At 48.5% G+C, this 57,671-nt stretch carries 57 protein-coding genes (2 of these 57 cut by a window edge); 55 read left to right on the plus strand and 2 right to left on the minus strand.

Annotated elements, in window-relative coordinates; all coding sequences use genetic code 11:
* On the minus strand, positions 1-1,497 hold the 5' portion of the coding sequence (locus tag GKZ89_RS04615; protein ID WP_155111221.1) for an Rqc2 family fibronectin-binding protein. Its footprint begins 213 nt before the window's first position; 1,497 of the gene's 1,710 nt are visible here — the first part of the coding sequence; it begins with the start codon at positions 1,495-1,497; the stop codon falls past the left edge of the window.
* Between the two features lie 203 nt (positions 1,498-1,700).
* Here GKZ89_RS04615 and GKZ89_RS04620 point away from each other — a divergent pair, with 203 nt between their 5' ends.
* The 18 genes from GKZ89_RS04620 to GKZ89_RS04705 all read left to right on the plus strand — a co-directional run bounded on the left by GKZ89_RS04620 (position 1,701) and on the right by GKZ89_RS04705 (position 19,891).
* Positions 1,701-4,382, plus strand: coding sequence for a calcium-translocating P-type ATPase, SERCA-type (locus GKZ89_RS04620; protein ID WP_155111222.1), 2,682 nt, complete (start codon positions 1,701-1,703; stop codon positions 4,380-4,382).
* Positions 4,383-4,596: 214 nt separating this feature from the next.
* Positions 4,597-5,478, plus strand: a complete 882-nt coding sequence (locus GKZ89_RS04625; RefSeq protein ID WP_241680130.1) for a YicC/YloC family endoribonuclease — start codon at positions 4,597-4,599, stop codon at positions 5,476-5,478.
* Between the two features lie 65 nt (positions 5,479-5,543).
* Positions 5,544-5,807, plus strand: a complete 264-nt coding sequence (remA, locus tag GKZ89_RS04630; RefSeq protein ID WP_155111224.1) for an extracellular matrix/biofilm regulator RemA — start codon at positions 5,544-5,546, stop codon at positions 5,805-5,807.
* Between the two features lie 15 nt (positions 5,808-5,822).
* Complete coding sequence (gene gmk / locus GKZ89_RS04635) at positions 5,823-6,437, plus strand: guanylate kinase (RefSeq protein ID WP_155111225.1); 615 nt, start codon at positions 5,823-5,825, stop codon at positions 6,435-6,437.
* Positions 6,438-6,440: 3 nt separating this feature from the next.
* Positions 6,441-6,641 (plus strand): DNA-directed RNA polymerase subunit omega, encoded by a 201-nt coding sequence (gene rpoZ, locus GKZ89_RS04640; RefSeq protein WP_155111226.1) that lies wholly within the window; start codon positions 6,441-6,443, stop codon positions 6,639-6,641.
* A 194-nt stretch (positions 6,642-6,835) separates the two neighbouring features.
* Positions 6,836-8,044 carry a bifunctional phosphopantothenoylcysteine decarboxylase/phosphopantothenate--cysteine ligase CoaBC gene (gene coaBC / locus GKZ89_RS04645; protein ID WP_155111227.1) on the plus strand — a complete coding sequence of 403 codons (1,209 nt, stop codon included), beginning with the start codon at positions 6,836-6,838 and terminating at the stop codon, positions 8,042-8,044.
* Entirely contained in the window at positions 8,045-10,456 is a 2,412-nt protein-coding gene (gene priA, locus GKZ89_RS04650) for a primosomal protein N' (protein WP_155111228.1), read from the plus strand.
* 77 nt (positions 10,457-10,533) lie between these two features.
* Positions 10,534-11,016, plus strand: a complete 483-nt coding sequence (def, locus tag GKZ89_RS04655; protein WP_155111229.1) for a peptide deformylase — start codon at positions 10,534-10,536, stop codon at positions 11,014-11,016.
* Between the two features lie 5 nt (positions 11,017-11,021).
* Positions 11,022-11,960 carry a methionyl-tRNA formyltransferase gene (fmt, locus tag GKZ89_RS04660; RefSeq protein WP_155111230.1) on the plus strand — a complete coding sequence of 313 codons (939 nt, stop codon included), beginning with the start codon at positions 11,022-11,024 and terminating at the stop codon, positions 11,958-11,960.
* A complete protein-coding gene (gene rsmB, locus GKZ89_RS04665) occupies positions 11,961-13,304 on the plus strand; it encodes a 16S rRNA (cytosine(967)-C(5))-methyltransferase RsmB (protein ID WP_155111231.1) in 1,344 nt (447 codons plus the stop codon).
* A 3-nt stretch (positions 13,305-13,307) separates the two neighbouring features.
* Complete coding sequence (gene rlmN / locus GKZ89_RS04670; RefSeq protein ID WP_155111232.1) at positions 13,308-14,399, plus strand: dual-specificity RNA methyltransferase RlmN; 1,092 nt, start codon at positions 13,308-13,310, stop codon at positions 14,397-14,399.
* Positions 14,400-14,405: 6 nt separating this feature from the next.
* Positions 14,406-15,167, plus strand: coding sequence for a Stp1/IreP family PP2C-type Ser/Thr phosphatase (locus GKZ89_RS04675; RefSeq protein WP_155111233.1), 762 nt, complete (start codon positions 14,406-14,408; stop codon positions 15,165-15,167).
* Complete coding sequence (gene pknB / locus GKZ89_RS04680) at positions 15,161-17,125, plus strand: Stk1 family PASTA domain-containing Ser/Thr kinase (protein WP_155111234.1); 1,965 nt, start codon at positions 15,161-15,163, stop codon at positions 17,123-17,125. Before GKZ89_RS04675 ends, pknB begins: the two co-directional genes overlap by 7 nt.
* A gap of 12 nt (positions 17,126-17,137) precedes the next feature.
* A complete protein-coding gene (gene rsgA, locus GKZ89_RS04685) occupies positions 17,138-18,022 on the plus strand; it encodes a ribosome small subunit-dependent GTPase A (protein WP_155111235.1) in 885 nt (294 codons plus the stop codon).
* Positions 18,023-18,024: 2 nt separating this feature from the next.
* Positions 18,025-18,678, plus strand: a complete 654-nt coding sequence (gene rpe, locus GKZ89_RS04690; RefSeq protein ID WP_155111236.1) for a ribulose-phosphate 3-epimerase — start codon at positions 18,025-18,027, stop codon at positions 18,676-18,678.
* A gap of 81 nt (positions 18,679-18,759) precedes the next feature.
* Positions 18,760-19,419 carry a thiamine diphosphokinase gene (locus GKZ89_RS04695; RefSeq protein WP_155111237.1) on the plus strand — a complete coding sequence of 220 codons (660 nt, stop codon included), beginning with the start codon at positions 18,760-18,762 and terminating at the stop codon, positions 19,417-19,419.
* Between the two features lie 69 nt (positions 19,420-19,488).
* Positions 19,489-19,572, plus strand: coding sequence for a stage V sporulation protein SpoVM (gene spoVM / locus GKZ89_RS04700; RefSeq protein ID WP_035412797.1), 84 nt, complete (start codon positions 19,489-19,491; stop codon positions 19,570-19,572).
* On the plus strand, positions 19,547-19,891 hold the full coding sequence (locus GKZ89_RS04705; protein WP_155111238.1) for a hypothetical protein: 345 nt from the start codon (positions 19,547-19,549) through the stop codon (positions 19,889-19,891). The genes spoVM and GKZ89_RS04705 overlap by 26 nt, the downstream gene beginning before the upstream one ends.
* A 443-nt stretch (positions 19,892-20,334) precedes the next feature.
* Here the strand turns inward: GKZ89_RS04705 and rpmB are convergent, their stop codons facing one another.
* On the minus strand, positions 20,335-20,523 hold the full coding sequence (gene rpmB / locus GKZ89_RS04710; RefSeq protein WP_155111239.1) for a 50S ribosomal protein L28: 189 nt from the start codon (positions 20,521-20,523) through the stop codon (positions 20,335-20,337).
* 451 nt (positions 20,524-20,974) lie between these two features.
* On the opposite strand from rpmB, the gene GKZ89_RS04715 reads away from it, so the two are divergent.
* From GKZ89_RS04715 to flgC, 37 genes are all read left to right on the plus strand, one after another.
* Positions 20,975-21,337 carry an Asp23/Gls24 family envelope stress response protein gene (locus tag GKZ89_RS04715; RefSeq protein ID WP_155111240.1) on the plus strand — a complete coding sequence of 121 codons (363 nt, stop codon included), beginning with the start codon at positions 20,975-20,977 and terminating at the stop codon, positions 21,335-21,337.
* A gap of 15 nt (positions 21,338-21,352) precedes the next feature.
* Entirely contained in the window at positions 21,353-23,014 is a 1,662-nt protein-coding gene (locus GKZ89_RS04720) for a DAK2 domain-containing protein (protein WP_162356486.1), read from the plus strand.
* Positions 23,015-23,142: 128 nt separating this feature from the next.
* On the plus strand, positions 23,143-23,805 hold the full coding sequence (sdaAB, locus tag GKZ89_RS04725) for an L-serine ammonia-lyase, iron-sulfur-dependent subunit beta (protein ID WP_155111241.1): 663 nt from the start codon (positions 23,143-23,145) through the stop codon (positions 23,803-23,805).
* A 32-nt stretch (positions 23,806-23,837) separates the two neighbouring features.
* Complete coding sequence (sdaAA, locus tag GKZ89_RS04730) at positions 23,838-24,728, plus strand: L-serine ammonia-lyase, iron-sulfur-dependent, subunit alpha (RefSeq protein ID WP_155111242.1); 891 nt, start codon at positions 23,838-23,840, stop codon at positions 24,726-24,728.
* A complete protein-coding gene (recG, locus tag GKZ89_RS04735) occupies positions 24,721-26,766 on the plus strand; it encodes an ATP-dependent DNA helicase RecG (protein ID WP_155111243.1) in 2,046 nt (681 codons plus the stop codon). Before sdaAA ends, recG begins: the two co-directional genes overlap by 8 nt.
* A gap of 83 nt (positions 26,767-26,849) precedes the next feature.
* Positions 26,850-27,425, plus strand: a complete 576-nt coding sequence (fapR, locus tag GKZ89_RS04740) for a transcription factor FapR (RefSeq protein WP_155111244.1) — start codon at positions 26,850-26,852, stop codon at positions 27,423-27,425.
* 7 nt (positions 27,426-27,432) lie between these two features.
* Entirely contained in the window at positions 27,433-28,428 is a 996-nt protein-coding gene (plsX, locus tag GKZ89_RS04745) for a phosphate acyltransferase PlsX (protein WP_155111245.1), read from the plus strand.
* An 18-nt stretch (positions 28,429-28,446) separates the two neighbouring features.
* Entirely contained in the window at positions 28,447-29,391 is a 945-nt protein-coding gene (gene fabD, locus GKZ89_RS04750) for an ACP S-malonyltransferase (protein ID WP_155111246.1), read from the plus strand.
* Positions 29,391-30,131, plus strand: a complete 741-nt coding sequence (gene fabG / locus GKZ89_RS04755; RefSeq protein WP_155111247.1) for a 3-oxoacyl-[acyl-carrier-protein] reductase — start codon at positions 29,391-29,393, stop codon at positions 30,129-30,131. The genes fabD and fabG overlap by 1 nt, the downstream gene beginning before the upstream one ends.
* Before the next feature lie 70 nt (positions 30,132-30,201).
* The gene (acpP, locus tag GKZ89_RS04760; protein ID WP_155111248.1) at positions 30,202-30,435 is read left to right on the plus strand and encodes an acyl carrier protein; all 234 of its coding nucleotides are present in this window, start codon (positions 30,202-30,204) and stop codon (positions 30,433-30,435) included.
* 95 nt (positions 30,436-30,530) lie between these two features.
* Positions 30,531-31,271, plus strand: coding sequence for a ribonuclease III (rnc, locus tag GKZ89_RS04765; protein ID WP_155111249.1), 741 nt, complete (start codon positions 30,531-30,533; stop codon positions 31,269-31,271).
* Between the two features lie 217 nt (positions 31,272-31,488).
* A complete protein-coding gene (gene smc / locus GKZ89_RS04770) occupies positions 31,489-35,055 on the plus strand; it encodes a chromosome segregation protein SMC (protein ID WP_155111250.1) in 3,567 nt (1,188 codons plus the stop codon).
* Between the two features lie 14 nt (positions 35,056-35,069).
* Positions 35,070-36,053 carry a signal recognition particle-docking protein FtsY gene (gene ftsY, locus GKZ89_RS04775; protein ID WP_162356488.1) on the plus strand — a complete coding sequence of 328 codons (984 nt, stop codon included), beginning with the start codon at positions 35,070-35,072 and terminating at the stop codon, positions 36,051-36,053.
* A gap of 1,344 nt (positions 36,054-37,397) precedes the next feature.
* Positions 37,398-37,730, plus strand: coding sequence for a putative DNA-binding protein (locus GKZ89_RS04780; RefSeq protein WP_164502876.1), 333 nt, complete (start codon positions 37,398-37,400; stop codon positions 37,728-37,730).
* Positions 37,731-37,743: 13 nt separating this feature from the next.
* Entirely contained in the window at positions 37,744-39,087 is a 1,344-nt protein-coding gene (ffh, locus tag GKZ89_RS04785; protein ID WP_155111251.1) for a signal recognition particle protein, read from the plus strand.
* Positions 39,088-39,178: 91 nt separating this feature from the next.
* Positions 39,179-39,451, plus strand: coding sequence for a 30S ribosomal protein S16 (gene rpsP, locus GKZ89_RS04790; RefSeq protein ID WP_155111252.1), 273 nt, complete (start codon positions 39,179-39,181; stop codon positions 39,449-39,451).
* A gap of 10 nt (positions 39,452-39,461) precedes the next feature.
* Positions 39,462-39,692, plus strand: a complete 231-nt coding sequence (locus GKZ89_RS04795; RefSeq protein ID WP_155111253.1) for a KH domain-containing protein — start codon at positions 39,462-39,464, stop codon at positions 39,690-39,692.
* 192 nt (positions 39,693-39,884) lie between these two features.
* The gene (locus GKZ89_RS04800; protein ID WP_155111254.1) at positions 39,885-40,265 is read left to right on the plus strand and encodes a YlqD family protein; all 381 of its coding nucleotides are present in this window, start codon (positions 39,885-39,887) and stop codon (positions 40,263-40,265) included.
* Positions 40,266-40,275: 10 nt separating this feature from the next.
* Positions 40,276-40,806 carry a ribosome maturation factor RimM gene (gene rimM, locus GKZ89_RS04805; protein WP_155111255.1) on the plus strand — a complete coding sequence of 177 codons (531 nt, stop codon included), beginning with the start codon at positions 40,276-40,278 and terminating at the stop codon, positions 40,804-40,806.
* Positions 40,796-41,527, plus strand: coding sequence for a tRNA (guanosine(37)-N1)-methyltransferase TrmD (gene trmD / locus GKZ89_RS04810; protein WP_194201622.1), 732 nt, complete (start codon positions 40,796-40,798; stop codon positions 41,525-41,527). The genes rimM and trmD overlap by 11 nt, the downstream gene beginning before the upstream one ends.
* Before the next feature lie 147 nt (positions 41,528-41,674).
* Positions 41,675-42,019 (plus strand): 50S ribosomal protein L19, encoded by a 345-nt coding sequence (rplS, locus tag GKZ89_RS04815; RefSeq protein ID WP_155111257.1) that lies wholly within the window; start codon positions 41,675-41,677, stop codon positions 42,017-42,019.
* A 184-nt stretch (positions 42,020-42,203) separates the two neighbouring features.
* On the plus strand, positions 42,204-42,755 hold the full coding sequence (lepB, locus tag GKZ89_RS04820; RefSeq protein ID WP_155111258.1) for a signal peptidase I: 552 nt from the start codon (positions 42,204-42,206) through the stop codon (positions 42,753-42,755).
* Positions 42,756-42,770: 15 nt separating this feature from the next.
* Complete coding sequence (gene ylqF / locus GKZ89_RS04825) at positions 42,771-43,625, plus strand: ribosome biogenesis GTPase YlqF (RefSeq protein ID WP_155111259.1); 855 nt, start codon at positions 42,771-42,773, stop codon at positions 43,623-43,625.
* A 72-nt stretch (positions 43,626-43,697) separates the two neighbouring features.
* On the plus strand, positions 43,698-44,471 hold the full coding sequence (rnhB, locus tag GKZ89_RS04830; RefSeq protein ID WP_155111260.1) for a ribonuclease HII: 774 nt from the start codon (positions 43,698-43,700) through the stop codon (positions 44,469-44,471).
* A 5-nt stretch (positions 44,472-44,476) separates the two neighbouring features.
* Positions 44,477-45,898, plus strand: a complete 1,422-nt coding sequence (locus GKZ89_RS04835; protein WP_155111261.1) for a hypothetical protein — start codon at positions 44,477-44,479, stop codon at positions 45,896-45,898.
* Positions 45,895-46,170, plus strand: a complete 276-nt coding sequence (locus GKZ89_RS04840) for an EscU/YscU/HrcU family type III secretion system export apparatus switch protein (protein WP_155111262.1) — start codon at positions 45,895-45,897, stop codon at positions 46,168-46,170. Before GKZ89_RS04835 ends, GKZ89_RS04840 begins: the two co-directional genes overlap by 4 nt.
* Before the next feature lie 173 nt (positions 46,171-46,343).
* A complete protein-coding gene (sucC, locus tag GKZ89_RS04845; RefSeq protein ID WP_035411964.1) occupies positions 46,344-47,504 on the plus strand; it encodes an ADP-forming succinate--CoA ligase subunit beta in 1,161 nt (386 codons plus the stop codon).
* 18 nt (positions 47,505-47,522) lie between these two features.
* Positions 47,523-48,425, plus strand: a complete 903-nt coding sequence (gene sucD, locus GKZ89_RS04850; protein ID WP_155111263.1) for a succinate--CoA ligase subunit alpha — start codon at positions 47,523-47,525, stop codon at positions 48,423-48,425.
* 72 nt (positions 48,426-48,497) lie between these two features.
* Entirely contained in the window at positions 48,498-49,379 is an 882-nt protein-coding gene (gene dprA / locus GKZ89_RS04855) for a DNA-processing protein DprA (RefSeq protein WP_162356491.1), read from the plus strand.
* A gap of 274 nt (positions 49,380-49,653) precedes the next feature.
* On the plus strand, positions 49,654-51,726 hold the full coding sequence (gene topA, locus GKZ89_RS04860) for a type I DNA topoisomerase (RefSeq protein ID WP_155111264.1): 2,073 nt from the start codon (positions 49,654-49,656) through the stop codon (positions 51,724-51,726).
* Between the two features lie 102 nt (positions 51,727-51,828).
* Entirely contained in the window at positions 51,829-53,136 is a 1,308-nt protein-coding gene (gene trmFO, locus GKZ89_RS04865) for an FADH(2)-oxidizing methylenetetrahydrofolate--tRNA-(uracil(54)-C(5))-methyltransferase TrmFO (RefSeq protein ID WP_155111265.1), read from the plus strand.
* Between the two features lie 59 nt (positions 53,137-53,195).
* Entirely contained in the window at positions 53,196-54,095 is a 900-nt protein-coding gene (xerC, locus tag GKZ89_RS04870; protein ID WP_155111266.1) for a tyrosine recombinase XerC, read from the plus strand.
* 24 nt (positions 54,096-54,119) lie between these two features.
* Positions 54,120-54,662 (plus strand): ATP-dependent protease subunit HslV, encoded by a 543-nt coding sequence (hslV, locus tag GKZ89_RS04875; protein WP_155111267.1) that lies wholly within the window; start codon positions 54,120-54,122, stop codon positions 54,660-54,662.
* A gap of 16 nt (positions 54,663-54,678) precedes the next feature.
* Entirely contained in the window at positions 54,679-56,076 is a 1,398-nt protein-coding gene (gene hslU, locus GKZ89_RS04880; RefSeq protein WP_155111268.1) for an ATP-dependent protease ATPase subunit HslU, read from the plus strand.
* Between the two features lie 31 nt (positions 56,077-56,107).
* Entirely contained in the window at positions 56,108-56,887 is a 780-nt protein-coding gene (gene codY, locus GKZ89_RS04885; protein WP_155111269.1) for a GTP-sensing pleiotropic transcriptional regulator CodY, read from the plus strand.
* Positions 56,888-57,112: 225 nt separating this feature from the next.
* Complete coding sequence (flgB, locus tag GKZ89_RS04890; RefSeq protein ID WP_155111270.1) at positions 57,113-57,496, plus strand: flagellar basal body rod protein FlgB; 384 nt, start codon at positions 57,113-57,115, stop codon at positions 57,494-57,496.
* Between the two features lie 2 nt (positions 57,497-57,498).
* On the plus strand, positions 57,499-57,671 hold the start of the coding sequence (flgC, locus tag GKZ89_RS04895; RefSeq protein ID WP_155111271.1) for a flagellar basal body rod protein FlgC. Its footprint extends 271 nt past the window's final position; 173 of the gene's 444 nt are visible here — the first part of the coding sequence; it begins with the start codon at positions 57,499-57,501; the stop codon falls past the right edge of the window.

The following is a 57,671-nucleotide window of genomic DNA, read 5'->3' on the forward strand; positions in this document are numbered from 1 at the left end:
GGATTTGATGACGACGTGTGATCCGGGAATATCCTTTGTGTGCAGCCATAGATCATCCCTTGCAGCGGCGCGGGTGGTCAAGTATTCATTTTGCTTATTGTTTTTCCCTACAAGGATCTGGGTGCCGTCTGACGCCTGGTACTGCTCTAGAACAGGCAGGACATTTTTTTGCTTCTTCCCTTTTTTCACGGCTTTTTTCTTCAGGTAGCCGCCTTCCTGCAGTTCTTCCCGGATCTCTTCCAAATCTCCGGGAGAGGCAGATTCGATTTGCTGAAGCAGATTATCAAGGTAGATCATCTCTTCATCCGTAAGCTTCAGCTGCTCTTCGATATGCGCTACCGATTTTTTCGCTTTCTGATACTTGCCGAAATAACTTTGAGCATTTTCGGATGGTGTTTTTTGAGGATGAAGAGTGATTGTGACAGTGCCTCCCTCTTCATCGTAATAATTGAGCACCTCCGCCTGTTTGTCACCCCGCTGGATGGCATAAAGATTAGCGGTCAGCAATTCTCCGTAAAGCTGGTATTTATCGGCATCTTCAGCATCCTGCAGAGATTTGTGCAGCTTCTTGATTTTCGCTTTGTTCTTCTTCAGCTCATTTTGAAGAAACCGCTCCAAATCACTTCCCTGCTGCTTAACCCGGTCCCTGTCTGCTTTTCCGAAATAGTACCGGTCGAGCAGCGCGCTTAGAGAAGGGAAAGCTTTGCTTTCTCCTTTTAAATGAGTCAGATCTGTCAGATAAAAAGCTTCTTTGTTCTCAGTGATCGTCATCACGGGCTTCCATTCATTCTGCTGAAGGCCGCTCATCATGTTTATAAAAGCTTCCGGTACGGTGACTCTGTTGGCAAGTCCTGCCCGGTGGATGATTTCTTTTGCGAGCAGGGGGGAAATGCCGGCAAACTGCTGGACAAGCTGCTGATCCAGTTTGCTGCCAAAAAAGTCGAGCTTGCGGGCCACATCTTCTGCAGAAAGCGCGAATGGCTCCGTTTTGTGCTGCGCCGGAGGATAGATATACGGATGTCCGGGGAGCACGGTCCTGTAACTGTTCACGGCAGGAGGGAGGTGTTTGATGCTGTCAAGAATCACCTGCTTTTCCGAATCGACAAGAACCAGGTTGCTGTGACGACCCATGATCTCGGCGATCAGCTCTTTATACGTTATATCCCCGAGCTCATTCCGGCCCTTCAGCTTGAAGATGATAATCCGTTCCATATCCTTTTGTTCGATTTTTTCAATCACACTGCCTTCCAGATGCTTTCTGAGCAGCATGCAGAACATCGGAGGGGAACTCGGGTTTTCATAGCTCTCTTCAGTCAGATGAATCCGTGCATAGCTCGGATGTGCAGATATGAGCAATTTATGATTGTTTCCCCCTGCTCTGACCTGAAGGATCAATTCATTCTTATAAGGCTGATAAATCTTGGATACTCTGCCGTTTTCAAGCTTTTCCTGAAGCTCTTTTGCCATGGCATAAGTAAAAATTCCGTCAAAAGACATTTCCTTCACCTGCTTACGTCCAATAAAATTTCGTAAAAACAATCCACTATCCATTATAGCTTGTTAAGCCGGGTTCTTACACCATTTAGTTCTGCAGCTTGCACCTGTCACGGTGTTTCAGTCATGATTGCCTGCTTGTCTGAATAGGATGGAGGTAGACAAGGCTTGACCAATTCCGTTAGCAAGGGGTGCATAACAAGACGATGAAATGGCATGAGATGGAGATTCAGGAAGCAGCAGCTTCCGTCAAAACGGACAGGGATACAGGCCTTTCAGACAGCGAGGTGCAGAGCCGCTACAGCAAGTTTGGCTACAATGAGCTGGAGGAGGCAAAAAAGACATCCGCTCTGCTGTTGTTTTTAGGGCAGTTTAAAGATTTTATGGTCCTCGTTCTTTTCGGAGCGACCATCATTTCAGCTTTTCTTGGAGAATACATTGATGCGGTCGCCATTATCGCTATCGTCTTACTGAACGGGGTGCTTGGCTTTTTGCAGGAAAGAAGGGCAGAAAGATCGCTGGAGGCGCTGAAACAGCTCTCCGCTCCTCAGGTCAGTGCTCTAAGGGAAGGAGAATGGGTCCGCATCCCGTCGAGAGGGCTTGTTCCCGGAGATATCGTAAAATTTACAGCAGGGGACCGGATTGGAGCGGATGTAAGGCTTCTTTCTGTAAAAAGTCTTGAAATTGAAGAATCCGCATTAACAGGGGAATCTCTGCCGGTTCAAAAAACGTGCGGCGCATTAAAGGTTCAGGAAGCCGGGCTTGGTGATCTGACGAATATGGCCTTCATGGGGACTCTTGTCACCCGGGGAAGCGGAACAGGCATGGTCGTCGCGACCGGAATGAAAACGGCTATGGGACAGATTGCAGATCTGCTTCAGTCCGCCGGAACTCTTGATACACCTCTCCAAAAGCGTCTCGAGCAGCTTGGAAAGATCCTGATCGTTGTTGCTTTGTTATTAACTGCTCTAGTGGTTGGTGTGGGAGTCATACAGGGCCATAGCGTATATGCCATGTTCCTCGCCGGCGTTTCCCTGGCGGTAGCGGCTATACCTGAAGGCTTGCCTGCGATCGTAACCGTAGCACTGGCACTTGGCGTTCAGAGGATGATCCGCCAAAAGTCCATTGTCAGGAAGCTTCCGGCTGTCGAAACGCTCGGCTGTGCTTCGGTCATTTGCTCCGACAAAACCGGGACGATGACTCAGAACAAAATGACGGTGACTGATATATGGTCAGAAGGCAGACAGTGGAAGGTCACGGGGACAGGGCTTGATCTGAGTGGCGCGTTTACGTTTCGGGATGAGCCGGTGCTTCCAAAAAATGAAAAAGCTCTGCAGCAGCTTCTGACCTTTGGGATGCTCTGCAATACAGCCCATCTCATTGACAAAGAAGAAGAAAAAAGAATCGATGGGGATCCGACAGAAGGCGCCCTTCTGATTGCAGCGATGAAGGCAGGGATCACACGAGAAGGATTAGAGAAAAAATTCACGATAATTGAAGAGTTTCCTTTCGATTCCAGCCGTAAAAGAATGAGTGTCATTGCGGAGGATACAGCCGGGAAACGCTTTGTCGTAACGAAGGGAGCACCGGATGTTCTGCTGAGCCTGTCCAGGCATGTGCTTTGGGAAAATAGGCAGCAGCACATGGCTTCCTCTCATGAACAGCGGATAAAAGAATCCATTGAGTCCATGGCTTCCAAAGCGCTACGGACGATCGCCATCGCTTATAAGCCGCTTCACGGCAGTCATAAAATCAGCCAAGAGGAGGCAGAGAGAGATTTAGTCTTTCTCGGACTTCAGGGAATGATCGATCCTCCGAGGCCTGAAGTAAAGCAGGCGATAAAAGAATGCCGTGCTGCCGGTATTAAGACCGTGATGATTACCGGTGACCATGTGATCACAGCAAGGGCCATTGCCAGACAGCTGGACCTTCTTCCTCAAAACGGAAAAGTGATGGAAGGTTCAGAGCTAAACAGGCTCTCTGATGAAGAACTCGAGCAAATTGCAGATGATGTATATGTCTTTGCAAGAGTTTCACCCGAGCATAAGCTGAAAATTGTAAAAGCCCTGCAAAAGAGAGGCCATATTGTTGCGATGACCGGTGACGGCGTGAATGATGCTCCTGCCATCAAGGCCGCGGACATAGGGATCGCGATGGGCATTACCGGAACCGATGTAGCTAAGGAGGCTTCTGCGCTCGTTCTCGCGGATGATAATTTTGCCACCATTAAATCAGCGATCAAAGAAGGCCGTAATATTTATGAAAATATAAGAAAGTTTATCCGATACCTGCTCGCCTCTAATGTTGGGGAAATACTGGTCATGCTCTTTGCTATGCTGCTAGCCCTGCCGCTCCCGCTCGTTCCGATTCAGATCCTGTGGGTGAATCTTGTAACTGACGGCCTGCCGGCCATGGCCCTCGGGCTGGATCAGCCTGAAGGAAACCTGATGAACAGAAAACCGCGCCATCCGAAAGAAGGGGTATTTGCAAGAAAGCTCGGCTGGAAAGTAATCTCGAGGGGGTTTTTAATAGGAGGGGCGACGCTTGGGGCGTTCCTGTTTATTTACAGCCGGGACCCGGAAAACCTGGCATACGCACAGACGGTCGCATTTTCCACCCTTGTCATGGCCCAGCTCATCCATGTATTCGACTGCCGCAGCGAAAAGTCCATTTTCGACCGCAATCCCTTTGAAAATATGTATCTTGTGTGGGCGGTCATTTCATCAGTCATCCTGATGCTTGCTGTAATCTATTATCCTCCGCTGCAGCCAATCTTTAAGACGGTGCCGATTGTTCTGCGGGACTGGGTTCTGATTCTTGGAATGGCCTCTCTGCCAACCTTTTTGCTGGCAGGATCCCTGCTGTCGGCAAAAGGGAAAAAGGCCTGAACAATCACGTTCTCCCTGTCACTTTTCAAAACTGGGCCAAGGGGTTCAGGCTGGCCGGAGGTTCATGAAGACTGGCCTCATCCGCACAGAGCCTTCTAAAATTTCATAAACCACAAGATAATCCTGAATGGATATGGTATAATTCTCAAGGTAATAGCCCTTTTGTCTATTACCTTTTTATTTTTCCCGCTGAATAATGGGGAATAAGGAAGTGATGCCGATGATCTCAAGCATGACAGGGTATGGAAGGGCATCTGCAGTCTATCGGGGAAGCAGGATACAGGCGGAATTGCGTTCGGTGAACCACCGCTTCTGCGAAATCAGCATAAAAATGCCTAGACAACTTATGACAATAGAGGATAAAATCAAAAAAGCAATCTCCGGCCGGATACGGCGGGGACGGGTTGAAGCATACATAACCATCGGCGGCGAACCGATTTCAAGGCAGACTTTAACGCCGGATTGGGAGCTGCTGGACCAGGCTGCCAAAGCTGCAGCTGAAATGAAAAAGCGCTACGGGCTTGAACATACTGTCTCGGCTGACGGACTGATGCGTATAGAAGGTGCTTTTGCCGTACAGGAAGAGTATGAAGAGCAGAGCGGTCTGGATGAAGCGGTCCTGCGTGCTGCAGAACAGGCAGCAGCTGAACTGCAAGCCATGAGGCAGGCTGAAGGAAGGCATCTGCTGAAAGACATCAGCGGGAGACTGGATGAGGTCAGGGCGGCTGCCGGAAAAATGAAAGCCGCTGCACCGGCAGTCCGGCAATTATATATGGAGAAGCTGTCACAGAAGATGATCGATTTGCTGCAGTCAAAGGCGGATGAACAAAGAATCCTGACGGAAGCTGCTGTTTTTGCTGAAAAAGCGGATATATCTGAAGAGGTGACCCGGATTTACAGCCATCTGGAACAGTTCGGGGAAACGCTTGAACTGGAGGATGCAGTAGGGCGCAAGCTTGATTTTATTGTGCAGGAGCTGAACCGGGAAGCGAACACGATCGCATCCAAAGCAAATGACAGCAAGGTCTCAAGACATGCCGTTGAACTGAAGAGCATCATAGAGAAAATCAGGGAACAGGTTCAGAATGTGGAATAGGCGCCTGTTTAGGCCGTACTTTTTCAGGCTAAACTAGAGCTGGTATACTATAGGGGGAGCAAACGTTGAACATTAAACTTATTAATATCGGTTTTGGCAATATTGTATCAGCTAACAGAATAATTTCCATTGTCAGTCCTGAATCTGCACCGATCAAAAGGATTATTCAAGATGCCAGGGACCGCGGCATGCTCATTGATGCCACCTATGGACGCCGGACGAGGGCAGTGGTCGTGATGGACAGCGATCATATCATCCTGTCCGCAGTGCAGCCTGAGACAGTTGCCCACAGGCTGTCAAATAAAGAAGAGCTATCAGAGGAAGGGTAGGGGTCAGAAGCCGCTATGAAAGAAAGAGGACTGCTCATTGTCCTTTCAGGTCCTTCGGGAGTTGGGAAAGGTACAGTCAGAAAAGAGATATTTTCGCAGGAAGATACAAAGTTTCATTACTCGATCTCGGTTACGACAAGAAAGCCCCGGACAGGCGAGGTTGACGGAATCGATTATTTCTTTAAGAGCCGGACAGAGTTCGAGTCTATGATCGAGCAGGAGCGATTGCTCGAATGGGCGGAGTTTGTCGGCAATTATTACGGCACACCCGTAGATTATGTAGAGAAGACGCTGAGTGAGGGCAAGGATGTATTTCTTGAAATTGAGGTGCAAGGCGCGCTTCAAGTCCGCAAGGCTTTTCCGGAAGGACTTTTTATCTTCCTGATGCCGCCGTCACTGGATGAACTGAAGAACCGGATTGTAACCCGCGGAACAGAATCAGCTGAGGTCATCGAAAACCGCCTGCAGGCTGCCAAAGAAGAAATTCTCCTCATGGACGCGTATGATTACGTTGTGGAGAATGATCAGGTGCAGCTTGCCTGCGACCGCATCAAAGCGATTGTGACCGCCGAGCATTGCCGGAGGGAACGGGTTGCCCCGCTTTATAAAAAGAAAATCTCGGAGGTATAACAGATGCTGAACCCATCAATTGATTCACTGATGAACAAACTTGATTCCAAATATACACTTGTCACGGTCGCTTCAAAGCGCGCGAGGGCCATGCAGATCTATAAAGATCAGCAGATCCAAAAGCCGGTCTCCCATAAGTACGTGGGAAAAGCGCTGGAAGAGATTGATGCAGGACTTCTTTTTTATGAAAAAGACGACCAATAAGCCAGAATGAAAGAAATGCCGGGCTGATACCGCGCATGGCTGCATGACACTGCTTCCGCAATGCCGGAAAGCATTCAGTGCCGCCCTGCCGTGGATCGGCCCTGTTTTTTTTCAGCTGGGGTGCCTTCTGCTTTGGGTATGCCGGCATTCACTGGTAAAATAGGAAGAACGAATAAGAGGGCGGGGTTATAGCTATGGGAGACAAGAAGAGGATTCTGCTGGGCGTAAGCGGCGGCATCGCCGTATACAAAGCGGCTGCATTAACGAGCAAGCTGACACAGGCGGGCTTCGAGGTGAAAGTCATCATGACCGAGTCTGCCTGTGAATTTGTTTCGCCCCTCACGTTTCAGGCATTATCAAGGAACGATGTTTTTACGGATACGTTTGACGAAAAGGATTCAAAGGTGATTGCCCATATCGATCTGGCAGATTGGGCAGATCTTTTCCTGGCGGCGCCTGCAACCGCCAATGTTATCGGGAAGCTTGCCAGCGGAATAGCGGATGATATGCTCACTACGACACTGCTGGCAACGACAGCACCGGTATGGATCGCTCCCGCTATGAATGTTCATATGTACGATCATCCTGCTGTAAAACGGAACATCCGGACGCTTTATGAAGATGGCTGCCGGTTTATCGAACCGAGTGAGGGCTATTTAGCATGCGGGTATGTTGGAAGAGGGCGTCTGGAAGAACCCGAAAAAATAGTCAGGCTGATTCAAAGTCATTTTCTTTCTGAAGAAGGCGGTCCGCTGACAGGACGGAAAATACTGGTCACAGCAGGACCGACGGTCGAACCGGTTGACCCGGTCCGATACTTTTCGAACCGCTCGACAGGGAAAATGGGCTTCGCTGTCGCAGAGCGCGCGGCAGAGATGGGAGCAGATGTCACGCTGATCTCCGGTCCGTCCCCGCTCAGCGATCCGTATGGAGTCAAGGTGATCAGGGTTCAGACGGCTGCTGAGATGCTGGATGAAACACTGAGCCGCTTCGATGGCCAGGATGCGGTCATCAAATCAGCTGCGGTGGCAGATTACAGGCCGGCCAATCCTCTGGCATACAAGATGAAAAAGCAGGACGGCCCGCTCTCAGTCGAAATGGAGCGGACGGATGACATATTAAAACTTCTCGGCGAAAGGAAAAAACACCAGCTCCTCATCGGCTTTGCTGCCGAGACAGACCGGGTCCATGAATATGCGATGGAGAAGCTCCGGAAAAAAAACCTGGATTTAATCGTATCGAACAATGTAGCGGTTGAAGGAGCAGGTTTTGCGTCTGACACTAATCTTATTACGATTCACCGCAAGGACGGGTCTGCAGCAGAGCTGCCGATGATGTCCAAAAAAGACGCTGCAGAAGCAATTTTGCTTGAGGCTGCTGCACTGCTCAGGGCGGAGAGCTGAATGAAGGTTGCACATGTCGTAGTGGACGTGCCTGCTATGCAGACGGACAAGCCCTTTGATTACCGGATCCCTGAAAAATGGGAAGAGGTCATCGTTCCCGGGATCAGAGTGATCGTTCCATTCGGACCGCGAAAGGTTCAGGGGTTTGTTACAGGGATCGCAGAAGCATCTGACCACGGTAAGCTGAAAACCATCTCCGAACTGTTTGACCTTACTCCGGCATTGACGGATGAACTGCTTAAGCTAGGCCAATGGCTGACAGAAAAAACCCTTTGCTTTCAAATCTCGGCGTTTCAGGCGATGCTCCCGGCAGCCATGAAGGCCAAATACGAAAAAAAGATCGTCCTCACCGGAAATGCTGAGGAGCTTCCGTTTGACCTCGCCGTATTATTCAGCAACACGGATAGCCTGTCCTGGGATGAGGCTCAAGCACATGACCTGTTCAGTTCCCTTCAAAAGCAGATGAAGAAGGGAACACTTGAAGTGGTTTACCAGGTAAAGCAAAAAGGCAAACAGAAAAAGGTCCGCTCCATCGAAGTGAACGGAACAGCAGAAGCTATTGAAACAGCAGCACGGGAGATGCCGCCGCAGGCTTCAAGGCAAAAAGCGGTCCTTGATTTTTTCATTCATAACGGGCTGTCGCCGATGTCTGCTGCAGACTTGAAGGAGCTAGCAGGCGCAAGTGATGCTTCCATTAAATCTTTGGTGCAAAAAGGGCTCCTTACTGAAAAGTGGGTGGAGGTATACCGCGATCCATTCGGCCACCGGACCTTCAAACCGACGAAAAGCATGCCTCTCACCAGGGAGCAGGAGTCCGCGATCGCCCCGATTCTCAGCTGCATTGAAGAGAAACGCCATGAAGTCTTTCTCATGTATGGCGTTACCGGCAGCGGGAAGACAGAGGTGTACCTTCAGGCGATCGACCGTGTGATCAGGGAAGGAAAAGAAGCCATCGTCCTCGTGCCGGAAATCGCGCTGACGCCTCAAATGGTTGACCGCTTCAAGGGCCGTTTTGGATCCATGGTAGCGGTTCTCCACAGCGGTCTCTCGACAGGGGAAAAGTATGATGAGTGGCGCAAAATACAGCGGGGGGAAGTAAAGCTCGCTGTAGGGGCCCGCTCTGCCATCTTTGCCCCGTTTCAGAACCTCGGCATCATTGTCATCGATGAAGAGCATGAATCCAGCTATAAACAGGAGGAAAACCCCCGGTATCATGCAAGGGATGTGGCCATCCGGCGCGCTGAAAGCCACAGCTGTCCGGTCGTGCTTGGAAGTGCGACCCCTGCGCTCGAATCGTTTGCACGGGCGGGCAAAGGAGTATATAAATTGCTCCCGCTTGCCAAAAGGGTCAATGAACGGCCGCTGCCTGAAGTGAGTGTTGTGGATATGAGAGAAGAGCTCAGGGAAGGGAACCGCTCGATGTTTTCCAGAGCTCTTTTTGAGCACCTCCAGGCAAGACTGGAAAGAAACGAGCAGTCTGTTCTATTTCTTAACCGCCGCGGCTTCTCTTCGTTTGTGATGTGCAGGGATTGCGGCTTTGTGATTCAATGCCCGAACTGTGACATCTCCATGACCTATCATCGTCAGGGGCAGAAGATGAAGTGCCATTATTGCGCCCATGAAGCCCCTATGCCCTCTTCTTGTCCCGAGTGCACAAGCGAACATATCCGTTTTTTCGGTACGGGCACTCAGAAAGTAGAAGAAGAGCTGGCGAGGGTTCTCCCTGAAGCAAGAGTCATCCGTATGGATGTGGATACAACCTCCCGGAAAGGCGCGCATGAGCGGCTGCTGTCACAGTTTGGAGAGGGAAAGGCGGATATTCTGCTTGGTACCCAGATGATTGCAAAAGGTCTTGATTTTCCAAAGGTGACACTCGTCGGGGTCCTGGCGGCGGATACGATGCTGCATCTTCCGGATTTCCGTTCCTCTGAAAAAACGTTTCAGCTGCTCACTCAGGTTAGCGGCAGAGCAGGCAGGCATGATCTGTCCGGCGAGGTCATCATTCAGTCTTATTCACCGGAGCATTACAGCATCCAGCTGGCAAAAGAGCATCACTACGATGGCTTTTTCGAAAGGGAAATGAGTGAAAGAAAGCTCGGCTCCTATCCGCCATACTATTTTCTGGCAGTAGTGAATGTATCTCATCCCGATTTGCTGAAAGCGTCAGGGGTTATGGAAAATATCGCCCAGTACTTGAAGCAGAACACAGATCCCTATACAAAAATTCTCGGGCCGGTGGCTTCACCGATTCCAAGAATCAAGAATAGATATCGCTATCAATGCATGATAAAATACAAAAAAGATGATAAGCTGATTCCGGTACTGAAAAAAGTGATGGACCGCTACCAGCAGGAAACAGCACGGGAGGATCTTGGGATTTCCATTGATTTGAACCCCTCTTCCCTTATGTAAACCAACAATTTGACCGAATGAGACCGGCCCGGGCCGGTCTTCTATATGCAGTCAGCAGATTTAGAGGAGGAACGTTTATGGCTATAATGAAAATAGTAGAGCATCCGGATCCGGTTCTTGAACAGCCCTGTGAAAAAGTAACGGAGTTCGACAGGGATCTTGTGCGGCTGCTGAAGGATATGCATGAAACGATGATGGCTGCAGATGGAGTAGGGCTCGCTGCCCCGCAGGTTGGGATCCCAAAGCGGATTGCCGTGGTCGATATCGGGGATGAATACGGAAGAATTGAACTGATCAACCCGAAGGTTCTGGCAAGCAGGGGAGAACAGACGGGACCTGAAGGGTGCTTGAGCTTCCCCGGACTGTTCGGCGAAGTTAAGAGGCCTGATTATGTAAAAGTCCACGCGTTCAACCGGAAAGGGAAGCCGTATACGGTTGAAGCGGACGGTTTTCTTGCAAGAGCGCTGCAGCACGAAATCGATCATTTGGACGGAATACTGTTTACAAGCAAGGTTCTCCGGTACTACGAAGAAGGAGAACTTGAGGAAATGGAAGGATGAATCACATGACTAGAATTGTATTCATGGGCACACCGGATTTTTCGGTCCCTGTGTTAAGAATGCTCGTAACGGAAGGCTATAACGTGGTCGGAGTCGTCACGCAGCCGGACAGGCCGAAGGGAAGGAAAAAGGAACTCGCACCGCCGCCTGTTAAAACCGAAGCTCTGAAACACGGCATACAGGTTCTTCAGCCTGAGAAAATTCGCAGCCCGAAGGATCTGGAGGAAGTGCTCGCGCTGAAGCCGGACCTCGTCGTGACCGCCGCGTTCGGCCAGATTCTGCCGAAGGAGCTTCTGGAAGCGCCGAAGCATGGCTGCATCAACGTTCATGCTTCCCTTCTCCCTGAACTCAGAGGAGGGGCACCGATTCATTACGCCATCCTCCAGGGAAAAGAGAAGACGGGAATCACGATTATGTATATGGCTGAGAAACTCGATGCCGGCGATATCCTTACTCAATCAGAAGTCGTGATAACAGAGGAAGATAATGTCGGGACCCTTCATGATAAATTGAGCAGCTCCGGAACGAAGCTGCTGTCTGATACGCTGCCCGCCCTGCTTGAAGGCAGGCTCAAACCGATCAAGCAGGATGATGCGAAGGCGACGTTTGCATCCAATATTAAGAGGGAGCAGGAAAAAATCGACTGGAGCAAAACAGGGGAAGAAATCTACAACCACATCCGCGGTCTGAACCCGTGGCCGGTCGCATTCACCCTGCTCGAAGGACAGACCCTTAAAGTATGGAAGGCTGAAAAAGTTTCCAGTATCAATCATTCACAGCCCGGCACGGTCATCGGTGTGGATACAGACGGTTTTGCTGTGGCTACAGGAAACGGAACAGCGGTAAAGGTGACGGAGCTGCAGCCTTCCGGGAAGAAAAAAATGAGCGGGGAAGATTTTCTGCGCGGCAGCAAACTAACGCCCGGCGTGAAGCTTGGTGAATAGATGAAAACATCTAACGTAAGAGAGCTCGCCGTGGAAGCTTTGGCTGCCGTGGAAAAGAATCAGGCATACAGCAACCTGCTATTAAACACGTTCATCGAGAAGAGCAGGCTTTCGCCCAAGGATACAGCGCTCTTCACTGAACTCGTATACGGTACACTTCAAAGAAAAATCACACTGGACTATTTTCTGGCCCCGTTCACTTCCAAAGCGAAAAAAATGGAATTATGGGTCAGGATCCTGCTCCGCCTGTCTGTTTATCAGATGGTTTATCTCGACCGGATCCCGGAACGGGCAATCTTTTTTGAAGCGGTGGAAATTTCCAAGCGGAAGGGCCATAAAGGCATTGCCGGCTTTGTGAATGGAGTGCTCCGGGCTGTCCAGAGAGAAGGAATCCCTTCACTGGATGACATAAAAGATCCGGCAGAGCGGATCTCGACCGGTACAAGCCATCCTCTTTGGCTTGTGAAAAAGTGGATCCGCCAGTACGGGCTCGAGCAGACCGAACAGATGTGCAGTACTCATCTGCTGCCTCCTGCTGCTTCGGCCCGCACCAACTCGATGCAGCTGACCCCGGAAGAAGCGATACAAATTCTTTCGGCTGAAGGGTTGGAAGCAGAAAAAGGGGTTCTCGCAGAAGAGGCGGTCACTTTGAAAAAAGGGAGCATCTCAAAAACAGATCTCTTCAAGCAGGGAAAACTCTCCATTCAGGATGAGAGCTCGATGCTGACAGCAAGAGCTGTAGGACCGCTGAAACACGAACAGATTCTTGATGCATGCGCAGCACCTGGAGGTAAATCCTCCCATATGGCGGAACTTATGGAAGGGACAGGTGAAATTATTTCTCTGGATCTTCATCAGCATAAGGTCAATCTGATCGCCTCCCAGGCAGAAAGACTCGGACTTCAGAACATCAAGCCTAAAGCAATGGATGCAAGAGAGGCGGCTGAACAGCTCGCCGGACGTGAATTTGACCGGATCCTTGTTGATGCTCCCTGCTCAGGATTTGGAGTCATCCGCAGAAAACCGGATATAAAATATGCGAAAACTGCCGAAGATGTAGAAAGGCTGTCTTCCATCCAGAAAGACCTGCTTGATTCCGTTTCGCGTTTGCTTAAAAAAGGTGGTACACTTGTATATAGCACTTGTACAATGGATCAGGAAGAGAACGAACAAGTGGTAGCTGAATTTTTGAGTACACATCCGGATTTTGAAGAAGATCACAATTTAAAACAGTTCCTTCCAGAGAAGGTGCATCCATATATCAGCGGCGGCAAGCTGCAGATTCTGCCGCACTATTTTTCAACAGACGGATTTTTCATCACTAGATTAAAAAAGAAGGTGTAAAGATTGAATAAAACAGAAGCAGCAAGGAAGAAGAAGACAGCAGCACCATCAAAGCCGTCCATTTATTCCCTGGAGCTGCATGAGATAAAAGATTGGCTTGAAGAAAACGGAGAAAAAGGATTCCGCGCACAGCAGATTTTTGACTGGCTTTTCGTTAAGCGCGTTACTTCTTTTGAAGAAATGTCCAACCTGTCCAAGGAACTCCGCCAGAAACTGGAGGCCGGATTTACGCTGACCACCCTGAAGACCCTGATCCAGCAAACTTCAGGAGACGGCACAATGAAATTCCTGTTTGAGCTTCATGACGGGTCTTCCATTGAAACGGTACTGATGAAACACGAATACGGGAATTCCATCTGTGTTACGACCCAGGTTGGCTGCCGGATCGGCTGCACGTTCTGTGCGTCCACACTCGGCGGGTTAAAAAGAAATCTGGAAGCAGGAGAAATCGTTGCCCAGGTCGTAAAAGTACAGAAGGCTCTTGACGAACTCGGAGAACGCGTCAGCTCAGTGGTCATCATGGGGATCGGAGAACCGTTCGATAACTACGATGCGATGATGTCATTCCTGAAAATCATCAACCATGATAAAGGACTGAATATCGGAGCCCGTCATATTACGGTGTCTACAAGCGGAATCATCCCGAAAATCTATAAATTTGCCGATGAAAAGCTGCAGATTAATTTTGCACTGTCCCTGCATGCCCCGAATAATGAGATCAGAAGCCGGTTGATGCCTATCAACAAAGCATATAAGCTTCCTGATCTAATGGATTCCATCCGGTACTATGTCAACAAAACAGGCCGCAGGATTTCCTTTGAATACGGCTTGTTCGGCGGGGTAAACGATCAGGTTGAACATGCTGAAGAGCTGGCACAGCTTATCAAAGGGATCAAATGCCACGTGAATCTGATTCCGGTTAATTATGTGCCGGAGCGTGATTACGTCCGGACACCGCGCGAGCAGATCTTTGCTTTTGAAAAGACTCTTAAGGAGCGCGGAGTAAACGTAACAATCCGCCGTGAGCAGGGCTCAGATATTGATGCTGCATGCGGACAGCTGAGGGCTAAGGAGCGTAAAGAAGAGACGAGGTGACCCTTATTGGAAACAGTATACCGTTCGGACATAGGGCGAATTCGCCAGCACAACGAAGATTGCACCGGCATTTTTCTTAATAAAGAAAAAGCTGTATTTGCCATTGTGGCAGATGGAATGGGCGGCCATTTAGCGGGCGATGTCGCAAGCTCGATGGCTGTCTCCGCTTTCAGGGGGCTGTGGGAGTCCTCAGATGGCATAGCAACCCCAGATCAGGCTGAGTCCTGGCTGAAAGCTAAAATAGAAGAGGTAAACCGCCAGCTGTTCGAGCATTCAATCAGTCATCCTGAGTGCAGCGGAATGGGAACCACATTTGTAGGAGCAATCTGCACGCCATCTTTTGCTACGATTGGCCATATCGGTGACAGCCGCTGCTATCTTTTAAACGCGAACGGCTTCAATCAGATCACAGAGGATCATTCCCTTGTGAATGAACTTGTCAGATCCGGTGAAATTTCGAAGGAAGATGCTGAGCATCACCCGCGTAAGAATGTATTGATGAGAGCGATGGGAACCGAAAGAACTGTCGAGGTTGAAATCAAATCTGTCTGCACAGAGGATGGGGATGCCCTCCTGCTGTGCTCAGACGGATTATCCAATAAGGTAAGCGAAGAAGAAATGCAAAGCAGTCTGGAGTCCGGCGAAAGCCTGGAGGAAGCTGCCGGCAGGCTGATCGGTCTTGCCAATCAATATGGCGGAGAGGATAACATCTCAGTAGCCATGGTCCTTATGCTTTCCGGAGACGGGGAAGGTGATTCTGCTTGCTGATCGGGAAGCGAATCAGCGGCCGCTACAGAATTCTGGAAGTGATCGGCGGCGGCGGAATGGCCAATGTCTATCTTGCACAGGATATGATCCTTGAGAGGAAAGTAGCCGTTAAAGTCTTAAGATTTGATTTTGCCAACGATGAAGATTTCATCCGCCGTTTCAGGCGCGAGGCCCAGTCAACGACCAGTCTGGATCATCCGAATATCGTCAGCATCTACGATGTCGGAGAAGAAAAAGGCATCTATTATATCGTCATGGAATATGTAGCCGGGACGACGCTTAAGCAATACATACAGAACCATGCGCCGCTCCACCCTGCAGAGGCGCTGGATATTATGCTTCAGATCACATCTGCCATCGCCCATGCGCATGAAAATTATATCGTTCACCGTGATATCAAACCCCACAATATCCTGATCAATCATGATGGAACCGTCAAGGTAACGGATTTCGGGATTGCGATGGCATTAAGCTCTGCGACCATCACGCATACCAATTCAGTCCTCGGCTCCGTGCATTATTTGTCACCGGAACAGGCGAGGGGCGGACTGGCTACAAAAAAATCGGATCTGTACTCTCTTGGGATTGTTTTATATGAGATGCTGACCGGAAGAGTTCCATATGACGGGGAATCTGCCGTTTCCATCGCATTGAAGCATCTGCAGTCCGAAACGCCTTCTCCGGAAAGGTGGAATCCTTCTATTCCGCAAAGCATGTCAAATGCTATCATGAAGGCGATGGCAAAGGACCCCTTCCACCGGTATGAATCAGCAGAGGAAATGGGGGAGGATCTCCGTACAGCACTGAATGCAGACAGGCTGAACGAAAAGAAATATGTGATCCCGATCGATGATGATGCAACAAAAGCCATCCCTGTTATTACAGATCAGTATTTGTCCGGCTCAGGGGAAACGATCAATCATGCCCCATCCCAGGACAGGAAGCAGGAGGCCGCTTCCCAGAGTAATTTGAAAGAGAAGAAGCCAAAGAAGAAAAAGCGGAATAAGTTTGCTGTCTTCATCATCACCCTGTTCCTTATTCTTCTTGCTGCGGGAATCAGTGCCGTGACCATTGTTCCGTCCCTGCTGCTTCCGGGGGATGTTTCTGTTCCGGATGTAACAGGCGAAGAGTATGGAAATGCCGTTAATGTGTTGAGTGATGCCGGTTTCAAGGTGGCGGAGAAATCCATAACGAGCGATGAAGTGGCTGAAGACCATGTAGTCAAAACGGATCCTGAAAAAGGCCAGACAGCCAAAAAAGGATCACTTGTCACCATCTATCAGAGCACAGGGAAAAAGATGGAAGCCATGGAAGATCTTAAGGGCAGGGATGTAGACACCGCAAAAGCATTCCTGGAGAGAAAAGGCTATGAAAATGTGACGGTCGAAGAAGTGTTCAGCGACGAAGAAACAGGCATGGTCATCGATCAGGAGCCATCGGCCGGAACAGAGGTCATTCCTGCAGAAGAAGAGATTGTCCTGACTGCCAGCAAAGGACCGGAAGAAGTAACGGTCGAGGACCTTAGCGGGTACACACGAAATTCTGTCATCAGCTATACTCAGCAGAAAGATCTTCTTTTAAAGGAAAAAGAAGAAAACTCGGATACTGTTCCGGAAGGCCAGGTTATTTCCCAGAATCCTTCAGCCGGCGAAAAGCTGAAGCCGGGAGAAAGCCTGGAGGTCGTGTTCTCCCTCGGGAAGAAAGAACAGGAAATTGCAACTGTGACAAAAGAGATCGACATTCCATACGAGCCTGCCTCGCCAGGTGAAGAGCAGGAAGTTCAAATATTGATCAATGACGCAGAAAACTCTTTTTCTGCTCCATATGAAACCTTCCGAATATCCGGACCGGAAAAACGGACGATTGATTTTAAAATAGCACCAGGACAAACGGCTTACTATCAGGTGACCGTAAACAGCAGGATTGTCAAGACCGAAACGATACCATACCCCGGATAAAGGAGGGAATGTATGCCGGAAGGAAAAATCATCAAAGCGCTGGCCGGATTTTACTATGTATTGGACGGAGAAAGACTTGTCCAGTGCAGGGGAAGAGGGCTTTTTAGAAAAAATAAAATTACCCCCCTTGTCGGGGATGAAGTCGTTTACCAGGCCGAAAACGATCTTGAGGGAACGATTAACGAGGTTCGTCCGAGGAAAAATGAGCTGGTGCGGCCTCCAATTGCGAACGTCGATCAGGCAATCCTTGTCTTTTCCTCGATTGAGCCTGCATTCAGCACCCTGCTGCTGGATCGGTTTTTAGTCCTCGTGGAAGCGAATGACATTGACCCGCTTATTATAATCAGCAAAGCCGATCTCATTGAAAATGAAGCACTTAAAGACCAAATCCTCTCCTATGCAGCGGATTACAGGGAGAACGGGTATCCGGTGTACCAGACATCCACTGAAAGCATGGATGGAATATCATCTGTCGCCCCTTTGTTCCAAGGGAAAATATCCGTGATTGCCGGACAGTCGGGAGTAGGAAAATCGTCTCTGCTAAATGCGGTTAAACCGGATCTGGCTTTAAAAACAGATGATATCTCCACCCATCTGGGGCGGGGAAAGCATACTACAAGGCATGTAGAACTCGTTGCGATCGATAATGGACTTGTCGCCGATACGCCCGGTTTCAGTTCCCTTGATTTCACCGGCATTGAAGTCCAGGATCTCGGCATGTGCTTTCCGGAAATGAGGGAAAGAGCCCGTGATTGCAAGTTCAGGGGATGCACGCACGTTGCTGAGCCTAAATGTGCGGTGAAAGCAGCCGTGGAAGACGGGGCAATAAGAGATTACCGTTATGAGCATTATTTGAGTTTCCTGGAGGAAATTAAAGAAAGAAAGCCGAGGTATTAGCCTTGATTAAAATCGCTCCTTCTATTTTATCGGCCGATTTTTCCATATTAAAGAGTGAAATTGAAGATGTGGAGAGAGGAGGCGCTGACTGGATCCACATTGATGTAATGGACGGTCATTTTGTACCGAACATCACGATCGGCCCTCTTATTGTACAAGCTGTCCGGCCTGTAACGAACTTGCCGCTGGATGTTCATTTAATGATCGAAAATCCGGATCGGTACATAGATGACTTCGCTGATGCCGGAGCCGATCTGATTTCTGTCCATGCAGAAGCATGCACGCACCTGCACAGGACGATCCAGCACATCAAATCAAGAGGCGTGAAGGCAGGGGCTGTATTGAATCCCCATACCCCGCTGTCCGTGCTTGATTACTGTTTGAGTGATCTGGATTATGTACTTTTAATGACCGTGAACCCCGGTTTCGGAGGACAGTCCTTTATTCCGGCCATGCTTGATAAGATTAAAAGCCTGTCTGAGAAAATCAAAATAGAAGCACCTTCTGTTTTAATCCAGATTGACGGCGGTGTCAACGAGGAGAATGCAGCAGACTGCATGAATGCAGGAGCTGAAGTTTTAGTTGCCGGATCCGCCATTTACGGAAAGAAAGACCGGGCTAAAGCAATCAGCAGCATACGAAACGCAAACGGATGAATCACCTGCTTGGGTGGTTCTCTTTTTTACATGCCGAAAAGATTTATAATAATATTATGTTAACTAGAGTGGAGGGTAAGGATGAAAAAAATATACATTGCCGCAGGGGGGCCTGAACGCCTTCTTCCGGATCTTGAACAGGAGAACGGGGAAGGAATCAACTGGGTGGGAGTTGATCGCGGCGTCCTCTATTTGTCAGAACGCAGCATACCGATGGTGGAAGCAATCGGAGATTTTGACTCCATTACTGCTGAAGAAAGAGAAGCGCTTGAGAACAGGCATCTTTCTTTGAACATGTATCCATCCGAAAAGGATAAAACAGATACAGAGCTGGCGCTCGATTGGGCGATCAGCCAGAATCCTGAGCTGATCCGCATTTATGGTGCAACAGGTGGAAGGCTCGATCACTTTTTTGCCAACATTTATTTAATGATGAAGCAGACCGAAAGCGGTATCCCCATTCAAATCGCCGATCAATACAACATCATATCACTTTTGGAAAGCGGGGTACATACCATAAAAGAGGAGGAGGCGTTTCCCTATATCTCGTTTATCCCGATAAACGGAGATGCAGGTCAGCTCACGCTCGAAGGTTTCAAATATCCTCTTAAAAACCGTCATATTCCCTTTGGTTCAACACTATGTATTAGTAATGAATTGATTCATCACACCGGTACTGTTTCATTCAGCAGCGGCATATTAATGATGATAAGAAGCAGGGATGAAACAAAGATGAAGTGATGGATGCTAAAATTATGGCCGGCAATCCGGCCGTTAGCAAGAATATGAAGAGGGCTGAGGAGGGAAATGATGAAGTTCTACACAATCAAGCTGCCAAAGTTTCTTGGAGGAATCGTCCGAGCAATGCTTGGTTCCTTTAAAAAGGACTCATAATCATATAAGCTTCACTCTCAGCAGATGCCTATATACAGCGGGCATCTTTTTCTTTGTTCAGCAAAATTGGCAGCGCGGATGGGGGGGAAATAAAGAGGCGGACGCTAAAATTCAGCTGCTGCAGAAATTGCAGCGGCGAGTCAAGGTCACTTTTGCTGCCTTTATCGATCATTATTTAGTGAATGTGAACAACATGGACTGGATTGCGGACTTTATAAGAGGAATTGCTGACTTTTCGCGGGAAATTGCTGACTTGCAAGCACAAATTGCGGACTTTTCCCCTGTAATTGCTGACTTTCATAAAATAATTGCTGAATAGCCAGCTCAACGACACCACCCCTGTTCCTTTATCGTGGAAACTCCGCCGCTTATGAGGAAATTCTAAAATTTATGCTGATTAATTAAGATTTATGCTGAATATCCGGCAGCATATGCTGAAAATACCAGATATATGCTGAAAACTGTTCCGGCAGAGGGTCAGGAGATGCAAACAATTAAAAAGGTCTGGGAAAATACCGTGTCCCGGGCAGTCAAACAGAAGATACCAGCTGATAAAAGCGCTGGAAGATAAAAAGATAAAATCCACACCAATCTCCTAATCAAGCGCCTGGTCTGACCGGCGTTCCATAAGGAAACAGACCCCTATCGTTACACATCGGCGGGATTTAGTCCGCAAATAAAAAAGGAAATGAAGAAGCTGCTCCGAGCTTTCTTCATTTCCTTTCCCGCCGCTGCGGGACGGCTCTCATATCAGCGTTTAAATTAAACGCGTTCTACTTTACCGGATTTAAGAGCGCGAGCTGAAACGTATACACGTTTTGGCTTTCCGTTAACCAGAATGCGCACTTTTTGAACGTTTGCTCCCCATGTACGCTTGCTTGCGTTCATTGCGTGGGAACGTGTATTGCCAGAGCGGGTTTTTCTGCCTGTAATTACACATTTACGTGCCATATTATTCCCTCCTCACCTTGCAAAACCTTGGCAGGCTATCGTTTCATTTCCGTTCATCCTGTAAACAGGATTCCCATCTTTGATGATTGCTTAACCTGTAAATGACGTCTCTATCATTGAGATACCTTAATAATTTACCATAATCACCTTTCTGATTGCAACTATTACTTGTCAAGTTTTTTTCCTTTGCGGGCTTCCTGTTTCCTCTCGAGACTTCCTGTGGACTCCGTCAATCGTAACCAGCCGCTATCAAGAAAAAAGCCTTGACATATTGCCAGGTGCTGTGCTGTATAATATAAAAGCAAGAATGCGGCTTAAATGAACCGTGGCTTTAAATCTTGGCCGCCATATAGTAAAATAGCTGTATATGTGTACAGTCTTTACGGCTGAAAGCCCGCATGCAGCGGCTTTTAAGGATATCCATCGACCGAAAAACAAGGGAGGAAATAGCATGTCCATTGAACTTACTACTAAATACGGACAAATCGACATCTCCAATGAAGTGATTGCAACAGTTGCAGGCGGTGCCGCCATTGATTGCTACGGCATTATAGGAATGGCCTCCAAAAACCAGATTAAAGACGGTATTACTGATATTCTCCGCAAAGAAAATTTCAGCAGGGGTGTCATTGTGCGACAGGCAGAGGACAGTATTCACATCGATATGTATATCATTGTAAGCTACGGAACGAAAATTTCAGAGGTAGCCCACAACGTACAGACCAAAGTGAAATATACGCTTGATCACACGGTTGGATTAGCTGTAGACTCAGTAAATATTTTCGTTCAGGGAGTTCGTGTAACGAACCCGTAGTAAGGAGGAAAAATTGTGTCAATGAAAATTTTGGACGGCGAGCGCTTTGCCGGCATGATTCTGCAAGGTGCAAGCCACTTATCCAATAATGCCAAAATGGTGGATGCCTTAAATGTCTTCCCGGTGCCTGATGGGGATACAGGGACAAATATGAACCTGTCTATGTCATCTGGAGCCAAGGAAGTGCAAAAGAATATTCAGGCCCACATTGGCAAAACAGGGACTGCTCTTTCCAGAGGCCTGCTAATGGGAGCCCGCGGAAATTCAGGAGTCATCCTTTCCCAGCTTTTCAGAGGCTTTTCAAAAGCGATTGAAGGGAAAAGCACGATCAATGCAAAAGATTTTGCACAGGCTCTGCAGGCGGGAGTGGATACAGCTTATAAAGCAGTGATGAAGCCGGTTGAAGGAACCATCCTTACCGTTGCGAAGGATGCTGCGAAAAAAGCTGTTTCCGAAGCGAAAAATGAGGATGATTTGATCAGGCTCATGGAGGCAGTTCTTAAAGAAGCCAAAGCGTCGCTTAACCGGACACCGGATCTTCTTCCTGTACTGAAAGAAGTCGGCGTAGTCGACAGCGGGGGGCAGGGACTTGTTCTTGTGTATGAAGGCTTCCTTGCCGAGCTGAAAGGCGAAAAGGTCCCGGGTACTCCAATGGCGCTGCCGTCCATGAACGATCTTGTCAGTGCGGAACACCATAAAAATGTACATGCCCACATCAATACAGAGGACATCGAATTCGGCTACTGCACAGAATTCATGGTCCGTTTTGAAGAAGGAAAGAAAACCTTCTCAGAGGACCAGTTCCGCAGGGATTTAAGCGGATTTGGAGACTCCCTTCTCGTCATAGCGGATGATGAGGTGGCGAAGATACATATTCACGCCGAGAAGCCCGGTGAAGTGTTGTCGTACGGGCAGAAATACGGCAGCCTGATCAGCATGAAAATCGAGAACATGCGGGAGCAGCACAGCAGCCTCGTTCAGGAGTCTGCCAACAAGCAGCCCGCAGGTCCTGTTAAGAAAGAAAAGTACGGGATCATCACGGTAACGATGGGAGAAGGAATTGCTGAACTGTTTAAAAGCATCGGCGCCCATGCGGTTATAGAAGGCGGACAGACAATGAATCCGAGTACGGAGGATATTGTGTCAGCCATTGAAGATGTGAACGCCGAGAACATTATCATCCTTCCGAACAATTCGAACATTGTTATGGCAGCACGCCAGGCAGCATCCGTTGTTGAGGAAAATGTAATCGTCATCCCTTCCAAAACCGTTCCGCAGGGAATGTCAGCCCTTCTCTCCTTCAACCCCGAAGCGAAAGCGGAGGAAAATGAGGAAATCATGACGGAAGCCCTCGGCAGTGTGAAATCCGGACAAGTTACCTACGCAGTCCGGGATACCCAAATTGACGGGATGGATATCTCCAAAAATGATTTTATGGGGATCCTCAACGGGAAAATCGTTACAAAAGATCCAGATCAATCTGAAGCAGCCTTAAAACTCCTTGGAGAAATGATCAGCGATGAGGATGAAATCCTGACCGTCCTTTACGGAAGCGATGCTTCCGAAGAGGAAGTACACAAACTTACGGAACAGATCGAAAGCAAATACAGCGGGATTGAAGTGGAAGTCCATAACGGCCGCCAGCCCCTGTATTCCTATATCTTCTCAGTTGAATAAAGATGCGGCCGCCTGACATTCAGGCGGCCTTCTTTTTGCCGGATAATTGTTACAGCGGGTTCGCTGAAAATCTGGTAAACTGAAAGCAAACTGATATTCTATTGTTTACATAGGGAGGAATGCGCCGCATGAAGTACCGCAGTGTATTTGATATTATCGGTCCGGTTATGATCGGGCCTTCCAGTTCTCATACTGCCGGTGCAGCCAGGATCGGCCGGGTAGCGCGGAGCCTGTTTGGAAGAGAGCCGAAGTGGGCTGCGATTTCCTTTTACGGCTCGTTTGCCAAAACGTACCGCGGACATGGTACAGATGTGGCGATAATCGGCGGCATCCTTGATTTTGAAACGTTTGATGAACGGATCAAAACATCGCTGGAAATCGCTGATTCACTTGGAATGAAGGTTACTTTTCATGAGGAGGATGCGGTAACAGATCATCCGAATACTGCCAGAGTGATCATCGGCGATGATAGCGGCCAGCTTGAACTCGTCGGTATTTCAATCGGCGGAGGGAAAATCGAGATTACAGAGCTGAACGGATTTCTTCTTCAGCTGTCAGGAAACCACCCTGCTCTGCTCGTCATGCATAACGACAGGTACGGAGCGATTGCAGGTGTTGCGAATGTGCTGGCTAAATATGCGATCAATATCGGCCATATGAATGTTTCAAGAAAAGAAAAAGGCCAGCTTGCCCTGATGACCATCGAAGTGGACCAGAATATGGATACAGAGGTATTAGAAGAATTAAAAACGCTTCCAAATATTTTACAGGTTACGAAAATAGCAGATTAGGGCTTGAAACGGATGGATTGGAGGAAGAAGAGATGTTTCGTAATGTTGCAGAGCTTGTCGAGCTTGCAGAAAGCCGGGGCTGGAAAACATCAGAAGTGATGATCCGGCAGGAAATGGAAGTGAGCGGGAGAACGAGGGAAGAAGTGTTTCACCTGATGGATACAAACCTGACCGTGATGGAACAAGCCGTCGAGAAGGGGCTGAAGGGGGTAAAATCCCATTCCGGTTTAACGGGAGGAGACGCCGTGCTGATGCAGGCTTATATCCAGCAGGGCCGCTTTTTATCCGGCGAAACGATTTTAGATGCGGTGAGCAAGGCCGTCGCAACCAACGAGGTGAATGCTGCGATGGGAACGATCTGTGCGACCCCTACGGCAGGATCTGCCGGAGTGGTACCGGGTACCCTGTTTGCCGTAAAGGAAAAGCTGAAGCCATCAAGGGAAGAGATGATCGAATTCCTTTTCACATCAGGTGCATTTGGTTTTGTCGTTGCCAACAACGCTTCCATTTCAGGAGCTGCAGGGGGCTGCCAGGCTGAAGTTGGATCGGCAGCCGGGATGGCCGCTGCAGCTATAACGGAGATGGCAGGCGGAACACCTTCGCAGGCAGCTGAAGCGATGGCAATCACTTTAAAAAACATGCTCGGTCTCGTATGTGATCCTGTAGCGGGACTTGTAGAGGTGCCGTGTGTAAAACGCAATGCAATGGGTGCTGCGAACGCAATGGTGGCTGCGGATATGGCACTGGCCGGAATCACCAGCAGAATCCCTTGCGATGAAGTGATCGATGCCATGTACCGGATCGGCCAGACCATGCCGAGTTCTCTCAGAGAAACGGCTCAAGGAGGACTTGCTGCTACTCCTACAGGTCGTGAGCTTGAAGCCAAAATTTTTGGGATTCCTCTGGATCGGCGTGATGGATAAAATGAAGCAGCCTGTCGGCGTCTTAAAAGGAATCGGGGAAGAGACGGCTGCCTCCCTTTCAGAAATGGGGATCGCTACGATAGGTGATCTTTTGGAATATTTCCCTTATCGTTATGAAGACTACCGCCTTAGAGATTTAGCCGAAGTGCAGCATGATGAAAGGGTTACAGTCGAAGGGAAGGTTCACAGCGAACCTTCTCTCGCTTTTTATGGCAAAAAAAAATCGAGATTAACATTCCGGCTCTTAACAGGCAGATATTTGGTCAGTGTTGTCTGCTTTAACCGCCCATTCTATAAAAAACAGCTTTCCATCAATCAGATTGTAACGGTCAGCGGTAAATGGGACAAAAACCGGCAGACGATCACACTGCAGGATATTGTGTTCGGCCCTCATGTGTCCAAGCAGGACCTCGAGCCCGTTTATGCAGTCAGAGGCACTGTAACTGTGAAGCAGCTTAGAAAGCATATTGTAAATGCCCTAAAAGAATTCAACCGCGATCTTCCGGAAAACCTGCCTGAGCAGATTATAGATACATATAAGCTGATGGGAAAGCAGGAAGCGGTTAAAACGGTGCACCTTCCTCTCGACCATCAGAGCCTGAAGCACGCGAGAAGAAGATTCGTTTATGAAGAATTTCTGCTGTTTCAGCTGAAAATGCAGGCTTTAAGAAAAGTGCAGCGCGAGCAATCCGCCGGAACTGGGCATGTATTTGCTGAAGCAGGTCTGAATGCTTTTACAGATTCCCTTCCATTTGAACTCACGCCGGCGCAGGACCGCGTTCTGCAGGAGATCTTAGGGGATATGAAATCCCCGTACCGGATGAACCGGCTCCTGCAGGGGGACGTAGGTTCAGGCAAAACTGTAGTAGCAGCGATCTCCATGTATGCCGCTATTCTTTCCGGATACCAGAGTGCATTGATGGTGCCAACAGAGATTCTTGCTGAGCAGCATGCGAACTCTCTTCTTGCCTTGTTTGAGCCGTTTGGCGTTACAGTCGCTCTTTTAACGAGTTCTGTAAAAGGGAAGAGAAGGAGAGAGCTGCTGGAACGGCTCGCGGGTGGTGAGATCAGCATCCTGGTAGGGACTCATGCACTCATTCAGGAAGAGGTCAACTTTAATAAGCTGGGCCTTGTCATTACAGATGAGCAGCACCGCTTCGGAGTCAACCAGCGCCGGGTCCTCAGGGAAAAGGGGGAATCGCCTGATGTACTGTTCATGACAGCTACACCGATTCCAAGGACACTGGCTATTACGGCATTCGGTGAAATGGATGTTTCAGTCATCGACCAGCTTCCTGCAGGCAGGAAAACCATCGAAACCTACTGGGTGAAGCATAATATGCTTGACCGGATCCTGGGCTTTATCGATAAAGAAGTGCAAAAGGGAAGGCAGGCGTATGTCATCTGCCCGCTGATCGAAGAGTCGGATAAACTGGATGTCCAGAATGCAATCGATGTTCATGCGATGCTTGTGCATTCGTTTTCGCCCAAATGGAATACAGGTCTGATGCACGGCAGGCTGCACCCGAACGAAAAGGAAGCGGTCATGCGGGAGTTCAGTGAGAACAAAACCCAGATACTCGTTAGTACAACAGTAGTGGAAGTGGGAGTTAACGTTCCGAACGCCACCATCATGGTGATCTATGATGCAGAACGGTTCGGACTTTCCCAGCTTCACCAGCTGAGGGGACGTGTCGGAAGGGGCAGTGAGCAATCCTATTGCATCCTGATGGCAGATCCGAAGTCGGAAACGGGAAAAGAGCGGATGAAGATCATGACCGAAACGAACGACGGGTTTGTTTTGTCGGAGAAAGATCTTGAACTGCGTGGTCCTGGAGACTTTTTCGGGAAGAAGCAAAGCGGGGTTCCTGAGTTTAAAGTAGCGGATATGGTCCATGATTACCGGGCGCTGGAAACAGCTAGGGCGGATGCAGCCAAGCTCATCGAGTCCAAAGCGTTCTGGAGTGATCCTGAATACAGCCACTTAAGAGACGATCTCGCATCAACGGGTGTGCTTGAAGGGGAAAAACTCGATTAACTAACGGTTGCATTCCCATTTCCCAGCTTATATACTACTATTAGTACCTAGTCATAAAAGCGCGGATGGTGTAATCTAAAAAAATGAGAAGATCAAAAAGAGACAGACAGCAGCTTTTGCTGGAAACGATCCACGATACTCCTTTTATTACGGATGAAGAACTGGCCGATCGTTTTGACGTGTCGATTCAGACGATCCGGCTAGACAGGCTTGAACTGAGCATCCCCGAGCTGCGGGAGCGGATCCGTTCGGTCGCACAGGCTTCTTTGGAAGACGAAGTCCGCTCGCTGCCGCCTGAAGAAATTATAGGTGATATTATCGACTTGGAGCTCGATCGGAGCGCCATTTCGATTTTTGAAGTAAAAAGAGAACACGTCTTCCGCCGCAATCAGATTGCACGCGGACATCATCTGTTTGCCCAGGCCAATTCGCTTGCTGTAGCCGTGATCGATGATGAGCTCGCTTTGACAGCCAAAGCGGATATCCGTTTTACAAACCAGGTTATGGAGGGCGAGAGGGTAGTTGCAAAAGCCCGTGTGAGCAGTGTGAATCCGGAAAACGGAAGGACGGCTGTTCTAGTGAACAGTTATGTAGACAACGAGCTGGTCTTTTCAGGAGAATTTGAAATGTACCGCTCCAATCAACCAGAAAAAGGATGACGTACGGATGAAAATCGCGATTGATGCAATGGGCGGGGACAATGCTCCCAAAGCCATCTGTGAAGGAGCCGTAAAAGCTGTGGAAGCATTCCCGGATCTTCACATCACCCTGTTCGGCCTGGAATCAGAGATCAAAAAATACGTAGATTCGGGCAGCAGCAGGATCAAGATCGTCCATGCGGAAGAGGTCATCGGCGCAGAGGATGAGCCTGTAAAAGCTGTACGGAGAAAAAAGAACGCTTCAATGGTATTAATGGCGAACGAAGTGAAGGAAGGAAGAGCGGATGCCTGCATTTCTGCTGGCAACACAGGTGCACTCATGACAGCCGGACTGTTTATCGTCGGGCGAATCGAGGGCATCGACCGGCCGGCACTTGCTCCAACCCTGCCCACCCTTGACGGGAAAGGGTTTCTTTTCCTGGATGTTGGAGCGAATGTGGATGCGAAGCCTGAGCACCTTGAGCAGTACGCTATTATGGGTTCCATCTATGCGGAAAAGGTGAGAGGGATTCAATCTCCTTCAGTTGCTCTTTTAAATATCGGAACAGAAGACAAAAAAGGAAACGAGCTGACAAGACAGGCTTTTGCAAGACTGAAAGAGTCCGGCGTTCATTTTACGGGAAATGTAGAAGCGCGTGACTTGCTTGATGGTGCAGCAGATGTAGTCGTAACAGATGGCTTTACCGGGAATGTAACATTAAAAACAATTGAAGGCACGGCGTTTTCCGTTTTTTCCATGCTCAAGACTGCGCTGACAAGCAATCTGCCGTCAAAGCTCGCGGCAGCTGTGCTTAAACCGAAACTGAAAGGCATCCGCAGCCAGCTGGACTACTCGGAATACGGAGGAGCGGCACTCTTCGGATTAAATGCGCCTGTCGTAAAAGCGCATGGGTCTTCAGACTCCAACGCAGTATACAACGCCATCCGCCAGACGCGCGATATGGTGGAAAACGATTTATCCGGAACAATCAGAGCGGCACTGGCGGAACGCCGGGAAAGCTAACATACGGGAGGGAACACCATGTCAAAAATAGCATTCGTTTTTCCGGGGCAGGGGTCCCAGTCAGTTGGGATGGGCCGTGATTTTGCAGAACAGACCGAAGAGGGCAGGGAAATTTTCCGTAAAGCAGATGAGGTACTCGGTCTTTCTCTAAGCAAGATCATGCTTGAAGGCCCCCAGGAGGAGTTAACCCTTACATATAATGCCCAGCCGGCACTCGTTACCGCAAGCATGGCTGCACTGAAAGGACTTGAGAATGCTGGGATCACGCCGGACTTCACGGCTGGCCACAGTCTGGGAGAATACTCAGCTCTTGCAGCTTCAGGTGTTTTACGCTTTGAAGACGCGGTTCTTGCTGTACGGAAACGGGGAGAGTTTATGAATACAGCGGTCCCTTCCGGACAGGGGGCGATGGCAGCCATCATGGGTATGGAAGCAGCCCAGCTCAAAGGGATTACAGATACCGTTACAGAAGAAGGGCATTCCGTTCAGCTGGCCAACCTGAACTGCCCGGGTCAGATCGTCATCTCCGGTACCGCAAAAGGGGTAGAGCTTGCTTCATCTAGAGCGAAGGAAGCTGGAGCTAAACGGGCGATCCCGCTGGAAGTCAGCGGCCCGTTCCATTCCGAGCTGATGAGCCCTGCGGCAGACCTGCTTGCGGAAGTATTGGATGGGATGGAAATACGGGATGCTTCGATTCCTGTAATAGCCAATGTGACTGCACAGCCTGCAGTGGATGGAACAGAGATCAAGCAGCTGCTCGTTCAGCAGCTGACTTCTCCAGTGCGCTGGGAGGAATCTGTCAGAACGATGATCGAAAACGGAGTCGATACGTTTGTTGAGATTGGCCCGGGCAAGGTGCTCTCAGGGCTGATCCGTAAAATTGACCGCAGTGTGAAAACATACTCTGTATCTGATCCGGAATCACTGCAAGCTGCCATTACTGCGCTTAAGGAGGAAAACTAATGCTTGGAGGCAAAACGGCGCTCGTGACGGGCGCATCAAGAGGGATCGGTCGGGCGGTCGCCATCGATCTTGCAAAAAACGGAGCCAATGTGGCTGTAAACTTTGCAGGAAATGAAGATAAAGCAAATGAGACGGCAGAAGAAATCCGGGCACTCGGCAGGGAGGCTATCGTCATTAAGGCTGACGTATCGGATGCCGAAGCTGTTAAGGAAATGATCGAGCAGGTGATCAGCCGCTTCGGATCCCTTGACATTCTTGTCAACAATGCAGGTATCACAAAGGACAATCTGTTGATGAGAATGAAAGAGAACGAATGGGATGCTGTCGTGGACACGAATCTTAAAGGTGTCTTCCTTTGCACAAAGGCGGCTACAAGGCAGATGATGAAGCAAAGAGCAGGACGCATCATTAATATCACATCGATTGTCGGACAAACCGGCAATGCGGGCCAGGCCAATTATGTTGCAGCAAAAGCAGGGGTCATCGGCCTTACGAAAACGTCTGCCATGGAGCTCGCTGCCCGGAACATCACCGTAAATGCAGTGGCGCCCGGCTTTATTTCAACAGATATGACCGGCAAACTGACAGAGGATATAAAAGATGCAATGCTGAAACAGATCCCGCTCGGCGCCTTTGGAGAGGGGCAGGATATCGCTGACGCCGTGACATTCCTTGCAAGTGAAAAAAGCCGCTATATAACCGGCCAGACACTGCACGTTAACGGCGGAATGCATATGTAGCATTTTTGTGCAAAACAATCTGGTGTTTTCGCGGCAGATTGTCTATAATACTTGAGGGGAGGTGAATGCAATGGCAGACGTTTTGGATCGCGTAACAAAGATCATCGTTGACCGCCTTGGAGTCGATGCTTCCGAAGTGAAAATGGAGTCTTCTTTTAAAGAGGACCTCGGAGCTGATTCCCTGGATGTAGTTGAGCTTGTAATGGAACTTGAAGATGAGTTCGATATGGAGATTTCTGATGAAGATGCAGAGAAAATCGCTACAGTGGGTGACGCTGTTAACTACATACAAAGCCAGCAGTAATAGTATGTTGAAGTCCCGCTGAATGACAGCGGGGCTTTCTCCCTTTTTTAGAAGGGAGCCAGTCCCTATACGTTTTGGTAATGATGGAGGTAGCTATGCAAAAGCATACACATTATAAAGAGAGAAAGAACTTTGCCAAAAAGGCGGAAGAATTTAAGAAGTTTCAGCAAAGCATTGGACAAACCTTCCTGAATGAAAAATTGCTCTACCAAGCCTTTACCCATTCATCCTATGTGAATGAGCATCGCAAGAAGCCTTATGAAGACAATGAACGCCTTGAATTTCTAGGCGACGCTGTCCTTGAACTGACCGTATCCCAGTTTCTTTACAGCAAGTATCCGACGATGACAGAGGGAGACCTTACAAAGCTCCGGGCAGCGATCGTATGCGAGCCTTCACTCGTTGCATTTGCGAATGACCTTTCATTTGGAAACCTTATTCTCCTGGGAAAAGGGGAAGAAATGACAGGAGGCCGGGCAAGGCCTGCGCTGCTTGCAGATGTATTCGAAGCTTTTATCGGTGCGCTTTATCTGGACAGAGGGCTTGCGCCTGTAGTGGATTTTCTGGACAAGTACGTGTTTCCGAAGGTAAATGAGGGTGCTTTTTCTCATGTGATGGATTTCAAAAGCCAGCTCCAGGAACTTGTCCAAAGAGATGGCAGAGGACCGCTCGAATACAGGATCCTCTCAGAGAGGGGCCCGGCCCACAGCAGGGAATTTGAAGCGGTTGTGGCGCTGGAGGGCACGGTGCTCGGAACCGGAAATGGCCGCTCCAAGAAAGAAGCGGAGCAGCATGCAGCCCAGGAAGCCCTTTCCAAAATGCAAGCAAAGCCGTAAACAGCCATCCCCGGCCGGCCGGTGCGATCCTCGTGCACGAAATGGATCCGCTGTGCCGGCCCTTTTTTCATTTACAGCAAGATACGCATAAAGCGGGAGCTGACCGGCGGAAGTTTAACTGAAGAACAGGCTTGAAACCTTGTCAGCCCTTCTATTTTTAATAGAAAGATTGTGTTAGAATATGTGTGAATTTAATGATGGCAAGGAGGATCTCTGAATGTTCCTCAAACGATTGGACATAGCAGGATTTAAATCTTTTGCAGATCGGGCAAGCGTCGATTTTGTTAAAGGTGTGACAGCGGTCGTCGGACCGAACGGGAGCGGGAAAAGCAACATCACCGACGCGGTAAGGTGGGTTCTTGGCGAGCAGTCTGCCAAATCACTCCGCGGCGGAAAAATGGAAGATATCATTTTTGCCGGAAGCGACTCAAGAAAAGGTGTTAACCTCGCGGAAGTGACTCTTACTCTCGACAATGAAGACCATTTTCTCCCGATTGATTATCATGAGGTGAGCATCACCCGCAAGGTTTTCCGTTCAGGAGACAGTGAATACTACATCAACAGGCAATCCTGCCGTCTAAAAGATATTGTTGATTTGTTTATGGATTCAGGCCTCGGGAAAGAAGCTTTCTCGATCATCAGCCAGGGTAAAGTAGAAGAAATCCTGAGCAGCAAGGCAGAAGAGCGCCGCAGCATTTTTGAAGAAGCAGCGGGAGTCCTGAAGTATAAAACGAGGAAGAAGAAAGCAGAGCACAAACTGGCGGAGGCCCGTGATAACCTGAACAGGGTACAGGATATCCTGCATGAACTTGAAGGACAGGTCGAACCGCTTAAAGTCCAGGCTTCGATCGCGAAAGATTATTTAGAGAAAAAAGAAGAGCTGGAGCAGATTGAAGTAGCGCTGACCGTTCATGATATTGAAGTGCTTCATGAAAAGTGGACAGGCCTCACAGCTTCAGCGGAAGAAGGCAAGCAGAAAGAAGCGGAGCTCGCAGCTGTTGTGCGTCAAAAGGAAGAAGCCATCAAAGACAGCCGCAGGCATATATCCGCACTTGATGATACACTTGAGGGCCTTCAGCAGATCCTGCTTGAGACGAGCGAAGAGCTTGAAAAGCTTGAAGGAAAAAAAGAGCTCCTGAAGGAACGAAGAAAAAATGCGCAGGCAAACAGAGGCCAGCTACAGCAAAATATCCGGGAAAACAGCGCAAAACTTGAAGTGCTAACAGCTGAACGTGCGTTGGAAGAAGAAAAAGCAGAGCTGCTCTCAGTTGAAATGAAGGCAGCTAAAAAGCTGTTAAAAGAGAAGCAGACCCTCCTTGACTCCCGCAGCCGAAACGTGGAAGAGGAAATTGAACTGCTTAAAAGCGAATATTTTGAAGTGCTCAATCAGCAGACTTCTGCCAAAAATGAAGCAGCTTACATAAAAGATCAGCAAAGAATGCAGTCGGCAAAGCATGAGCGGGCATCTGAGAGCAACAGCAAATACCTGCAGGAGCGCGAAAGACTCATCGAGAGGAAGGACTTCCTCCAAAAAGAACTTGCACAGCTCGAAGAAAAGATGGATGCGCAAGTCGTTTCATTCCGCAAGACCCAAGCCAGACTTGACCAGGAAAAGGACTCGTACGGCAAAAAAGAATCCGCTCTCTATAAAGCCTACCAGTTCCTTCAGCAAACACGCTCCCGCAAGGAAATGCTGGAAGCGATGCAGGAGGACTATTCAGGATTTTACCAGGGAGTAAAAGAAATCCTGAAGGCAAGAGAGCGCTTCAGCGGCATTCATGGAGCGGTAGCTGAACTGCTCAGGACGAAAAAAGAATTTGAGACAGCGATTGAGACGGCTCTTGGCGGATCTTCACAGCATATCGTCACGGAAAATGAAGAAACAGCAAGGAAGGCCATCACCTACTTGAAGCAGAACGCTTACGGACGAGCGACCTTTTTGCCCCTCTCCGTCATTAAGAGCCGGAAGGTCGGATCAGCCGACAAAATGAGGATCAGCGAGCATCCTTCATTTGTCGGCATCGGTTCAGAGCTGGCTGAATACAGTACCAGCTACCAGCTGGTTATGGAAAACCTCCTCGGTTCTGTCATCGTTGCTCAGGACCTTAAAGGGGCAAATGAAATGGCCAGACTCCTTCAGTTCCGCTACCGGATCGTTACACTGGACGGTGATGTAGTGAACCCTGGCGGATCGATGACCGGGGGAGCCCTTAAACAAAAGACTGGCTCCCTGCTCAGCCGGAACCGGGAGACAGAAGCGATTACAGGGCAGCTGAAAGAAATGGAAGAAAAGACTGAAGCGTTGGAACGCGGGGTCAAAGAATTGAAAGCCTCCATTCAGAATCAGGAACTGCTTGTAGAACAGCTGCGGTCTGAAGGAGAAAAGATCCGGAACGAGCTGAATGAAGTCCAGCAGGCAGCAAAAGAAGCTGAGTGGAGCGTTAAAAATGTAAATGACCACTTGACCATTTACGATGCTGAAAAAGAAGCATCTGATCAGGAAAGGGAGAAGTTTGAGAACCGCCTTCTTGAACTGAACACTCTCATCAGCGGTTCAGCTGAAAAGCTCGAAGAAATGGATAAAGAGATTAAGAAGATGTCCTCCATTAAACATACCGAGCAGGAATCAAGATCGGGCCTGGAGCAGGAACTGACCGGGCTGAAAATCTCCCTTGCAGGAAAACAGCAGGCTTTTGAACATGCCTCCGAAAAAGCAGAGCGTCTCCGTTCTGAGACGGATGAAACCGCAAGAAGGCTGAAGGAAGCAAAAGAAGATCTGGAGCTTCTCGCCACTGAAGTAACTTCTAATACAAGCGGAGAGCATACTCTATCGAGAGCTTCCGCAGAAAAGCTGTCCGAAAAGACGAAAACGATTCAAAGCATCGAAGAGAAAAAAGCAGAACGCTCAAGCCTCCATGCTGAGCTTGATAAAATGGAACACGATCTGAAAGAAAACACACGTATATACAAGCAGATGTCTGACTGGCTGAAGGATGAGGAAGTCAGACTTACCCGTCTTGATGTAGAGCTTGATTCGAAGCTGAATCACCTCCGCGAGGAATATCTCCTTACTTTTGAAAGAGCAAAGGAGCGGTACGAGCTGAAGCTTGAACCGGATGAGGCAAGGAGAAAGGTAAAACTGATCAAGCGGGGGATCGAAGAGCTTGGAACAGTCAATCTCGGCGCGATCGATGAATATGAGAGAGTCTCGGAGCGGTATCAGTTCCTTCATGACCAGCGGGAAGACTTAATGGGTGCAAAAGATACGCTTCATCAAATTATTGATGAGATGGATACAGAAATGAAGCGGAGGTTCTCCGAAACGTTCCAGGCGATCCGTTCACACTTTGAGACGGTTTTCCAAGCACTGTTTGGCGGTGGACGGGCTGAGCTCAGGCTCTCGGATCCTTCAGATCTGCTGAACACGGGAGTAGACATTGTAGCGCAGCCCCCTGGCAAAAAGCTGCAGAATCTGAGCCTCCTTTCAGGCGGAGAAAGAGCGCTGACAGCAATCGCTCTGCTATTTTCGATCTTAAAGGTAAGGCCTGTTCCATTCTGTATCCTGGATGAAGTAGAAGCAGCCCTTGATGAAGCGAATGTACACCGGTTCGCGCAGTATTTAAAGCGATTCAGCGGACAGACCCAGTTTATTGTCATCACCCACCGCAAAGGCACGATGGAAGAAAGTGATGTGCTGTACGGCGTAACCATGCAGGAATCCGGGGTATCCAAACTTGTATCCGTAAGGCTTGAGGATTCCAGGGAATTTGCCGAGATGAAGTGAAAGGAAGAGGGAATGTGAGTTTTTTTAAACGGTTAAAAGAAAATTTAACAAAGCAGTCTGATTCAGTATCCAATAAATTCAAAGATGGCCTGACAAAAACGAGAACCAATTTTTCCAGCCGCGTCAACGAGCTCGTATCAAGATTCAGAAAAGTAGATGAAGAGTTTTTTGAAGAACTTGAAGAGATTCTGATCGGTGCGGATGTCGGAGTTGCAACCGTCATGGACCTGATTGATGAGCTCAAGCAGGAGGTCAAACTCCGCAACATCCAGGACCCGGCTGACGTCCGGGACGTAATCTCTGAAAAACTGGTCGAAATCTATGACAACGGCCAGGAGTCATCCACTTCACTGAATCTTCAGGAAGGCCGTCTGAACGTTATTCTCGTAGTCGGCGTGAATGGAGTCGGGAAAACGACGACAATCGGCAAGCTTGCCAATAAATTCAAGAGCGAAGGGAAATCCGTCGTACTGGCGGCAGGCGACACATTCCGTGCCGGTGCCATCGAACAGCTCGAAATATGGGGTGAACGGACAGGAACAGCAGTCATCAAACAATCGGCCGGTTCTGACCCTGCAGCCGTCATGTTCGATGCAGTACAGGCAGCAAAAGCCAGAAAAGCAGATGTTCTCATCTGTGACACGGCGGGCCGGCTGCAGAATAAAGTCAATCTTATGAACGAACTGGAAAAAGTAAAGCGCGTGATTGAACGGGAAATTCCGGGAGCCCCCCACGAAGTCCTGTTAGTCCTGGATGCTACTACCGGCCAAAATGCCATGAACCAGGCCAAGCAGTTCTCCCAGTCGACAAACGTCTCAGGAATCGTCCTCACGAAGCTCGACGGAACCGCAAAAGGCGGAATCGTTCTCGCGATCCGCAATGAACTGGACATCCCGGTCAAATTTGTCGGGCTCGGCGAAAAAATTGATGACCTGCAAGTCTTCAACGCCCAGCAATATGTATACGGCCTTTTTGCAGATCTTGTTGAGGAAGCATGAGGGTTTAGAAAAAAAGAAAGTCCTGCGGGCTTTCTTTTTTTTTTGGATGCGGAGTGGGGTGTGGCGGGCGGCGGGCGCGAAATTTGCCGAATTACGGCGTATTTTGACGGTAAATCGCTATTCGACATTATAATGGAGCTATTCGACATTATAGAGAAGCTAATCGACAAAATAAATGAGCTATTCGACATTGAAGTGAACCAATTCGACAAATGGAAGGTCTGGAGCTCCGCAGTCATCAAAGCTGGGCAAGCCGCCTCCGCTTTTCGTGATGTCCAGCTCCGGCGGCTAGACCCTCGAGGTCATAAGCCATTTCACCTGCGGAAGGGAAAAGCACCTTCCTCCGGTGAACTGTCTTATGCTTGTCGGGTCTGGGTAAGCCGCCTCCGCTTTTCTTGGTGTCTAGCTCCGGGCGCTATGCCGCAGGCCCATTTCACTCCCTCGGTCGAGGCAAAGAGCGCCTCTCGGTCGGGAGCTCCAATGTGCCAGTCGGCATAAGCAAGCGCCCTCCGCTTTTCGTGGAGTCCAGCTCCGGGCGCTATGCCGCAGGCCCACTTCACTCCCTCGGTCGAGGCAAAGAGCGCCTCTCGGTCGGGAGCTCCAATGTGCCAGTCGGCATAAGTAAGCGCCCTCCGCTTTTCGTGGAGTCCAGCTCCGGGCGCTATGCCGCAGGCCCACTTCACTCCCTCGGTCGAGGCAAAGAGCGCCTCTCAGTCGGGAGCTCCAATGTGCCAGTCGGCATAAGTAAGCGCCCTCCGCTTTTCGTGGTGTCCAGCTCCGGGCGCTATGCCGCAGGCCCATTTCACTCCCTCGGTCGAGGCAAAGAGCGCCTCTCGGTCAGGAGCTCCACCGTCCTTCAGAGCTGACCAAGCGCCCTCCGCTTTTCGTGGTGTCCAGCTCCGGGCGCTATGCCGCAGGCCCATTTCACTCCCTCGGTCGAGGCATAGAGCGCCTCTCGGTCGGGAGCTCCAATGTGCCAGTCGGCATAAGCAAGCGCCCTCCGCTTTTCGTGATGTCCAGCTCCGGCGGCTAGCCGTTCGGCCGCTTCGCTCCTTCGGTCGAGGCAAAGAGCGCCTCTCCGTCAGGAGCTCCACCGTCCTTCACGGCTGGGCAAGCCGCCTCCGCTTTTCTTGGTGTCCAGCTCCGAGCGCTAGCTCTTCGTCCGCTTCGCTCTCTCGGTCAGGGCAAAAAGCGCCCTTCGGTCGAGAGCTCCACCGTCCTTCAGAGCTGACCAAGCGCCCTCCGCTTTTCTTTTCGTCAAGATAAAAACTTGACATGTTTGGGCTTAGTGGGTAAACTGTTATTATTGTAAAGGGATTTCACTTAACAAAAGGGGAGAGAGCCGTGATTTTAGAAAAGACTACGCGGATGAATTACCTCTTTGATTTTTATCAGTCTCTGCTGACGTCTAAGCAGAAGAGCTATATGTCTCTTTATTATCTCGATGATTACTCTCTTGGTGAAATAGCCGAAGAATACAGCATCAGCAGGCAGGCCGTTTATGATAATATTAAACGGACAGAAGCGATGCTTGAGCAATACGAAGAAAAGCTGCTGCTGCTTCATAAGTTTCAGAAGCGCAATGCAATTATGAAACAGGTCAGGGAGCTTGTTCCGGAAACGGAGCAAAGGGAACAGCTGCTGGATCTTATTGAAGCGCTGGATAATTTGGAATAAGGAGGCGGTACTGATGGCTTTCGAAGGATTAGCCGACCGGCTTCAGCAGACCATCACGAAAATCCGCGGAAAAGGCAAAGTCTCCGAAGCGGATGTTAAAGAAATGATGAGAGAAGTCCGTTTAGCTCTGCTTGAAGCAGATGTAAACTTTAAAGTGGTAAAGGATTTTGTGAAAAGAGTTAATGAGCGGGCGATCGGCCAGGAGGTCATGCAGAGTCTGACTCCGGGCCAGCAGGTCATTAAGGTTGTTAAGGAAGAGCTTACTGTGCTGATGGGCGGGGAGCAGAGCAAAATCGCCGTAGCTAAAAAGTCTCCAACTGTCATCATGATGGTCGGCCTGCAGGGTGCAGGTAAAACAACGACAACCGGAAAGCTTGCCAACCTTCTCAGAAAAAAGCAAAACCGGAAGCCTCTGCTCGTCGCTGCGGATATATACCGTCCGGCTGCCATTAAGCAGCTCGAAACACTTGGCAAACAGCTGAGTATGGATGTATTCTCGCTTGGAGATCAAGTCAGTCCGGTGGAAATTGCCAGGCAGGCGATCGCCCATGCGAAAGCGGAGCATCATGATTATGTGCTGATCGATACGGCAGGCCGCCTTCACGTGGATGAAAACCTCATGGATGAGCTCTCACAGGTGAAGGAGCTTGCTAATCCGGACGAGATCTTCCTCGTTGTTGATGCCATGACCGGCCAGGACGCCGTAAACGTAGCCCAGAGCTTTAATGAACAGCTTGGTCTCACCGGAGTTGTCCTGACAAAGCTTGACGGGGACACACGCGGCGGGGCAGCCCTCTCCATCCGTGCCGTGACCGACACACCGATCAAATTTGTCGGCCTTGGCGAAAAGCTGGATGCCATAGAGGCTTTCCACCCAGAGCGGATGGCTTCTCGCATCCTCGGGATGGGAGACGTCCTGACCCTGATTGAAAAAGCTCAGGCAAACGTGGATGAATCGAAGGCAAAAGAGCTTGAACAGAAAATGAGGACAGCCAGCTTTACATTTGATGATTTCCTCGAGCAGCTCGGCCAGGTGCGCAGCATGGGGCCTCTTGATGAACTTCTTGGAATGATTCCGGGCGCAGGCAAAATGAAGGGCCTGAAAAATGTACAGGTGGATGAGAAGCAGATCGGATCTGTCGAAGCGATTATCCGTTCGATGACGAAGCAGGAAAAGCAGCATCCTGAAGTCATCAACGCAAGCCGCAGAAAGCGGATCGCCAAAGGGAGCGGTACGACTGTCCCGGAAGTCAACAGGCTGCTGAAGCAGTTTGAAGACATGAAAAAGATGATGAAACAGATGACCAGTATGTCTAAAGGCAAGAGAAAAGGCGGAATGAAGTTTCCATTCATGTAAATTTCAGGCCTGTTAAGAAAAAACACTTTACAAACCAATTATACATTGGTAATATACTATCTTGTGAACTATTTTCGGAGGTGCTTTAATAATGGCAGTAAAAATTCGTTTAAAACGCATGGGAGCAAAAAAATCTCCTTTTTACCGTATCGTAGTAGCAGATTCCCGTTCTCCTCGTGACGGACGTTTCATTGAAACAGTAGGAACTTACAATCCTGTAGCTCAGCCTGCAGAAGTGAAAATTGATGAAGCTTTGGCTCTTCAATGGATGCAAAACGGTGCAAAACCGTCTGATACAGTACGCAACTTGTTCTCATCTCAAGGAATCATGGAAAAATTCCACAATTCCAAACTGAACAAGTAAGATGGATCAAATGGTCGGGTTAATCGAGACAATTGTTAAGCCGCTTGTCGACGAACCGGATGCCGTTTCAGTCGAAGAGGAAGTCCAGAGCCGCACAGTGGTTTACCGGCTTACTGTGAGCAAAAATGACATCGGGAAAGTCATTGGCAAGCAGGGTAGAATTGCAAGAGCGATCCGTTCTGTTGTTTACGCAGCAGGGACACGCTCCTCTAAACGGATTCAGCTTGAAATCAACGATTAACTTGGAAAGGCGGGAGCGAGTCTCCTGTCTTTTTTTGTTCTCAGGATTGAGTATAGCTTGCTTTCCCGGTGCCCGGACTGCAGTATACCAAGGTATGCATCATCGTTCTTTGCAATGTCTCTTCTATGTGCTTCCTTCCAGGACCATGATAATGATAAAATAAAGAGAGTGTGTCCGAAGGGTGGATGGTGGATGAAGATTTTGCAGACGGTGTCAGTCATGCAGGTGCTGACTGAAAAAAGCAAAAGCAAGCTTCTTGATGGGTTTACCTCTAATCGGGAGCAGCTGCTCCGCGAATGCGACCAGCTTTATTTTCAGCTGAAAAAACTTGAGAAAACCAACATTAGCAATGAAATGCACCAGCAATATAAAAAAGAGATCGAAAAACGCAAGGACAAAATAAAAATGGTCGATTTTCAAATTGATCAGCTTCAAACTCTTCCACTTGGAAGTGAATTGAAGGAAACTGAGATGCAGGCGCTTGTCGAACTCGAAGCCGGAGATGCATGGCCCGGCTTGAAAGCGGAACGCTGCATCATCGTAAAAGATGGCATCATAACAGAAATTCGCTGAGGTGATTTTTATGGAAACAAAGTGGTTTAATGTCGGGAAAATCGTAAATACCCATGGAATAAGAGGAGAGATCCGGGTTGTATCCGTAACTGACTTTGCCGAAGAGCGCTACAAGCCGGGCAAAACAATCTTTCTCTTCGGAGAACAAAAAGACCAGCCGAAAGAAGTTGTGATTGACAGCCACCGCAAACACAAAAATTTTGATCTGCTCACTTTAAAGGGCTATCCGAACATTAACGATGTGGAGCCCTTCAAAGGGATGACCATCCGTGTACCGGAATCAGAGCTCGGGGACCTGCAGGAAAATGAATTTTACTTCCATGAAATCATCGGCTGCACCGTCTATACAGAGCAGGGGGAAGAAATCGGAACAGTTAGGGAAATCCTGACTCCCGGAGCGAACGATGTGTGGGTTATCAAACGTCCGCGCCGCAAGGACGTTCTGATTCCGTATATTGGTGAGATCGTAAAAGAAATCGATCCTGCCAGCAAAAAGATTATCATTTCTCTGATGGAAGGCCTTATTGATGATGAGAATTGATTTTCTGTCCATTTTTCCGGAAATGTTTGAAGGTGTGCTTCATCATTCGATTATGAAGAAGGCACAGGAGAAAAAAGCGGTGGAATTCAATGTCATCAATTTCAGGGACTACGCAGACAATAAGCATCAGACTGTGGACGACTATCCATATGGCGGGGGAGCGGGAATGGTCCTGAAGCCTCAGCCGATTTTTGACGCTGTTCATTCTATTAAAAGCACCTCCTCTGCCGATCCAAGAATTATCCTGGTCTGTCCTCAGGGAGAGCGCTTTAACCAGCAGAAGGCAGAAGAGCTTGCAGGAGCGGAGCACCTCGTCTTTATTTGCGGCCATTATGAAGGGTATGATGAGAGGATCAGGGAGCACCTCGTGACAGACGAGATCTCAATCGGGGATTTTGTCCTTACCGGAGGAGAACTGCCTTCCATGACCATAGCAGACAGTGTGGTGCGCCTCCTGCCGGGCGTACTCGGCAACGAGGATTCGCCCGTGCAGGATTCTTTCAGCTCCGGCTTGCTTGAACACCCCCATTATACAAGACCTGCCGATTTCAGGGGCCTGAAGGTTCCAGATACCCTCATATCCGGAAATCACAAGCTGATTGAGGAATGGCGGGAAGAGGAATCGCTGAGAAGGACGGTTGAGCGCAGGCCTGACCTTCTTGAGAGCTTCGAGCTTTCGGACAGGCAAAAAAAAGTACTCGAAAAGCTGAAAAAGAACTGAATTGCAGTTGCAATCTCCTGAAAATCTATGGTAAGATATCTCTTGTGGTTTGCGGAGATTACTTACGGAAATCTGCAGCCTTATTAAGATGTTCCGCTGCAATGAAATGAGATTGGAATGAGCATCTGTTGGAAGGAGTTGAATACGATGCAAAAACTAATTGAAGATATCACAAAAGAACAGCTGAAGACTGATCTTCCTGCGTTCCGTCCTGGTGACACTGTACGTGTACACGTTAAAGTTGTCGAGGGAACACGTGAACGTATCCAGCTTTTTGAAGGTGTTGTGATTAAGCGTCGTGGCGGTGGAATCAGCGAAACATTCACAGTCCGTAAGGTTTCTTACGGTGTTGGTGTTGAGCGTACATTCCCTGTACACACACCTAAAATTGCGAATCTTGAAATCGTGCGCCGCGGTAAAGTACGCCGTGCGAAGCTTTACTATCTGCGTGAACTGCGCGGTAAAAAAGCGCGTATCAAAGAGATCCGATAAATTAGAGAAAGAGCTTGTTCAGACAACAAGCTCTTTTTTTATCGTTTAGCTATAAAAAGGTTCAGCTGCGCCAATCCCGGGCGGAGGCAAAATGCTATTATTGCCAGCAGGCATGCCGCTCATGTTTTAACAAGCTTTGAATGTGCAAAAATAGAATCAGCCGAAAATTGGGATGGTGAGCTGTTTGGCAAAAAATAAAAACGAGCTTTTTGAGTGGCTCAAAGCGATCGGACTGGCCGTTGTGATAGCGCTTGTAATCCGGCAGTTTTTATTTACCACGGTCGTTGTGGACGGAGAATCCATGCTTCCCGCCCTCCATCCATACGACCGCATGATCGTCAACAAGGCGGGATTTGCGGCGTCCGGCCCCGACCGGTTTGAAATTGTAGTCTTTCATGCCTCGGAGGGTGAGGATTATATTAAACGAATCATCGGGCTGCCCGGTGATACTGTGGAGTACAGGCGGGACCAGCTATATATAAATGGAAAGGCTATAGATGAGCCGTTTCTCGAAGATTATAAAAAGCAGCTGATCGACCCCCCGCTCACCGAAAATTTCACACTTAGTGAGGCTGCCGGCCGTAAAAAGGTTCCGGAAGGCCACGTTTTTGTGATGGGGGATAACCGCAGAATCAGCAAGGACAGCCGCCATATCGGAACAGTGCCGGTTTCAGATATTATGGGCGAGGCGAATTTTGTGTACTGGCCGCTTTCGGATATAAGAATCGTAAAGTAGAAAGAAGGTGCCGGCATGGCAATACAATGGTTTCCGGGCCACATGGCCAAAGCAAGAAGACAGGTAACGGAAAAACTGAAGCTTATAGACATCGTCTATGAACTTGTAGATGCGAGACTTCCGCTTTCCTCCAGGAATCCGATGATTGATGAGATCGTTTCATCAAAACCGCGGATTATCCTGCTGAATAAAGCCGATATGGCAGATGCGAGGGTCACGAAGGAATGGCTTTCCTATTTTAAAGAAAAAGGCATCCACGCTCTTCCGCTTGATGCCCAGTCAGGAAAAGGCCTGAAAGATATTTTGCCGCTCTCGAAAATTGTCTTAAAGGAGAAGTTTGACCGCCTTGAAGCGAAGGGAGTCCGCCCCCGGGCCATCAGAGCCCTGATCATCGGGATCCCGAATGTCGGCAAATCCACGCTTATTAACAGACTGGCCAAGAAGAACATGGCGAAAACAGGGGACCGCCCAGGCGTAACGACTGCTCAGCAATGGGTGAAGGTCGGAAAGGAAATCGAGCTTCTCGATACTCCCGGAATCCTGTGGCCGAAATTTGAGGATCCGCTTGTCGGCTATAAACTGGCTGTGACCGGTGCGATCAAAGATACGATATTAAACCTTCAGGATATCGCGGTATACGCGCTGAACTTTTTGAAAGAGAACTATCCGGACCGGCTCAAGGACCGGTTTGGCCTTGAAGACATACCGGATGAGATTGTTCCGCTTTTTGATGAGATCGCAGAACGGAGAGGCGCTGTGATGAGCGGAGGCATCGTGGATTATGACAAAACCTCAGAATTAATCATCAGGGAAATACGGTCCGAAAAACTCGGCCCGCTCTCTTTCGAAAAACCAGGAGAAGAGATATGATAAAGAGGCCTGCCTGCAGCAGGTCTTTATTTTTTGTACATATAACCGATACCAATATAGGGGAAACAGAATATGAAACGAACCGTAAAAGAGATAGAAGCAATTTTGGAACAGGTAAGCAGCAAACAAGATCCTCTTCTGGAAATGTTCATGGCTGATGACCGCATTTCGGTCCGCAGACTGGCAGCGCGGCATGCGGGAAAACTGGAAAAAAGTCAGCAGCTTAAGAAGAAATTTGAGGAACTCAAAGTGTTTGAGACCGCGGCTCTTCAAAAAGGGCACCGCTGGATCGCAGGCATCGATGAAGCAGGGAGAGGCCCTCTTGCAGGGCCTGTCGTTGCTGGAGCAGTCGTGCTCCCAAGCGATTTTTATCTGGAAGGGCTGAATGACTCAAAGCAGCTTTCCGAAAGCAAAAGGGATGCCTTTTATGAAATCATCGTAAAAGAAGCGGCAGCCGTAGGAACAGGGGTTGTGGAGGCAGGGGAAATTGACCGGATCAATATTTACCAGGCTTCGAGAAAGGCGATGAAGCTTGCTGTTGAGAGCCTCCCTGAAGCACCGGATTTCCTTCTTATTGATGCGATGGAGATTGAAACGGACATTCCGCAGGAAAAGCTGATAAAAGGAGATGCGAGAAGCATCTCCATCGCGGCTGCATCAATTGTCGCCAAAGTAACAAGAGACCGGATGATGAGAGAAATAGCAGCCCGGCATCCGGAGTATGGATTTGACCGGAACATGGGCTACGGAACGGAGCAGCATGTCAGCGCGCTTAAACTTTACGGTGCTACTCCGTTTCACCGGAGGACATTCAGCCCTGTTAAAGAAAATCTTCGAACGGAGTGAAATGAATGGATCCGATCAGTGCCGGCCTTCACCACCGTCTGCTGCAGTCCATGCCGCCGGGAAATGAACTGAAGCTTCAGAACGGACAGCTCGTAATGGGCAGAGTAGTGGAGCTTTATCCGAGCCAGCGGGCCCTTCTTCAAATTGGTGCCCATAAGACGCTTGCAGCTGTAGAAGCCCCTCTCATAAAGGGAGCAGAGTATTTATTCAAAGCAGTGGTCTCAGGGGAGAACAGCATTCCGGGACTTAAAATAATCAGAGCACACGGAGGCGGCAGTGGTGCAAATGGAACGGCTGGCGTGGCAGGGGCGGGCTCAAACGTTCATCCACAGCTCTCAGGATGGCTTCTGACGGCCAATATCCCTTTTACGGCTGGAGATATTGCGGCAGCTTCCGAATGGCTTAGATCCGTTCCGGAAGCCGGTCAGCCTGCAGGCATCCTGGCGGCTGCAGAAGCGATCTCCAGGAAGCTGCCGCTGAACAGCCGGACGTTATCCGCTTTATTTGAAGCGTTTAAAGGAGGACGGACCGCGGACGATTTGCAGGAACTGATCAGACTTCTCCCGGATCATAATCCGCGGACTGCTGCATTGAGACAGACAGCAGAATGGCTACTTGATCAGTCTGGAAAAAGGGAGGCAGCGCGTGTTCTTGAAGCTGTTGCAGATGCTTCGATTAACGGCAGCGGACCGAACCGTGAGCTTGCACTCTCAGCTGCTGCAAAGCTGCAGGATCCAGAAAAGGCGCTTGAGATCATGCAGACGCTTAAAAATACCGGACGGCATCCCCTGTTTACAGAGGAGGAAAGCGCGTGGATACTCCGTCAATCTCCGGAACCGGCATCAGCACCAAAGGAGCTGGTCCGTTTGTTTTCCATGTTTGAAAAGATACTCGGTCCTTTCTCCGAAACTGCAAACAGCGGGCAGGCAAAGGAATCTGCCTTCGGAAAGCTTTTGGCGCAAGCTGCTGAAGCAGGAGGCGCTGCAGGTGAAAAAGCAGATCAGCTGCTGCTGAAACTCGAGGGACGCCAGCTGCTTCAAAACGAACAGCCCGGAACGGTTTCGGTATGGCATCACTATCCTTTTAAAAATGACAGAATTCTTACAGATGTACAGGTTCACTACCAGCTGCGGAAAAACGAAGAAGGGGAAGTGGATCCGGCATTTTGCAGGCTCGTATTCTATCTGTCTCTTTCAAGCCTTGGACCGGTAATGGCGGACGTTCAAATCCAAAACCGGATTGTTGCGGCTTCGGTTTATTCAGATAGAGATCTTTCTCCTTATTCATCCACGGCGGGAGCCATATTGAAAAAGCGATTCGAGGATCTGCCGTACAGGTTTTCAGGTATCTCTTTTAAAAGCACGGAACAGGCTAAGGCTGCACCTGTATATCCGCTGCCGGGGAAAGGATTCGATTACAGAATATGAAAGAGCATGAGATACGGAAGGCGATCGCCCTTACATACGAGAGCGGCACACAGAAAGCTCCGAAAGTTACTGCAAAAGGCCAGGGGCTTATCGCTGATGAAATCGTGGATCGGGCAAGGCAGGCAGGTGTTCCTGTCAAAGAGGATGCTTCACTTGCCAGCCTTCTTGGTACACTTGAGCTGAATCAGGAGATTCCGGAGGAGCTGTATGCAGTGGTCGCGGAGATTTTTGCTTATTTGTATAAACTGGACAAAGATTTGGGAGAAAAATAAAACAGGGTGATGCCACAGTTTTTATATTTTCAAAAAAATAATTTCCGCTGAAGAATTATGAATTTTTTGAAGGATTTAAAGATTTTGAGTGGAATGGTAGACAACCAATCAACTATTTTATAAAATGAAAGCGCAGTCTAATTTAGCTGATACATAGGTTAGGAGGATGGGATATGAATATCCATGAGTACCAGGGAAAAGAAATCCTCAGAAAATATGGGGTTGCAGTGCCTAATGGGAAAGTCGCGTTCACTGTGGAAGAAGCAGTCGAAGCAGCGAAAGAACTCGGAACACAAGTAACGGTTGTAAAAGCACAGATTCATGCAGGCGGCCGAGGTAAAGCAGGCGGGGTAAAGGTTGCAAAAAATCTGGATGAGGTAAAAGAATACGCAAGTGAAATCCTTGGGAAAACACTGATCACCCATCAGACAGGTCCTGAAGGGAAAGAAGTAAAGCGGTTGCTTATTGAAGAAGGCTGCGACATTAAAAAGGAATATTATGTGGGCCTTGTCCTTGACCGTGATTCTTCCAGAGTCGTATTAATGGCATCTGAAGAAGGCGGAACAGAAATTGAAGAAGTAGCAGAGAAAACACCGGAGAAAATTTTCAAAGAATCTGTCGATCCGGCTGTCGGCCTTCAAATGTACCAGGCCCGCCGCATCGCATTCAACATCAACATCCCGCGTGAGCTCGTCGGCCAGGCGGCTAAATTTATGATGAGCCTTTACAAAGCGTTCACGGAGAAGGACTGCTCCATCGCTGAGATCAATCCGCTCGTTGTAACAGGTGACGGCAAAGTGATGGCGCTCGACGCGAAGCTGAATTTCGACGCGAACTCTTTGTACCGCCAGAAAGATGTGCTGGAGTACAGAGACCTCGATGAAGAAGATGCTAAAGAAATCGAGGCATCCAAATACGATCTCAGCTACATCTCGCTGGATGGAAAGATCGGCTGCATGGTCAATGGTGCAGGACTTGCGATGGCTACGATGGATATCATCAACTATTACGGCGGAGAACCCGCGAACTTCCTTGACGTTGGGGGCGGCGCTACAGCTGAAAAAGTAACAGAAGCCTTTAAAATCATTTTGTCCGACCAGAATGTAAAAGGGATATTTGTTAACATTTTCGGCGGAATCATGAAATGCGACATCATCGCTGAAGGCGTAGTGGAAGCAACAAAACAGGTTGGCCTGGAAATTCCATTAGTCGTGCGTCTTGAAGGAACAAATGTCGAATTAGGCAAACAGATTTTGAAAGATTCAGGTTTAAACATCACAGCAGCTGAATCCATGGCGGATGGAGCTCAAAAAATCGTTTCTTTAGTAGGCTAAGAAAGGCGGGGGATAAGAATGAGTGTTTTCGTTAATAAGGATACAAAAGTGATCGTTCAGGGTATTACAGGCTCAACAGCCCTTTTCCATACAAAGCAGATGCTGGAATACGGCACGAAAATCGTTGGCGGTGTGACGCCGGGCAAAGGCGGCACAGAGGTTGAAGGTGTGCCGGTTTTTAATACGGTCATCGACGCAAAGAATGAAACAGGTGCGAACGCGTCTGTCATTTACGTTCCTGCGCCTTTTGCAGCTGACTCCATCATGGAAGCAGTCGACGCAGAGCTGGATCTTGTGATCTGCATTACAGAGCATATTCCGGTAATGGACATGGTAAAAGTAAAACGCTACATGGAAGGGAAGAAAACCCGCCTCGTAGGACCAAACTGTCCGGGTGTTATCACTCCGGGCGAATGCAAAATCGGCATCATGCCGGGTTATATCCATACAAAGGGCCACGTAGGAGTCGTTTCCCGTTCCGGAACGCTTACATATGAAGCGGTTCACCAGCTTTCCCAGGCAGGAATCGGGCAGTCTTCCGCTGTTGGAATCGGCGGAGACCCGGTAAACGGCACGAACTTCATTGATGTTCTGAAAGCATTCAATGAAGATGCTGATACGTATGCGGTAATCATGATCGGAGAGATCGGCGGTACTGCTGAAGAGGAAGCGGCTGAATGGGTGAAGGCGAATATGACGAAACCTGTAGTCGGCTTTATCGGCGGCAAAACAGCACCTCCAGGAAAGCGGATGGGCCACGCAGGCGCCATTATTTCAGGCGGTAAAGGGACGGCGGAAGAAAAGGTTAAAACCATGAATGCATGCGGGATAGAAGTAGCAGATACCCCGTCCGTAATGGGAGAAACCCTGATTAAAGTGTTAAAAGAAAAAGGCATTTATGAGAACTGCAAAACTCACTAATATTTAATAGTAGAAACGGGAGCAGATGCTTCCGTTTCTATTGATGTGCAAAAAAACAGAAAGGGTGCTTTTGTGAATCGTTTAAGTGATTTTCTTCTTCTTCTCTCCAGCTGCAGGGGGCTGACCCCGTCCTCAATAAGGAAAATCTTCCATTCTCACTCCTCATACGACCTGATTTCAAAACGGACACCTGCGATCTTTCTGGAAACGGTGCCCGAGTCTTCCCGTCAGGCATTTCTTTATGATTTCCGGAACCTTAAGCCAGCTCATCTCCGTAAGGAACTTCTTGCTTCCGGCATCAGCTTTTTGACCATCCATGACACCTCCTATCCAGACCTTTTAAAACAAATACCGGACCCTCCGCTCTTTTTATTTTGCATCGGAGACACGGGATTGCTGAATGAAAAGCTCCTTTTTGGCGTAGCCGGTGCAAGAAAAGCGTCCCCTTACGGTTTAAAGGCCCTGGAGAAGGTGCTGCCGCCTCTGATCCGCATGAAAATGGTCATCGTAAGCGGCCTTGCTGAAGGGATTGATACAGCCGCCCATGCAGCTGCCATCTCACATGGGGGCCGGACGATTGCTGTGCTTGGCGGAGGATTCCGGCATATCTATCCTGCTTCCAACCGCCAGCTCGCGAAAGCAATCAGCAAGGATCATCTGCTGCTGTCAGAGTATGCGCCGCATGTAAGACCGCAAAAATGGCACTTTCCTGAACGGAACCGGATCATCAGCGGACTTTCAATGGGAGTGCTCGTTGCAGAGGCGAAGCAGCGAAGCGGTTCTCTCATAACTGCTCAGGCAGCGATGGAGCAGGGAAGGGACGTATTCGCCATTCCAGGGAGCATCCTGAGCGGCTTGTCTGAAGGCACTCACGCCCTTATAAATGACGGGGCCAGGCTCGTGACCTGCGCAGAGGACATCTTGGAAGAGCTGCTCGGCCTGCAGTGGGTATAGAGAGAAACTGCTTCAATCCGGGGAGCATGTACGGAGCAGGAAAGTGTGTGTGAATTTTTTGATCATTCACATGAAATACTGGGAGCACTGTACAAAAGTTTTCAAAAGATAAAGAATAAAAGAGGCGTGACCGGGAAATTACTGTTTGACAAACGTATGAAATATATTTAATAATAGTGGGGATTTAACCTGATGAGAGAAAATTGCTTACATTAAGCGTTTATAAACGGATACAGACAAAGAGAGAGAATACCTCTTGAGGGGGACATAACTTATGTCGGACTACCTGGTAATTGTAGAATCACCAGCAAAAGCAAAAACAATTGAAAAATATTTAGGAAAAAAATTCAAAGTAAAAGCATCTATGGGACATGTCCGCGATCTGCCAAAAAGCCAGATCGGCGTGGACGTTGAGCAAAACTTCGCACCGAAGTATATAACGATCCGGGGAAAAGGCGATGTGCTGAAAGAATTAAAATCGGCTGCAAAAAAAGCAAAAAAAGTCTATCTCGCAGCCGATCCGGATCGCGAAGGAGAAGCCATTGCGTGGCATCTCGCCCACAGCCTGGACCTCGATGTCCACTCTGACTGCCGTGTTGTATTCAATGAAATCACGAAGGATGCCATCAAGGAATCATTCAAGCACCCCCGTGCAATCAATATGGATTTAGTGGACGCCCAGCAGGCCCGCAGAATTCTTGACAGACTTGTAGGCTATAAAATCAGTCCGATTCTCTGGAAAAAGGTGAAAAAGGGCTTAAGCGCGGGACGTGTACAATCGGTCGCTGTCCGCCTGATCATTGACCGCGAAAAAGAAATTAATGCGTTTATACCTGAAGAATACTGGACCATCGAAAGCCAATTCCTAAGAGGAAAAGATCAGTTTGAAGGATCTTTTTACGGTATGGACGGCAAGAAGCGTGAGCTGAAAACAGAGGAAGATGTGAAAGAAGTCAGTGCCAGTATTAAAGGCAATTCTTTCACAGTCGCGAGCGTCACGAAGAAAGAACGGAAACGGAATCCTGCTGTGCCATTTACTACTTCCACCCTCCAGCAGGAAGCAGCGAGAAAGCTTAATTTCCGGGCGAAAAAGACCATGATGATTGCCCAGCAGCTGTATGAGGGGATTGACCTCGGCAAGGAGGGGACAGTCGGTCTGATCACGTATATGAGAACCGATTCTACCCGGATATCTGAAACAGCCCAGAATGAAGCTGCGGGCTACATTACTGACCAATATGGAAAAGAGTATTTGGGGATTAAAAAGGAAGCGAAAAAGAATTCCAATTCCCAGGATGCCCACGAGGCCATCAGGCCGACATCTACATTAAGAAGCCCTGCCGTCATGAAGGAATACTTGAGCAGGGACCAGCTCAGACTGTATAAATTGATCTGGGAGCGGTTCCTGGCAAGTCAGATGGCTTCTGCTATACTTGACACAATGAGCGTGGACCTTGATAATAATGGAGTTGTTTTCAGAGCGACCGGTTCCAAAGTGAAATTTCCAGGGTTTATGAAAGTGTACGTAGAAGGAACAGATGATCAAGTGGAAGAAAAAGACCGTTTTCTCCCTGATCTCAAGCAGGGGGACGAGGTGTTCTCAAAAGACATTGAGCCTTCCCAGCATTTTACGCAGCCGCCTCCGCGCTATACAGAGGCAAGGCTTGTAAAGACTCTGGAGGAACTCGGGATCGGAAGACCATCCACGTACGCACCAACATTGGATACGATTCAAAAAAGGGGATATGTATCCCTTGATAATAAACGGTTTGTTCCAACAGAGCTCGGCGAAATAGTCCTTGAACTGATCATGGAGTTTTTCCCTGAAATCATTGATGTAGAGTTCACCGCCCGAATGGAAAACAGTCTGGATGAAGTGGAAGACGGTCACATCCAATGGGTGAAAATCATCGATGAATTTTATAAAGACTTTGAAAAAAGGATTACAGTAGCCGAAACCGAGATGGAAGAAGTGGAAATCAAGGATGAATACGCCGGCATCGATTGTGAGGAATGCGGTAACCCGATGGTCATCAAGATGGGCCGGTACGGAAAATTTATGGCATGCTCCAATTTTCCGGATTGCCGGAATACGAAGCCGATTGTAAAAGAAATCGGCGTTCCATGCCCGAAATGCAGCAAAGGAAATGTCGTGGAACGCAAATCCAAGAAAAAACGGATTTTTTATGGCTGCGACCGATATCCGGAATGTGATTTCCTGTCATGGGATAAACCCATTGCAAGAAACTGTCCGCGATGCGAATCCATGCTTGTCGAGAAGAAGCTTAAAAAAGGTGTACAGGTGCAATGTACAGCCTGCGATTACAAAGAAGAGCAGCAAAAGTAACGGTGAGCCCTCTTATGCTCACCTTCTTTTTGTTTACAATCGCTGCTGCTACGGCAAACAGTTTGCAGCAGTGATCAAAAGCCCTATGAAGGAGGACTAGCAATGAATGAGACAGTTGTAAATGTAGTAGGGGCAGGACTGGCGGGCAGTGAGGCTGCCTGGCAGCTTGCTGAGCGCGGAATAAAGGTAAACCTTTACGAAATGAGGCCGGTTAAGCAAACCCCGGCTCATCATACAGATAAATTCGCTGAGCTTGTATGCAGCAATTCACTTCGGGGAAACGCCCTCACAAATGCAGTTGGCGTGCTGAAGGAAGAAATGCGCCACCTGAATTCCGTCATCATCAAATCGGCAGATGACTGTGCCGTTCCTGCAGGAGGTGCGCTGGCAGTAGACCGCCATGAATTCGCGGCACTCGTTACGGAGAGAGTCAAAAACCATCCGAATGTGACTGTATTTAATGAAGAGGCCACAGGAATTCCAGAAGGGCCGACGATCATTGCAACCGGACCACTGACTTCCAAAGCTTTGTCGGAAGAGCTTCAAAAGCTTACCGGTGAAGATTATTTCTATTTTTATGATGCGGCTGCTCCGATCATTGAGAAAGAAAGCATCGATATGGAGAAGGTTTATTTAAAATCCCGCTATGATAAAGGGGAGGCAGCTTACTTAAACTGTCCGATGACTGAAGAAGAATTTGACCGCTTTTACAATGCGCTGATCGAAGCGGAAACCGTTCCATTGAAAGAATTTGAGAAAGAGATCTTCTTTGAAGGCTGTATGCCGATTGAAGTAATGGCTAAAAGGGGAAAAAAGACCATGCTGTTCGGACCGATGAAGCCTGTCGGACTCGAAGACCCCAAAACCGGAAAGCGCCCATATGCTGTCGTGCAGCTGAGACAGGATGATGCAGCCGGAACCCTTTATAACATTGTCGGTTTTCAGACACATTTAAAATGGGGTCCTCAAAAAGATGTGATGCGCCTCATTCCGGGACTCGAAAATGCAGAGATCGTCCGCTATGGTGTGATGCACCGGAACACATTCATCAATTCTCCGAATCTTTTAAAGCCGACTTACCAGTCCAAACACAGAGAAGATCTGTTTTTTGCAGGCCAGATGACCGGAGTGGAAGGATATGTGGAATCTGCAGCCTCAGGCCTGCTTGCAGGGATTAATGCTGCACACCTCGTTACTGGAAAGGATCTTGTGGTTCTTCCTCCGGAAACAGCTCTTGGCAGTATGGCACACTACATCACGAACGCTAATCCGAATAATTTTCAGCCGATGAATGCCAACTTTGGAATCCTGCCTGAGCTGCCTGTCCGCATCAAAGTAAAAAAGGACAGATATGAAGCGTATGCGAACCGGGCACTGGAAACAATTCAAAAAATTTCGAAAACACTTTGATATCCATTGCAAGCCAAGGGTTGATGTGATACCATTTAATCGCCTTGTGAGGTGGGAAAATGGAAAATGTTAAGAAAAGTTTAATTTTGTTCGTAGAATATTTACAAATTGAAAAAAACTATTCACAATATACAATTGTGAATTATACTGCAAATATTGAGGAATTTGCTCTTTTCATGAAGGAGGAGGGGCTTGCAGAACTGAAGCAGGTCACTTATCAGGATATCCGGCTTTTTCTGACGAAGCTTTATCAGCAGAAGCTGTCGAGAAGGACAATCGCCAAAAAGATATCCAGCCTTCGGAGCTTTTATAAGTTCCTGAACCGCGAAAAGGTGTTAAATGATAACCCGTTCGCCCTTGTTTCCCTCCCGAAAAAGGATGGGAAAATCCCTTCCTTTCTTTATGAAAAGGAGCTGGAACTTCTGTTTTCGGTATCCGATCTGACCACTCCGCTCGGCCAGCGGAACCAGGCACTGCTTGAAATGCTGTATGCGACAGGCATACGTGCAAGCGAGTGTGAGGGGTTGAAGATCCAGGATGCCGACCTTTTCATGGGAACGATTCTTGTAACCGGGAAGGGAAACAAACAGAGGTATGTGCCGTTCGGAAGCTTCGCGCAGGAAGCACTGGAGCTTTACTTGAGAGATGGCAGAAAAAAACTGCTGAAGCAAGGGAACCTTCATGATTCCATTTTCGTAAACAACAGAGGGAATCCTTTGAAGGCTGGCGGCATCCGGCATATTCTAAATGAAATCGTCAAAAAATCTGCTTCAAGCCTGCATATTCACCCGCACATGTTTCGTCACACATTTGCTACCCATTTGCTGAATGAAGGTGCAGATCTCAGAAGTGTTCAGGAACTGCTGGGGCATACCCATCTGTCCTCCACACAAATATATACTCATGTTTCAAAGGATCAGCTGAAGAAGACCTATATGGCTCATCATCCGAGAGCTTAGCATGATTTAAAGGAGGAGCAGCAATTGAGTGAATTTCATGCAACGACTATATTTGCCATTCATCATAAGGATGGATATGCTATGGCCGGGGACGGTCAGGTTACATTTGGAAATGCAGTTGTAATGAAGCATACGGCAAGAAAAGTGCGCAGGCTTTTTAACGGAAAAGTCATTGCCGGCTTTGCCGGTTCTGTCGCAGATGCTTTTACCCTCTTTGAAATGTTCGAAGGGCGGCTTGAGGAGTACAACGGAAACCTTCAGCGTGCAGCTGTGGAGCTTGCTAAAGAGTGGAGAAGCGACAAAGTTCTGCGCCGTCTCGAAGCGATGCTGATCGTCATGAACAAGGAAGATTTGCTGCTCATTTCCGGAACAGGAGAGGTGATTGAGCCTGATGACGGAATTCTCGCGATCGGCTCAGGAGGCAACTATGCCCTTTCTGCCGGCAGAGCATTGAAGCGTTATAGCGGCGAAAGCCTTTCAGCTAAGGAGATCGCTGAAGGAGCTCTCCGGATCGCCGGTGAAATCTGCGTCTATACAAACAGCAATGTTATTGTAGAAGAGCTGTAGGAAAGGATTGGTAACCATGAAAAACCAATTAACCCCCCGTCAGATTGTAGAGCGGCTGGATCAGTACATTGTCGGTCAGAACGATGCTAAAAGAGCAGTTGCAGTAGCACTGAGAAACCGCTACAGGAGAAGCCTTCTGGACGATTCTCTGAAAGATGAAGTTGTTCCGAAAAACATTTTGATGATCGGACCTACCGGTGTCGGCAAAACCGAAATCGCACGAAGGATTGCCAAACTATCAGGAGCTCCTTTTATTAAGGTGGAAGCCACAAAATTCACTGAAGTCGGATATGTCGGACGTGATGTAGAATCAATGGTCCGCGACTTGATGGAAAGTTCAATCCGCATTGTGAAAGAAGAAAAAATGAGTGAAGTCAAAGGTGCAGCAGAAGAAAATGCAAACCGCAGGCTAGTCGAACTGCTTGTCCCTTCCAGGAAAAAAAGCCAGTCAAACAAAAACCCGTTTGAAATGCTTTTCGGGGGAGCGCAGAGCCAGGAGCAAAATACCGCCTCCGATGATGATGCCGATCTTTCCGAGCGCCGGAAAAAAATTGCCGCCCAGCTTGAGATGGGTGAACTTGAGGATCAGCATGTAACGGTTGATGTTGAAGAGCAGCAGCCTTCCATGTTTGATATGCTTCAGGGCTCGGGTATGGAACAGATGGGCATGAACATGCAGGATGCCCTGTCAAACTTCATGCCTAAGAAAACGAAGAAGCGCAAGCTGACTGTCAGGGAAGCCAGAAAAGTCCTTCAGAATGAGGAAGCACAAAAGCTGATCGACATGGATGAAGCTACACAGGAAGCTGTGCAGCGTGCTGAACAGTCCGGCATTATTTTTATTGATGAAATCGATAAGATTGCTAAGAAGAACAGCGGAGGAGGCTCTGCAGACGTTTCGAGAGAGGGCGTTCAGCGCGATATTCTCCCGATCGTTGAAGGTTCCACCGTCGTTACGAAATACGGATCCGTCAAAACGGATCATGTTTTGTTTATCGCAGCCGGGGCGTTTCATATGGCAAAGCCATCTGATCTGATCCCTGAACTCCAGGGCAGGTTCCCAATCCGTGTAGAGCTTGCAAAGCTGAGCGCGGAGGACTTTGTGCGCATCCTTGTCGAGCCGGATAACGCACTTCTCAAACAATATACCGCTCTGCTGGAGACAGAAGGTATAAAACTTGAATTTTCTGACGAGGCTATTCGTAAGATTGCCGATGTAGCCTATCATGTTAATCAGGATACAGACAATATCGGTGCAAGAAGACTACATACCATTCTCGAGCGGCTTCTGGAGGATCTTTCCTTTGAAGCTCCGGACATTTCAATGGATAAAATCACCATCACCCCGCAATATGTGGAAGAAAAACTGGGGAAAATCGCAAGCAATAAAGATTTAAGCCAATTTATCTTATAGAGATTCACTATTTTTAGGAGGAAACCCAATTATGGCTTTACTAGAGAAAACGAGAACCATCAACGCAATGCTTCAAAAGGCTGCGGGTAAACCTGTTAATTTCAAAGAAATGTCAGAGATCCTGAGTGAAGTAATCGAAGCGAACATTTTTATCGTAAGCAGAAGAGGGAAGCTTCTGGGCTTTGCAATCAATCAGCAGATTGAACATGAGCGCATGAAACAGATGCTTGAAGACCGCCAATTCCCGGAAGAGTACACAAAAAACCTTTTCAAGGTTTCTGAAACTTCGTCTAACCTTGATGTTTATAGTGAATACACAGCATTCCCGGTAGAAAACCGCGACCTTTTTAAGAATGGCCTTACAACAATCGTTCCGATCATCGGCGGAGGAGAGCGTCTCGGTACATTAATCCTTGCCAGACTGGAAGCCCAGTTCGAAGATGACGATCTGATTCTTGGTGAATACGGTGCAACAGTCGTTGGAATGGAAATCCTTCGCGAAAAAGCGGAAGAAATCGAAGTGGAAGCCAGAAGCAAGGCTGTCGTGCAAATGGCGATCAGCTCTCTGTCTTACAGCGAACTTGAAGCCATTGAACATATTTTTGAAGAGCTTAATGGGAATGAAGGCCTTCTCGTAGCAAGCAAAATCGCTGACCGTGTAGGGATCACCCGCTCAGTTATCGTGAACGCACTCCGTAAACTTGAGAGCGCAGGGGTCATCGAATCCCGTTCACTCGGAATGAAGGGAACGTATATTAAAGTTCTGAATGACAAATTCCTTATTGAACTGGAACGTCTAAAATCAAATTAATCAAAAAGGCACCCGACTAAAGGGTGCCTTTTTTGTATTGAGAAAAAACAAGGAAAAATATATAGTTCAAAAGTACCGTTCAAAAAATAGAACGATATGAGCAGGAAAATTTACAAGAAGTTCATAGACTTTGAGACTAGTTATCCTTACAATAACAGTATGTATTTAACATATTTCGACATGAACGGCAGACAAATGTCTTAGAACTATTGTGGGGGTTACGAATTGCTTTTCTCAAATACAGTTCTTTCTCTGGAGAATGCGCTAAAAAATACCAATATACAGCAAAAAGTACTATCCAATAATATCGCCAATGCCGACACTCCAGGATTTAAAGCTAAGCAGGCACAGTTCAAGGATGTCCTTGATGGAGAAATGGCTTCCCTGAGAGCAGTTAGAACAGATAACAGGCATTTCGAATTTGCCAGTGCAGACACCGGGCTTTCGATCCGCAATAAAGCAGGCTCCTATCATTCCAACGGCAACAGTGTTGATATTGACAGGGAAATGTCCGATCTGGCTAAAAATCAGATCCAATACAATGCACTCGCTGACAGGCTGAACGGGAAATTCAAGTCACTGCAGACTGTCTTAACAGGAGGAAGATAAGCATGTCCATTTTCTCAGGCCTTAATACCAGTGCTTCCGCACTGACTGCCCAGCGTCTGCGCATGGATGTGATCTCATCCAATATCGCCAATGCCGAATCTACCAGAGGGCAGCTCGTCGACGGGGAGTGGCAGCCTTATAAGCGCAAGATGGTCGAGATCGGGGAAAGCAGCAG

The organism is Metabacillus mangrovi (genome assembly GCF_009711125.1).
Lineage (GTDB): Bacteria > Bacillota > Bacilli > Bacillales > Bacillaceae > Metabacillus_B > Metabacillus_B mangrovi.

Coding starts and splice junctions, on each gene's coding strand:
- GKZ89_RS04620 (WP_155111222.1), top strand. CDS start 1,701: ATGAAATGGCATGAGATGGAGATTCAGGAAGCAGCAGCTTCCGTCAAA.
- GKZ89_RS04625 (WP_241680130.1), top strand. CDS start 4,597: ATGCCGATGATCTCAAGCATGACAGGGTATGGAAGGGCATCTGCAGTC.
- gmk (WP_155111225.1), top strand. CDS start 5,823: ATGAAAGAAAGAGGACTGCTCATTGTCCTTTCAGGTCCTTCGGGAGTT.
- rpoZ (WP_155111226.1), top strand. CDS start 6,441: ATGCTGAACCCATCAATTGATTCACTGATGAACAAACTTGATTCCAAA.
- coaBC (WP_155111227.1), top strand. CDS start 6,836: ATGGGAGACAAGAAGAGGATTCTGCTGGGCGTAAGCGGCGGCATCGCC.
- priA (WP_155111228.1), top strand. CDS start 8,045: ATGAAGGTTGCACATGTCGTAGTGGACGTGCCTGCTATGCAGACGGAC.
- def (WP_155111229.1), top strand. CDS start 10,534: ATGGCTATAATGAAAATAGTAGAGCATCCGGATCCGGTTCTTGAACAG.
- fmt (WP_155111230.1), top strand. CDS start 11,022: ATGACTAGAATTGTATTCATGGGCACACCGGATTTTTCGGTCCCTGTG.
- rsmB (WP_155111231.1), top strand. CDS start 11,961: ATGAAAACATCTAACGTAAGAGAGCTCGCCGTGGAAGCTTTGGCTGCC.
- rsgA (WP_155111235.1), top strand. CDS start 17,138: ATGCCGGAAGGAAAAATCATCAAAGCGCTGGCCGGATTTTACTATGTA.
- GKZ89_RS04695 (WP_155111237.1), top strand. CDS start 18,760: ATGAAAAAAATATACATTGCCGCAGGGGGGCCTGAACGCCTTCTTCCG.
- spoVM (WP_035412797.1), top strand. CDS start 19,489: ATGAAGTTCTACACAATCAAGCTGCCAAAGTTTCTTGGAGGAATCGTC.
- rpmB (WP_155111239.1), bottom strand. CDS start 20,523: ATGGCACGTAAATGTGTAATTACAGGCAGAAAAACCCGCTCTGGCAAT.
- GKZ89_RS04715 (WP_155111240.1), top strand. CDS start 20,975: ATGTCCATTGAACTTACTACTAAATACGGACAAATCGACATCTCCAAT.
- sdaAB (WP_155111241.1), top strand. CDS start 23,143: ATGAAGTACCGCAGTGTATTTGATATTATCGGTCCGGTTATGATCGGG.
- sdaAA (WP_155111242.1), top strand. CDS start 23,838: ATGTTTCGTAATGTTGCAGAGCTTGTCGAGCTTGCAGAAAGCCGGGGC.
- recG (WP_155111243.1), top strand. CDS start 24,721: ATGGATAAAATGAAGCAGCCTGTCGGCGTCTTAAAAGGAATCGGGGAA.
- fapR (WP_155111244.1), top strand. CDS start 26,850: ATGAGAAGATCAAAAAGAGACAGACAGCAGCTTTTGCTGGAAACGATC.
- plsX (WP_155111245.1), top strand. CDS start 27,433: ATGAAAATCGCGATTGATGCAATGGGCGGGGACAATGCTCCCAAAGCC.
- fabD (WP_155111246.1), top strand. CDS start 28,447: ATGTCAAAAATAGCATTCGTTTTTCCGGGGCAGGGGTCCCAGTCAGTT.
- fabG (WP_155111247.1), top strand. CDS start 29,391: ATGCTTGGAGGCAAAACGGCGCTCGTGACGGGCGCATCAAGAGGGATC.
- acpP (WP_155111248.1), top strand. CDS start 30,202: ATGGCAGACGTTTTGGATCGCGTAACAAAGATCATCGTTGACCGCCTT.
- rnc (WP_155111249.1), top strand. CDS start 30,531: ATGCAAAAGCATACACATTATAAAGAGAGAAAGAACTTTGCCAAAAAG.
- smc (WP_155111250.1), top strand. CDS start 31,489: ATGTTCCTCAAACGATTGGACATAGCAGGATTTAAATCTTTTGCAGAT.
- ffh (WP_155111251.1), top strand. CDS start 37,744: ATGGCTTTCGAAGGATTAGCCGACCGGCTTCAGCAGACCATCACGAAA.
- rpsP (WP_155111252.1), top strand. CDS start 39,179: ATGGCAGTAAAAATTCGTTTAAAACGCATGGGAGCAAAAAAATCTCCT.
- GKZ89_RS04795 (WP_155111253.1), top strand. CDS start 39,462: ATGGTCGGGTTAATCGAGACAATTGTTAAGCCGCTTGTCGACGAACCG.
- GKZ89_RS04800 (WP_155111254.1), top strand. CDS start 39,885: ATGAAGATTTTGCAGACGGTGTCAGTCATGCAGGTGCTGACTGAAAAA.
- rimM (WP_155111255.1), top strand. CDS start 40,276: ATGGAAACAAAGTGGTTTAATGTCGGGAAAATCGTAAATACCCATGGA.
- trmD (WP_194201622.1), top strand. CDS start 40,796: ATGAGAATTGATTTTCTGTCCATTTTTCCGGAAATGTTTGAAGGTGTG.
- rplS (WP_155111257.1), top strand. CDS start 41,675: ATGCAAAAACTAATTGAAGATATCACAAAAGAACAGCTGAAGACTGAT.
- ylqF (WP_155111259.1), top strand. CDS start 42,771: ATGGCAATACAATGGTTTCCGGGCCACATGGCCAAAGCAAGAAGACAG.
- rnhB (WP_155111260.1), top strand. CDS start 43,698: ATGAAACGAACCGTAAAAGAGATAGAAGCAATTTTGGAACAGGTAAGC.
- GKZ89_RS04835 (WP_155111261.1), top strand. CDS start 44,477: ATGGATCCGATCAGTGCCGGCCTTCACCACCGTCTGCTGCAGTCCATG.
- GKZ89_RS04840 (WP_155111262.1), top strand. CDS start 45,895: ATGAAAGAGCATGAGATACGGAAGGCGATCGCCCTTACATACGAGAGC.
- sucC (WP_035411964.1), top strand. CDS start 46,344: ATGAATATCCATGAGTACCAGGGAAAAGAAATCCTCAGAAAATATGGG.
- sucD (WP_155111263.1), top strand. CDS start 47,523: ATGAGTGTTTTCGTTAATAAGGATACAAAAGTGATCGTTCAGGGTATT.
- topA (WP_155111264.1), top strand. CDS start 49,654: ATGTCGGACTACCTGGTAATTGTAGAATCACCAGCAAAAGCAAAAACA.
- trmFO (WP_155111265.1), top strand. CDS start 51,829: ATGAATGAGACAGTTGTAAATGTAGTAGGGGCAGGACTGGCGGGCAGT.
- xerC (WP_155111266.1), top strand. CDS start 53,196: ATGGAAAATGTTAAGAAAAGTTTAATTTTGTTCGTAGAATATTTACAA.
- hslU (WP_155111268.1), top strand. CDS start 54,679: ATGAAAAACCAATTAACCCCCCGTCAGATTGTAGAGCGGCTGGATCAG.
- codY (WP_155111269.1), top strand. CDS start 56,108: ATGGCTTTACTAGAGAAAACGAGAACCATCAACGCAATGCTTCAAAAG.